Source organism: Curtobacterium sp. MCLR17_040, assembly GCF_003234735.1.
Taxonomy (GTDB): Bacteria; Actinomycetota; Actinomycetes; order Actinomycetales; family Microbacteriaceae; genus Curtobacterium; species Curtobacterium flaccumfaciens.
The window spans coordinates 113,470-169,196 of sequence record NZ_QKTE01000001.1 but is presented as its reverse complement, the minus strand read 5'-3'; the positions used below and the strand labels follow the sequence as shown (position 1 = coordinate 169,196).

General features: G+C 71.7%; 53 protein-coding genes (1 of these 53 running past the window's edge). 32 read left to right on the top strand and 21 right to left on the bottom strand.

What is annotated here, in order from left to right; translation table 11 throughout:
- Positions 1-30 precede the first annotated feature (30 nt).
- Entirely contained in the window at positions 31-465 is a 435-nt protein-coding gene (locus DEJ01_RS00815) for an acyl-CoA thioesterase (protein WP_017886352.1), read from the bottom strand.
- An 82-nt stretch (positions 466-547) separates the two neighbouring features.
- Entirely contained in the window at positions 548-1,144 is a 597-nt protein-coding gene (locus DEJ01_RS00810) for a nitroreductase family protein (protein ID WP_111091953.1), read from the bottom strand.
- Positions 1,145-1,228: 84 nt separating this feature from the next.
- Between DEJ01_RS00810 and DEJ01_RS00805 the strand changes: the two genes are divergently transcribed.
- Complete coding sequence (locus tag DEJ01_RS00805) at positions 1,229-2,152, top strand: AEC family transporter (RefSeq protein ID WP_111091952.1); 924 nt, start codon at positions 1,229-1,231, stop codon at positions 2,150-2,152.
- 283 nt (positions 2,153-2,435) lie between these two features.
- Here DEJ01_RS00805 and DEJ01_RS17995 read toward each other — a convergent pair whose 3' ends face one another.
- On the bottom strand, positions 2,436-2,585 hold the full coding sequence (locus DEJ01_RS17995; RefSeq protein WP_181438336.1) for a hypothetical protein: 150 nt from the start codon (positions 2,583-2,585) through the stop codon (positions 2,436-2,438).
- Here DEJ01_RS17995 and DEJ01_RS00800 point away from each other — a divergent pair.
- Positions 2,584-2,931: an aldehyde dehydrogenase gene (locus DEJ01_RS00800; protein WP_258375611.1), complete on the top strand. Its 348-nt coding sequence runs from the start codon at positions 2,584-2,586 to the stop codon at positions 2,929-2,931. The two genes, DEJ01_RS17995 and DEJ01_RS00800, sit on opposite strands and share 2 nt — an antisense overlap.
- Positions 2,932-2,964: 33 nt before the next feature.
- On the opposite strand, the gene DEJ01_RS00795 is transcribed toward DEJ01_RS00800, so the two are convergent.
- The gene (locus DEJ01_RS00795; protein WP_027464862.1) at positions 2,965-3,213 is read right to left on the bottom strand and encodes a hypothetical protein; all 249 of its coding nucleotides are present in this window, start codon (positions 3,211-3,213) and stop codon (positions 2,965-2,967) included.
- 141 nt (positions 3,214-3,354) lie between these two features.
- The gene (locus DEJ01_RS00790) at positions 3,355-4,191 is read right to left on the bottom strand and encodes an exodeoxyribonuclease III (RefSeq protein ID WP_110864246.1); all 837 of its coding nucleotides are present in this window, start codon (positions 4,189-4,191) and stop codon (positions 3,355-3,357) included.
- A 115-nt stretch (positions 4,192-4,306) separates the two neighbouring features.
- Here DEJ01_RS00790 and DEJ01_RS00785 point away from each other — a divergent pair, with 115 nt between their 5' ends.
- The 6 genes from DEJ01_RS00785 to DEJ01_RS00760 are packed head-to-tail and all read left to right on the top strand — an operon-like array spanning position 4,307 to position 7,439.
- Positions 4,307-4,813, top strand: coding sequence for an Asp23/Gls24 family envelope stress response protein (locus DEJ01_RS00785; RefSeq protein WP_071404342.1), 507 nt, complete (start codon positions 4,307-4,309; stop codon positions 4,811-4,813).
- Entirely contained in the window at positions 4,810-5,001 is a 192-nt protein-coding gene (locus DEJ01_RS00780) for a DUF2273 domain-containing protein (protein ID WP_027464859.1), read from the top strand. Before DEJ01_RS00785 ends, DEJ01_RS00780 begins: the two co-directional genes overlap by 4 nt.
- Positions 4,998-5,369, top strand: a complete 372-nt coding sequence (locus DEJ01_RS00775) for a hypothetical protein (RefSeq protein ID WP_111089400.1) — start codon at positions 4,998-5,000, stop codon at positions 5,367-5,369. The genes DEJ01_RS00780 and DEJ01_RS00775 overlap by 4 nt, the downstream gene beginning before the upstream one ends.
- On the top strand, positions 5,366-6,019 hold the full coding sequence (locus DEJ01_RS00770; RefSeq protein ID WP_111091950.1) for a hypothetical protein: 654 nt from the start codon (positions 5,366-5,368) through the stop codon (positions 6,017-6,019). Before DEJ01_RS00775 ends, DEJ01_RS00770 begins: the two co-directional genes overlap by 4 nt.
- Positions 6,016-6,618, top strand: coding sequence for a hypothetical protein (locus DEJ01_RS00765; RefSeq protein ID WP_111091949.1), 603 nt, complete (start codon positions 6,016-6,018; stop codon positions 6,616-6,618). Before DEJ01_RS00770 ends, DEJ01_RS00765 begins: the two co-directional genes overlap by 4 nt.
- An 11-nt stretch (positions 6,619-6,629) precedes the next feature.
- Entirely contained in the window at positions 6,630-7,439 is an 810-nt protein-coding gene (locus DEJ01_RS00760; protein WP_309147053.1) for an aminoglycoside 3'-phosphotransferase, read from the top strand.
- Here the strand turns inward: DEJ01_RS00760 and DEJ01_RS00755 are convergent.
- Both DEJ01_RS00755 and DEJ01_RS00750 read right to left on the bottom strand, forming a co-directional pair.
- On the bottom strand, positions 7,436-8,788 hold the full coding sequence (locus DEJ01_RS00755) for a M23 family metallopeptidase (RefSeq protein ID WP_146247536.1): 1,353 nt from the start codon (positions 8,786-8,788) through the stop codon (positions 7,436-7,438). The genes DEJ01_RS00760 and DEJ01_RS00755 overlap by 4 nt on opposite strands.
- A 74-nt stretch (positions 8,789-8,862) precedes the next feature.
- On the bottom strand, positions 8,863-10,530 hold the full coding sequence (locus DEJ01_RS00750; protein WP_146247535.1) for a hypothetical protein: 1,668 nt from the start codon (positions 10,528-10,530) through the stop codon (positions 8,863-8,865).
- Between the two features lie 96 nt (positions 10,531-10,626).
- On the opposite strand from DEJ01_RS00750, the gene pyrE reads away from it, so the two are divergent.
- Together pyrE and DEJ01_RS00740 are read left to right on the top strand one after the other, a co-directional pair.
- Positions 10,627-11,178, top strand: a complete 552-nt coding sequence (gene pyrE, locus DEJ01_RS00745) for an orotate phosphoribosyltransferase (RefSeq protein ID WP_111091945.1) — start codon at positions 10,627-10,629, stop codon at positions 11,176-11,178.
- Positions 11,175-13,484, top strand: coding sequence for a septum formation family protein (locus DEJ01_RS00740; protein ID WP_111091944.1), 2,310 nt, complete (start codon positions 11,175-11,177; stop codon positions 13,482-13,484). Before pyrE ends, DEJ01_RS00740 begins: the two co-directional genes overlap by 4 nt.
- 174 nt (positions 13,485-13,658) lie before the next feature.
- On the opposite strand, the gene DEJ01_RS00735 is transcribed toward DEJ01_RS00740, so the two are convergent.
- Positions 13,659-14,612, bottom strand: coding sequence for an aldo/keto reductase (locus DEJ01_RS00735; RefSeq protein WP_111091943.1), 954 nt, complete (start codon positions 14,610-14,612; stop codon positions 13,659-13,661).
- Between the two features lie 108 nt (positions 14,613-14,720).
- Between DEJ01_RS00735 and DEJ01_RS00730 the strand changes: the two genes are divergently transcribed.
- A complete protein-coding gene (locus DEJ01_RS00730; protein ID WP_111091942.1) occupies positions 14,721-15,365 on the top strand; it encodes a HEAT repeat domain-containing protein in 645 nt (214 codons plus the stop codon).
- Positions 15,366-15,825: 460 nt separating this feature from the next.
- On the opposite strand, the gene DEJ01_RS00725 is transcribed toward DEJ01_RS00730, so the two are convergent.
- Complete coding sequence (locus tag DEJ01_RS00725; RefSeq protein ID WP_027464846.1) at positions 15,826-16,515, bottom strand: metal-dependent transcriptional regulator; 690 nt, start codon at positions 16,513-16,515, stop codon at positions 15,826-15,828.
- A 37-nt stretch (positions 16,516-16,552) separates the two neighbouring features.
- On the opposite strand from DEJ01_RS00725, the gene DEJ01_RS00720 reads away from it, so the two are divergent.
- On the top strand, positions 16,553-17,443 hold the full coding sequence (locus DEJ01_RS00720; protein ID WP_181438315.1) for a CPBP family intramembrane glutamic endopeptidase: 891 nt from the start codon (positions 16,553-16,555) through the stop codon (positions 17,441-17,443).
- 204 nt (positions 17,444-17,647) lie between these two features.
- Here DEJ01_RS00720 and DEJ01_RS00715 read toward each other — a convergent pair whose 3' ends face one another.
- The 4 genes from DEJ01_RS00715 to DEJ01_RS00700 form a co-directional block, all read right to left on the bottom strand.
- A complete protein-coding gene (locus DEJ01_RS00715; RefSeq protein ID WP_258375610.1) occupies positions 17,648-19,630 on the bottom strand; it encodes an alkaline phosphatase family protein in 1,983 nt (660 codons plus the stop codon).
- Between the two features lie 82 nt (positions 19,631-19,712).
- Complete coding sequence (gene efeB, locus DEJ01_RS00710) at positions 19,713-21,152, bottom strand: iron uptake transporter deferrochelatase/peroxidase subunit (RefSeq protein ID WP_258375609.1); 1,440 nt, start codon at positions 21,150-21,152, stop codon at positions 19,713-19,715.
- Positions 21,149-22,342: an EfeM/EfeO family lipoprotein gene (locus tag DEJ01_RS00705; protein WP_111091938.1), complete on the bottom strand. Its 1,194-nt coding sequence runs from the start codon at positions 22,340-22,342 to the stop codon at positions 21,149-21,151. Before DEJ01_RS00705 ends, efeB begins: the two co-directional genes overlap by 4 nt.
- 201 nt (positions 22,343-22,543) lie before the next feature.
- Positions 22,544-23,341 (bottom strand): HAD-IIA family hydrolase, encoded by a 798-nt coding sequence (locus DEJ01_RS00700; protein WP_027464991.1) that lies wholly within the window; start codon positions 23,339-23,341, stop codon positions 22,544-22,546.
- 178 nt (positions 23,342-23,519) lie between these two features.
- Between DEJ01_RS00700 and DEJ01_RS00695 the strand changes: the two genes are divergently transcribed.
- Together DEJ01_RS00695 and DEJ01_RS00690 are read left to right on the top strand one after the other, a co-directional pair.
- Positions 23,520-24,218 (top strand): TetR/AcrR family transcriptional regulator, encoded by a 699-nt coding sequence (locus DEJ01_RS00695; protein ID WP_163343243.1) that lies wholly within the window; start codon positions 23,520-23,522, stop codon positions 24,216-24,218.
- A gap of 64 nt (positions 24,219-24,282) precedes the next feature.
- A complete protein-coding gene (locus tag DEJ01_RS00690; RefSeq protein ID WP_111091937.1) occupies positions 24,283-24,930 on the top strand; it encodes a TrmH family RNA methyltransferase in 648 nt (215 codons plus the stop codon).
- Positions 24,931-25,033: 103 nt separating this feature from the next.
- On the opposite strand, the gene DEJ01_RS00685 is transcribed toward DEJ01_RS00690, so the two are convergent.
- Positions 25,034-26,023 (bottom strand): LacI family DNA-binding transcriptional regulator, encoded by a 990-nt coding sequence (locus DEJ01_RS00685; protein ID WP_111048005.1) that lies wholly within the window; start codon positions 26,021-26,023, stop codon positions 25,034-25,036.
- A gap of 509 nt (positions 26,024-26,532) precedes the next feature.
- Between DEJ01_RS00685 and DEJ01_RS00680 the strand changes: the two genes are divergently transcribed.
- A complete protein-coding gene (locus DEJ01_RS00680) occupies positions 26,533-27,171 on the top strand; it encodes an endonuclease domain-containing protein (RefSeq protein ID WP_111091936.1) in 639 nt (212 codons plus the stop codon).
- A gap of 98 nt (positions 27,172-27,269) precedes the next feature.
- Here DEJ01_RS00680 and DEJ01_RS00675 read toward each other — a convergent pair whose 3' ends face one another.
- The 3 genes from DEJ01_RS00675 to DEJ01_RS00665 are packed head-to-tail and all read right to left on the bottom strand — an operon-like array spanning position 27,270 to position 30,924.
- Entirely contained in the window at positions 27,270-29,504 is a 2,235-nt protein-coding gene (locus tag DEJ01_RS00675) for a YhgE/Pip domain-containing protein (protein ID WP_111091935.1), read from the bottom strand.
- A complete protein-coding gene (locus DEJ01_RS00670) occupies positions 29,501-30,271 on the bottom strand; it encodes a hypothetical protein (protein ID WP_111091934.1) in 771 nt (256 codons plus the stop codon). Before DEJ01_RS00670 ends, DEJ01_RS00675 begins: the two co-directional genes overlap by 4 nt.
- Entirely contained in the window at positions 30,268-30,924 is a 657-nt protein-coding gene (locus DEJ01_RS00665) for a TetR/AcrR family transcriptional regulator (RefSeq protein WP_111091933.1), read from the bottom strand. The genes DEJ01_RS00670 and DEJ01_RS00665 overlap by 4 nt, the downstream gene beginning before the upstream one ends.
- A 160-nt stretch (positions 30,925-31,084) precedes the next feature.
- Here DEJ01_RS00665 and DEJ01_RS00660 point away from each other — a divergent pair, with 160 nt between their 5' ends.
- Together DEJ01_RS00660 and DEJ01_RS17990 are read left to right on the top strand one after the other, a co-directional pair.
- Positions 31,085-34,756: a S8 family serine peptidase gene (locus tag DEJ01_RS00660; RefSeq protein ID WP_146247534.1), complete on the top strand. Its 3,672-nt coding sequence runs from the start codon at positions 31,085-31,087 to the stop codon at positions 34,754-34,756.
- Positions 34,757-34,924: 168 nt separating this feature from the next.
- Positions 34,925-35,089 carry a hypothetical protein gene (locus DEJ01_RS17990; RefSeq protein WP_155896763.1) on the top strand — a complete coding sequence of 55 codons (165 nt, stop codon included), beginning with the start codon at positions 34,925-34,927 and terminating at the stop codon, positions 35,087-35,089.
- Between the two features lie 104 nt (positions 35,090-35,193).
- Here DEJ01_RS17990 and DEJ01_RS00655 read toward each other — a convergent pair whose 3' ends face one another.
- On the bottom strand, positions 35,194-35,367 hold the full coding sequence (locus DEJ01_RS00655; protein WP_071404361.1) for an antitoxin: 174 nt from the start codon (positions 35,365-35,367) through the stop codon (positions 35,194-35,196).
- A gap of 210 nt (positions 35,368-35,577) precedes the next feature.
- Between DEJ01_RS00655 and DEJ01_RS00650 the strand changes: the two genes are divergently transcribed.
- The 8 genes from DEJ01_RS00650 to DEJ01_RS00600 all read left to right on the top strand — a co-directional run bounded on the left by DEJ01_RS00650 (position 35,578) and on the right by DEJ01_RS00600 (position 45,909).
- Positions 35,578-36,912: an adenylosuccinate synthase gene (locus tag DEJ01_RS00650; protein WP_017886319.1), complete on the top strand. Its 1,335-nt coding sequence runs from the start codon at positions 35,578-35,580 to the stop codon at positions 36,910-36,912.
- Between the two features lie 2 nt (positions 36,913-36,914).
- Positions 36,915-37,472, top strand: coding sequence for a low molecular weight phosphatase family protein (locus tag DEJ01_RS00645; RefSeq protein WP_258375621.1), 558 nt, complete (start codon positions 36,915-36,917; stop codon positions 37,470-37,472).
- Positions 37,473-37,630: 158 nt separating this feature from the next.
- Positions 37,631-39,433, top strand: coding sequence for a S8 family serine peptidase (locus DEJ01_RS00640; protein ID WP_111091930.1), 1,803 nt, complete (start codon positions 37,631-37,633; stop codon positions 39,431-39,433).
- Positions 39,430-42,105 carry a hypothetical protein gene (locus DEJ01_RS00625; protein WP_181438314.1) on the top strand — a complete coding sequence of 892 codons (2,676 nt, stop codon included), beginning with the start codon at positions 39,430-39,432 and terminating at the stop codon, positions 42,103-42,105. Before DEJ01_RS00640 ends, DEJ01_RS00625 begins: the two co-directional genes overlap by 4 nt.
- A gap of 108 nt (positions 42,106-42,213) precedes the next feature.
- Complete coding sequence (locus DEJ01_RS00620) at positions 42,214-42,705, top strand: SRPBCC family protein (RefSeq protein ID WP_111033706.1); 492 nt, start codon at positions 42,214-42,216, stop codon at positions 42,703-42,705.
- Between the two features lie 189 nt (positions 42,706-42,894).
- A complete protein-coding gene (locus DEJ01_RS00615) occupies positions 42,895-43,869 on the top strand; it encodes a CPBP family intramembrane glutamic endopeptidase (protein ID WP_111091926.1) in 975 nt (324 codons plus the stop codon).
- Positions 43,856-45,241: a sensor histidine kinase gene (locus DEJ01_RS00605; protein ID WP_146247531.1), complete on the top strand. Its 1,386-nt coding sequence runs from the start codon at positions 43,856-43,858 to the stop codon at positions 45,239-45,241. Before DEJ01_RS00615 ends, DEJ01_RS00605 begins: the two co-directional genes overlap by 14 nt.
- A complete protein-coding gene (locus DEJ01_RS00600) occupies positions 45,238-45,909 on the top strand; it encodes a response regulator transcription factor (protein WP_110892023.1) in 672 nt (223 codons plus the stop codon). Before DEJ01_RS00605 ends, DEJ01_RS00600 begins: the two co-directional genes overlap by 4 nt.
- Positions 45,910-45,940: 31 nt before the next feature.
- On the opposite strand, the gene DEJ01_RS00595 is transcribed toward DEJ01_RS00600, so the two are convergent.
- On the bottom strand, positions 45,941-46,435 hold the full coding sequence (locus tag DEJ01_RS00595) for a hypothetical protein (protein ID WP_111091923.1): 495 nt from the start codon (positions 46,433-46,435) through the stop codon (positions 45,941-45,943).
- A gap of 116 nt (positions 46,436-46,551) precedes the next feature.
- On the opposite strand from DEJ01_RS00595, the gene DEJ01_RS00590 reads away from it, so the two are divergent.
- Entirely contained in the window at positions 46,552-47,190 is a 639-nt protein-coding gene (locus tag DEJ01_RS00590) for a TetR/AcrR family transcriptional regulator (RefSeq protein ID WP_139196581.1), read from the top strand.
- A 177-nt stretch (positions 47,191-47,367) separates the two neighbouring features.
- Here the strand turns inward: DEJ01_RS00590 and DEJ01_RS00585 are convergent, their stop codons facing one another.
- Both DEJ01_RS00585 and DEJ01_RS00580 read right to left on the bottom strand, forming a co-directional pair.
- On the bottom strand, positions 47,368-48,651 hold the full coding sequence (locus DEJ01_RS00585) for a PP2C family protein-serine/threonine phosphatase (RefSeq protein ID WP_146247530.1): 1,284 nt from the start codon (positions 48,649-48,651) through the stop codon (positions 47,368-47,370).
- Between the two features lie 74 nt (positions 48,652-48,725).
- A complete protein-coding gene (locus tag DEJ01_RS00580; RefSeq protein ID WP_111039205.1) occupies positions 48,726-49,448 on the bottom strand; it encodes a type II CAAX prenyl endopeptidase Rce1 family protein in 723 nt (240 codons plus the stop codon).
- Positions 49,449-49,600: 152 nt separating this feature from the next.
- On the opposite strand from DEJ01_RS00580, the gene DEJ01_RS00575 reads away from it, so the two are divergent.
- The 6 genes in view from DEJ01_RS00575 to DEJ01_RS00550 are tightly spaced (at most 25 nt apart) and all read left to right on the top strand, a layout consistent with a single transcriptional unit that may run on beyond the window.
- Positions 49,601-51,052: a polysaccharide biosynthesis tyrosine autokinase gene (locus tag DEJ01_RS00575; RefSeq protein ID WP_110864273.1), complete on the top strand. Its 1,452-nt coding sequence runs from the start codon at positions 49,601-49,603 to the stop codon at positions 51,050-51,052.
- Positions 51,053-51,066: 14 nt separating this feature from the next.
- Positions 51,067-52,014 carry a hypothetical protein gene (locus DEJ01_RS00570; RefSeq protein ID WP_146247529.1) on the top strand — a complete coding sequence of 316 codons (948 nt, stop codon included), beginning with the start codon at positions 51,067-51,069 and terminating at the stop codon, positions 52,012-52,014.
- Complete coding sequence (locus DEJ01_RS00565; RefSeq protein ID WP_111091920.1) at positions 51,998-53,494, top strand: sugar transferase; 1,497 nt, start codon at positions 51,998-52,000, stop codon at positions 53,492-53,494. The genes DEJ01_RS00570 and DEJ01_RS00565 overlap by 17 nt, the downstream gene beginning before the upstream one ends.
- Positions 53,495-54,301, top strand: coding sequence for a WecB/TagA/CpsF family glycosyltransferase (locus tag DEJ01_RS00560; protein WP_111091919.1), 807 nt, complete (start codon positions 53,495-53,497; stop codon positions 54,299-54,301).
- Positions 54,294-55,388 (top strand): glycosyltransferase family 4 protein, encoded by a 1,095-nt coding sequence (locus DEJ01_RS00555; protein WP_111091918.1) that lies wholly within the window; start codon positions 54,294-54,296, stop codon positions 55,386-55,388. Before DEJ01_RS00560 ends, DEJ01_RS00555 begins: the two co-directional genes overlap by 8 nt.
- 25 nt (positions 55,389-55,413) lie before the next feature.
- On the top strand, positions 55,414-55,727 hold the 5' portion of the coding sequence (locus DEJ01_RS00550) for a glycosyltransferase family 4 protein (RefSeq protein WP_181433136.1). The gene runs 766 nt beyond the window's last position; only the first 314 of its 1,080 coding nucleotides appear in the window; it begins with the start codon at positions 55,414-55,416; its stop codon lies beyond the right edge, outside the window.

Sequence of the window (55,727 nt, the reverse complement as noted above, 5' to 3'; positions counted from 1 at the left end):
GCGCCCCGGTGCTGCGCGAAGTCTGCGGGGTCACGCGCGGTGCGTGGCGGGGACCCGGTCGCGCGCGTAGGTGATGTCCGTGTAGCCGTGCGGGGCCGGGTTGCCGTCCTCGTCGAGGTTCACGAACACGACCTCGTCGATCGTCAGGATGCTGCGGTGCGTGAAGAGGTTGCGCGCCTCGGCCCGCATGGTCAGCGACGTGCGGCCGAACCGGGTGGCGACGAGGCCGATCTCGACGATGTCGCCCTCCTTCGCCGAGGACAGGAAGTTGATCTCCGACATGTACTTCGTGACGACCTTGCCGTTGCCGAGCTGGATGATCGCGTAGACCGCGGCTTCCTCGTCGATCCAGCGGAGCAGGCTGCCGCCGAACAGAGTGCCGTTGGCGTTGAGGTCCTCCGGTCGCACCCACTTCCGGGTGTAGAAGTTCATCTCCGGCGGGGCGTCGTCCTGGTGCTGATCCATGTCACGTCATGGTACGCCGACGGCCGCGCCCCCGCAGGGACGCGGCCGTCGTGGCGATCGCGGGCGGCGGTGCCGCCGGTGCTCACTCCTTGACGAGGACGACCTCGTCGAGGGGGATGCGGGTGCGCGGGGCGACCTCGCGCTCGGCGGCCTTGTCGTCGAGCTGCGACGGGTGCGCGACGGTGCCGACGGCCGTGACCGTGTACGGCAGGAAGCGCTCGGGCAGGTCGAACGCGACACGGAGCCCGGCGGCGTCGATGCCCGCCATCTGGTGCACGTGCAGGCCCTCGGCGTGCGCCTGCACGGTCAGCGCGGCGAGCGACTGGCCGAGGTCGTACTGCGCGAAGGGGCGCTCCTCGCCGTCGGCGGTCACGGTCTCGAGCACGCCGACGACGAGGGCGCTGGCGCGGAAGGCCCAGGCGGCGTTGAAGCCGAGCAGGTTCTCGTTGATCTTCCGGAACGTCTCGGTGCCGCGGCGGCCGGCGATGAAGCGGCGGGGCTGGAAGTTCATGGCCGAGGGTGCCCAGCGAGCGGCCTCGAGGACGGCGTCCAGCTGGTCGTCCGAGATCGTCGCGGTCTCGTCGTAGGAGCGGGGGCTCCAGCGCTCCTCGAGCAGCGGCACGAGCGGCTGGCTGGAGTCGGTGGACCGGGTGAGGGTGTCGGCGTTCGTCGAGGTCATGATGCGCTCAACGGTATTCGATGCGTACGCATTTCCGACCTGAGTGACGTCACATCACCGCCGGCAGGTGCCAGGATGGACGGGATGGGTGGCGTGTTGACCGGCTTCGCGATCATCGGCGCGATCATCGCCGGTGGGTACGTCGTCGGACGCATCGGCCTGCTGGGCCCGCACGCGCAGTTCGTGATGAGCCGGCTCGCGTTCTTCGTGCTGATGCCGTGCCTGCTGTTCCACACCATCGCGACCGCCGACATCGCGTCGCTGCTGTCCTCGATGCTCTGGGTCTCACTGCTGAGCGCCGCCGTGGTCGCCCTCGGTGCCGCCGCCGTGTTCCGCTTCGTGCTGCGCCGCCCCGTCACCACGACCACCGTCGGGGCCCTGGCGTCGAGCTACGTGAACGCGAACAACATCGGGCTGCCCGTGGCCGTGTACGTGCTCGGCCAGGCGACCGCGGTCGTCCCGGTGATCCTGCTGCAGCTCGTCGTGATGGCCCCGATCGCGCTGACGATCCTCGACGCGGCGACCGCGGGTGCCGGCGGGTGGGGACGACGGATCGCGGGGCCGTTCCGGAACCCGATCATCATCGCCTCGCTCGTCGGGCTCGTGTGCTCGGCGACCGGGATCACGCTGCCCGACCCGGTGCTCGAGCCGTTCTCGCTCGTCGGCGCGGCCGCGGTGCCCGTCGTGCTGCTGTCGTTCGGGATGAGCCTGCACGGTGCGACCCCGCTGCGGGACCCGGCGATCCGGACCGACGTCATCGTGGCGTCGTCGATCAAGCTCGTGGTGATGCCGGCCGTGGCGTTCGTGTTCGCCCGGTTCGTGTTCGGGCTCGGCGACCAGGAGGTCTTCGTGCTCACCACCCTCGGCGCCCTGCCGGCGGCGCAGAACGTCTTCAACTACGCGCAGCGGTACGGGGCAGCGGTCCCGGTGGCGCGCGACGTCGTGCTCATCTCGACGCTCGGCTCGGTGCCCGTGCTCGTCGCGATCGCCGCCCTGCTGCACCCGTAGCGTGCCCCGGACGCGCGTCGCCGGCGTGTGGCCGCCCGGAAGACGCCGTCGTGTTGTCGAGACGCCTCGATGTCGCCGAGACGCCGCCGCATTCGGCGGCGTCTCGCGCTCTTGCGGGCGTCCTGCGGACACGCCGGCGTCTTCCGCGCCGTGGTCGCGCGACACGGCGGACGGGAGGCCCGTGGCGGGGCCGCACCGCGCCTCCCGTCCGGCTGTGGTGGCGACCACCGCGGATGGTGAGCAGGAAAGGTCGGATCGCGGTCGCCGACTCGACCATTCCTGCTCACGAAGCGCGGACGGCACGCGCGTACCCTGGCGGGCACGCGGGGCGGACCGCCTCGTGACCGATGACCACGACGAGGAGACCGGCGATGGACACGATGGCGATGATGAAGAACATGTCGATGACGGACATGCCCATGGGGATGGACATGGACATGATGCAGGACACGATGATGGCGATGAACGCCGCGTCGATGGCGGCGACGATGTGCTCGGCTGCCGACATGCGGATGGGCGGCGAGATGGCCACCTGCGCCGCGATGTGCTCGAACACCGCGATGCTCGCCGACACCGGCATGCGGATGATGATGCGTCCGATGGGGATGGACACCGCCGCGATGCAGGCGATGCTCATGGCCGTCGTCGCGATGGGCACCGCGTGTGCCGCCGAGTGCCGTCAGCACCAGGACATGGATGAGTCGTGCCGGTACTGCGCCATGGCCTGCGACGCGATGGTGTCGAAGTGCCAGGCGATGCTCGACTCGATGGCGGCCTGACCCGCTCCGTGCGCGCTCCGCGACGCGTGCGCGCTACGCGACGCGTGCGGTGGTCTGTCGACCGCCGGCGCTGAGGATCTCTGCGACCGGGTGGTGGGCGACCGGCTCGCCAACTGACAGGACGCCGTCGGCGTCCGCCACCCGCAGCTGCGTGATGCTCCCGTCGAGGAACAGCACCACGGCGTCGGCTGCGCGGGTCTCGACGACGATGCCGTCGCGCCATGCACCGGGGGCCGCGGTCGCCATGAGGCGCTGGATGGGAAGGATCGTCGTGCGGGACATGGCTTCACCTGCTCTCGAAGGGGTTCGGTGCAGGAAACCTACGTCGGCGTGACGGACGGCTCAATCACGGCGGACGCCGGGCGTAACAGAGCCGGACGGGCGCCGATCCCAGGCCGGGCCGGGCCGGTGACCCGGCGCCGATCAGAAGATCATCGGGCGGTCGTCGTCGAGCGACGTGTCCAGGTCGAGGTCGACCACCACGGGGACGTGGTCGCTCGGGGCGTCGCCCTTGCGCTCGTTCCGGTGGATCGAGGCGTCGGTGACGACGTCGGCGAAGGCCTGCGAACCGAGGACGAAGTCGATGCGCATGCCCTCGTTGCGCGGGAACCGCAGCTGCTTGTAGTCCCAGTAGGTGTAGCCATCGGGCACGATCGGGCGCACGACGTCCTGCAGGCCCCGCGCCTCGAACTCGCGGAACGCGGCCCGCTCGGGTTCACTGACGTGCGTCGACCCCTCGAAGACCCGCATGTCCCAGACGTCCTGGTCGAGCGGTGCGACGTTCCAGTCGCCCATCAGTGCGAGCGGGGTCTCCGGCGACGCCTCGATCCACTCCGAGGTGCGGTCGGCCAGCTGGGCGAGCCAGTCGAGCTTGTACGTGTAGTGCGGGTCGCCGAGCTCGCGGCCGTTCGGGACGTAGAGGCTCCAGAGCCGCACGCCGTCGACGGTGACGCCGATCGCGCGGGCCTCGACCGGCAGGTCCGGCCCCTCGTGTCCCTTCAGGAACCCGGGCTGGCCGGGGAAGTCGCGGGTGACGTCCTCCATCGGCAGCCGGCTGGCGAACGCGACGCCGTTCCACTGGTTCAGGCCGTGCGCCTCGACGTGGTACCCCGCGGCCTCGAACTGCTCGACCGGGAACTGCTCCGGCTTGCACTTGATCTCCTGCATGCCGAGGACGTCGACGTCCTCACGCACCAGCCAGTCGACGATCCGACCCACTCGGGTGCGGACGGAGTTCACGTTCCAGGTCGCCACGCGCATGGAACAAGAACCTACCGGTGCCGACTGACGACGAGGTCGGCACGTGCGCCGCCTGTGCGGCGTACGGCACGATGGTGTTCGCTGGAGGCCAGCAATCGACCGCACGGAGGCAGCAATGGCATCGACGACCAACCGCGTCGACGGGACCCCGACCGGGACCACGACCGGAGCCACGCTCGGCACCGGGGCCGGGAGCGCCCAGCCCGCCGGCACGACCACGACGCAGGTCACCGCCAAGGGCAGGACCATCATCGACGACACGGTCGTCGCGAAGGTCGCGGGCATCGCCGCCCGCGACGTCCCCGGCGTCTTCGCGCTCGGCGGCAACGCCTCGCGGGCGTTCGGTGCCATCCGCGACGCCATCGGCTCGAGCGCGCTCGGTCAGGGCGTCCGCGTCGAGGTCGGTGAGACCCAGGTCGCCGTCGACCTGACCATCGTCGTCGACTACCCGACGCCGATGATGGAGGTCGCCTCCGCGGTCCGTGCCGCTGTCACGAACGCCGTCACCGAACTCGTCGGCCTCGAGGTCACCGAGGTCAACATCGCCATCAACGACGTGAACATCCCGGCGCTCAACGGCGTCGCGGACGAGCTCGACACCCGGGACGGTCGAGTCCGGTGAACGCCACCGTCGTCGGGATGGGCACCGGCGCCCTGCTCGCGATCGTCGCCGTGACGCTCGGGTTCTGGGCGTTCGTCGTCGTCGCGGTCTGCATGGCGGTCGGTGCACTGGTCGCCCGCATCGTCACCGGTGACGTCGACTTCCGTCGCCTGCTCGACGTGCTGCGCGGACGCCGGAGCTCGTCGTGAGCGACGCCGCCGTCGCCACGGCCGGCGACAGCGGCGTCCGGCTCCGCGGCTCCGACCGCATCGGCACGTCGGCGCTGGTGCACACCGCCCAGGCGGTCGCCGCCGAAGCGCTGCGCGTTGCCTTCCGGGAGGTCCGTGCCCGGGTCGCGGACGACGGCCGCGGTGCGCTGGCGGTCGAGATCACCGCCCCGCTCGCCCTGCCGGTGCTGGGCTCGCACGCACTCCCCGACGAACCGGTCGTCGCCACGGCGCACCGGGCTCGCGGCACGATCGCCGAGCGCTTCCGGACCATCACCGGCCGACAGGTCGCCCGCGTGACCGTGACCTTCGCGTCGTCAGTCGTGGACACCCCGCGGAGGGTCCGGTGACCGCCGCGACAGCCGTCGACCCCGCCGGCGGCAACCCCGATCCGGTCGTCCCCGCCGGCCCGTCGCACGACGACCACCTCGCCACCCACCGCCGCCTGCTGCGCCGCGAGACCCACGTCTCCCGCTCCGGCGCAGTCGTCGTCGCGATGCTCATCGCCCTGGTGCTCGCCGCCGCCGCGGTCTTCGCCGGCGCACTCGTCCTGCTCGACCAGAACGTCCTGGGCGTCGACCCCCGTGCCGTGGTCGACGCCGCGCTCGCCGCTCCGGACGGCCTCGACACCACCATCGTGATCGGCATCGGCGCCGTCGTGGCCCTGATCGGCCTCGTGCTCCTGCTGCAGGGGATCCTGCCCCAGCGCCGTCCGCGGCACGTGATGTCGTCCGACCGGCTCGCAGTCGTCGTCGACGACGAGGTCCTGGCCTCCGCCGCGGCCCGAGCCGCCCGTTCCGCGACCCGTCTGGGCGCCGACGCCGCCGTGGGCACCGTCGGTCGCCGCACGGTCGACGTCGTGCTCCGTCCCGCAGCCGGGGTGGACGTCCCCGCGGTCGCCGCGACCGAGGCCGTCGAGCGGGAGTTCGCCGCGATCGACGCGCAGCCGCCGCTGGCCGCGCGGGTCCGTGTGCAGCCGACCGGACGGGTGGACGGATGAACGCCACGAACCGCGCGCTCGGCCGGACGGCGCTCGTCGTGCTCGGGCTCGTGCTGCTCGTCGCCGGGGTCGCCGCGATCCTGGTGCAGACCGCCCAGGGGGTGCCCCTCGTCGCATCGTGGTGGCGCGCGGTCGGTGATGCCCTCGCCGGACTCGGCACCGGGGCGTCGCGAGACGACTCGGTGTTCGCGTGGACCTGCGTGCTCGGCGGTGGCGTCGTGCTCGGCGTGCTCGCACTCGTGGTGCTGACGACGCTCGGCGGTGGCCGCGAGAGCACCGTCGTGGACAGCGACGGTTCGGCCGACGGCGTCGCCGGCTCCGTGCGCATCGAGTCCACGGCCGTGCAGCACGCGCTCTCCTCGGCCATCGGCGACATGCCCCAGGTCGGTTCCCTCGCCGTCGACGTCTACCGGGTCCGTGGTGGTCGGGCGATCCGGGTGCGGGTCCGTCCGCGCCGGGGTGCCGCGCCGCGGGAGATCACCGAACGGGTCGAGGCCGTCGTCGCCGACCTGGACGCCCTGCTCGGCGAACGCCTGCCCGTGCTGCTCGAGATCGCCCGTGGTGGGTCGGGGTCCTCCCGCCCGGATCGCGTGCACTGAGCGTCCCCGTGGTGCGCTCGATCGGTGGACTGCCCCGGCCGGGCGAGACCGTCCCGGTGCCGCGCATCGTCACCGAGGTCGCGCGAGGGCGTGAGGTCGCGCTCGTCTGGCACAACCAGATCGGCGGGACGACGTTCCGCATCGGGCCGGACGCGCACGCCGAGGAGTTCGTGAAGGTGCTGCCGCACGCCTACGGTTCGTGGATCAGCGGCGAGGCCGCGCGGCTGACGTGGGCGTCCCGGTACGCCCGGGTCCCCGAGGTGCTCGACCACGGCACCGACGAGGACGGCGTCTGGCTGCACACGCGTGCCGTGCCCGGCTGGAGCGCCGTCGACCCGCGCTGGCACGACGAACCCCGGACCGCGGTGGTCGCGGTGGGGGAGGGCCTGCGCGCGCTGCACGACACGTTGCCCGTCGACGACTGCCCGTTCACGTGGGCGACCGCGGACCGGCTCGATCGTGCGCGTGGGGCGAGCGCCGACGCCGACGCCGTCCGCGGCCCGGGCGGTCTCGGTCCGGAGCCGACGAGTGACCGGATCGTCGTCTGTCACGGTGACCCGTGCACGCCGAACACGCTCATCGGTGCGGACCGGCGGTGGAGCGGGCACGTCGACCTGGACGCGATGGGGGTCGCGGACCGCTGGGCCGACATCGCGGTGGCGACGATGGCGCTCGGGTGGAACTACGGACCCGGGTGGGAGCCGCTGTTCCACCGGGCGTACGGGCTGCCGGACGACCCGGAGCGCACCGCGTGGTACCGGGAGCTGTGGAACGCCGGCGACGACGGGATCGACGACCCAGAGTCGGGGCCGGTCGGCTAGAAGGCGACCCCGCGAGCGCCCATGAAGGGCACCGGGTCGGTGGTGGCACCGTTGATGTGCACCTCGACGTGGCTGTGGCAGCCGGTCGACGCCCCGGTGGAGCCGACGAGCGCGATGAGCTGCCCCGCGGAGACCTGCTGGCCGGTGGCGACCCGGAAGCCGCCGTCGACGATGTGGCCGTACGCGGTCTGGACGCCGCCGCCGTGGTTGATGCGGACGTAGTTGCCGTAGCCGCCGTACCAGCCGACGTAGTCGACGGTGCCAGCCGAGGCCGCGACGATGGGCGTGTAGCAGCCGCTCGCCAGGTCGGTGCCCTCGTGCATGGTGACGACGCCGGTGATCGGGTGCACGCGGTACCCGTAGGGGCTGATGACGTAGCCGCTGGCCGGGCGGACCCAGCCGGTCCCGGAGCCCGCGCCGACGGAACCGCCGCCGCCCGAGCCGCTGCTGCCGGTCGAGTCGCCGCCTGACGGAGCGCCCCCGCCGGAGTTCGCGGCGGCCTGTGCGGCGGCTGCTCGCTGCGCGGCGGCTGCGCGCTCGGCGGCTTCGCGTGCGGCCTTCTCCTCCGCCGCCTTGCGGACGCGCTCACCCTTGGCGAACTCGGCTTCGGTCCGGACGCGGCCGGAGGTCAGGGTCGCGAGCTGGGCGTCGAGTCGGGCCTTGTTCGACTGCTGCTCGTCGTAGGCGGCCTGCACGGCGTCGGACGCCGCCTGGGCTTCCTGCATGCGGTCTTCGGCTTCGGCAGCGAGGTCGCCCAGTGCTTCGGCGGCGCGGTCGGCCTGTGCCTCGAGCGAGCTGGCGACGGCCGCGTCGGCGCTCGCGGCGGCCTGCACACGCTCGGCCTGCTCGGAGAGCTTGCTCAGCGCACCGAGGTTGTACAGCAGGTCACTGGCGTCCTCGCCCTGGGTGATCACCGAGGTGGTGACGTCGGCGCCACCGGAGCGGGACATCTGGGCGGCGAACTGCCCGGCCTGCGCGGCGCTCTGGTCGGCGACCTTCGCGTGGTCCTTCGCGTCGGCGCGGAGCTGCTGTTCCTTCTCGGCCGCGGTCTGGGCCTTGCGCTGGGCCTTGTAGAACACGTCACCGAGCTTCTGCGCCTTCGCCTCGGCAGCCTCGACCTTGGCGTCGAGTTCGCTGATGATGCCCCGGATCTCGGTGATCTGCCCCTGCTTGGCGGATTCCTTGCCGCGGGCGGACTTCACTTCGTCCCACGTGGGGTAGGTCACCGCCTGGGCGGCCGGAGCGTCGGCGATGACCGTGCCGACGAGGCCCGCGAGTGCCAGGCCGGTGACGGCGAGGCGCAGGCGCACGGGGACACGGTGGGCGCGGGGGCTGGTGGGACGAGACATCGAGCACGAGCCTATACATCCGTACAGCGAGCATCGGACGGCAACGCGCCGCTGTGGACAACTTCAGCAGTGGATCAGAAGCCGCGGTCACGCCGGATGACGTCGGCGCTCCCGACGACGTCGCGCCGCAGGATCGCCTGCCCGGTGGTGCCGGCGTAGTCGTAGACGTCGAACCCGGTGCAGTGGGTGATCGTCGCCGGGGGGCCGAGGGAGTCCTCGACCGCGGTGGTCCAGAGGTCGTGCGACCCGACCACCACGAAGCTCGGGTCGGCGTCGCGGTAGGCGCCGAGGTCGACGAGCCACGGGTACGTCTCGAAGGTGTCGCGGACCTGCAGCAGCCCGACGTTCGCCGCCGCGTAGGTGGCGAGGGGCCGGACCGTCCAGAACTGCCCGACGCCGGTGACCTGGCGCCCGTCGGCCCAGCGGTCCAGGCACGCGGCCGCCGGGTACCGCGCGGTCGACACGGCGTGGGCGGTGCCTGGGGCCACGGCGATCCCGGTCGCGAGGACGGCGGCCATCGCGAACGCCACCCCCGCCCGGACCCCGCGGTGCGGGCGGTGCACGCGGGTGCGGCGGACGGCGGTGCGGGTGAGCTCGGCCACGGCGACGAGCGCGAGCAGCGGTGCCGTCACGATCGGCTGCAGGTAGCGCGGGGTCTCGGACCCGGCGACGACGACCCCGACGGACACGGCGACGACGGTCACCAGCGGCAGCACCGTCGCGACCAGCACGGTGCGTGCGGTGCGGACCCGCCAGGCCCAGACCGTGCCGCCGACGGTGACGAGCACCCCGGCGAACAGCAGCAGGAGCCCGAGGTCGCCCGGTGCCGTGCCCGCCCGGTCGTCGGTCAGCGCCGCGAAGAACCGCAGGGTCTCCCCGGCCCGTGACGGCTGCACGTACGTCGCCGGGTCGAGGGAGACGAACGGTCGCAACGGGATCCGCACCAGGTACCCGACGACCGATCCGACCGTGACGGCACCGGCGAGCAGCGCAGCGGGGCGCCACGGCACCCGCCGTGCCAGCACCAGGAGCCCGAGGGTGACGACGACGGGAGCGGCGGACCACGGCACGTACAGCGGGTTCGACGCGGTCGTGCACGCGGCGACGAGTCCGAGCACCACGAGCAGGGGCACCGACGCCCGGCCGAGGCGCACCGCCCGCAGCACCAGCACCGCGGTGCCGAGCACCGCCAGCACGGCGCCGTAGTAGTAGGTCGTCGTGAGCAGCAGGGACGCCAGCTCGAGCGAGGTCGCCGTCGCCGACGACTCCGTCAGCACGAGCAGCGTGACCAGGCCGAGCGCCCCCGCCGACACCGCGATCCGCGCGGGGCGCCCGGCGGACGGCATCAGTTCGTTCGCAGCGGCACGCACCAGCGCGTAGACCGCGAGGAGCACGAGCACCCCGTTCAGCGCCAGGGCCTGCTGCGGGGTCCCGGTCACCAGCGAGCAGAACAGGTACACGGGCAGCTCGGGGAAGAAGAAGAGTGCGGGCGACATCGCCCACTCGAACGGCTGGCCGGCCTGCAGCGAGCGCTCGACGAGCGGCAGCAGCACCGAGTCGCCGTCGTACCAGAGCAACGCCACCCGTTCCGTCGCGACGACGTGGCGCAGGGCGATGACGGCCAGGGCCAGCGCGACCAGGCCGCCCAGGGCCTCCCGTCCGATCGTGACGGCCACCCCACCGGTCCGGCGGCCGCCGGACGGAGCCGGCTCCACGGCGGGGCGACGCGGTGCTCGGGACATGCCCCGGAGCGTACCGAGGCCGCCTCGGTGCCGGTACGCACAGACCCACAGGCTGGGGGAGCGCGTTGCGGGCCCGACCGACTACCCTTGTGCGCTGTGACCGAGGCGCGCGAACAGTTGATCCAGTACATCTCCTCCGAAGCGGTGTTCCACGGCGACTTCACCCTGACCAGCGGGAAGAAGGCGACGTACTACATCGACCTGCGGAAAGTCAGCCTGGACCACCGCGTCGCGCCGCTGATCGGCCAGGTCATGACCGAGCTCGTGCAGCAGGTGCCGGACGTCTCCGCCGTCGGTGGCCTGACCATGGGCGCCGACCCCATCGCCAGCGCCGTCCTGCACCAGGCCGCAGCCCAGGGCCTGACCTACGACGCCTTCGTCGTCCGCAAGGAGCCGAAGGACCACGGCCGCGGCAAGCAGGTCGAGGGACCGGACCTCAAGGGCAAGCGCGTCGTCGTGCTCGAGGACACCTCCACCACCGGCGGCTCGCCGCTCAAGGCGGCCGAGGCGCTCGAGCGCGAGGGTGCGATCATCGCCGCCGTCGCGGTCGTCGTCGACCGGGACACCGGTGCCAAGGAGACGATCGAGGCGGCCGGCTACCCGTACTTCGCGGCCATCGGGTTGGCTGATCTGGGGCTGACCGCGTGACCGAGGAGCGTCCGGACGACGCACGCGAACCCGACGGCACCGCCGGCCCGGCAGACGGGGACGACGGCCTGGAGGCTCGGCGTGCGTCCGGATCGGACGCTCCGTTCCACGGTCTCCGCAGCGCTGCGGACATCTTCGGGGCTCCGCGCGGCGAGGAGGACTGGCCGTCGCGGCGGGAGCGCCGCGAGGCCGAGCGCACCGCCCGCGAGACGGGCGCGCCGCTGCCCGAGCCGTTCGTGGCCGAGGGGGAGGCGGAGGGCGCCGAGGCTGCTGCTCCTGCTGCTGTTCCTGCTGTTCCTGCTCCTGCTGCGCCGGCTCCTGCCGCGTCTGCGCCGGCCGCTTCCGCTCCGGCGCTCGACGACGGCGCGACCCAGGCCATCTCGATGCCGCCCGAGCTGCTCGCACCCTCCGAGAACCCCGACGCCGTCGTCGAGCACGAGCGCTCCACACTGCACGACCGGATCCCGGCCGCCGCCGACGTCGCGCCGGACTCCACTGCACCGCACCCGTCGTCGATCGTGCTGCCGACGGCACAGACCCACCGCGACGAACGAGCTGCCGCGTCGAAGGCCATCGAGGACGAGCGTCGCCGCGTCGACCCGTTCGGCGAGGGCCGCGCCGACGTCGACTGGCTCGGCCGCGCGACCGGGAACCACCCGGAGTCCGTGGCACCCGCTGCTCCCGCTGCCCCGCAGCCCCTCGGCGTCGAGAACGTGCTGCCGCCGACCGAGGAACCGCCGACCTTCACCGACCTGCTGCGCATCACCAGCACCGGGCCGGTCCCCACGCAGACCGGTGCGCACGACCGGCCGTTCGACTGGGCGATCGGTGACGACGAGCCCGGCGAGGTCCCGGCGACGCTGACCACCGACTCGTTCGACACCACCGCGCTGTCCGCCGGGTCCTGGTCGCTCGCCGACGAGTTGGACGACGAGGACGAGGTCGTCGCCGGCGAGGTCGACACCCCCGCCTCCGGGCTGCCGCAGGCACCGCGGACCTACCCGGTGCCGCCGGCGGTCCCCGTGCCGCCGGTGGTGCCCCCGGCGGTCCCGGCTGCTGGCGCCGCTGGTGCTGGTGCTGCCTCTGGTGCCGCTCCGCCGGAGGCGACCGAGGCCGTGGACGTGCCCCGTGAGCCCGCCGGAGACGACGTGCCGGACGCGACCGAGGGCCTCCAGGTCGATGCGCCGACCACCGCGATGCCGGCGGCCGGGACGCCCTGGTGGTCCGAGCCCGACGCGACCGTGCCGCCGACCGCCGCACCGCCGCTCGTCGAGCCGGCTGCGGGTGCCCAGGAGTACCCGGCGCACCTGCCGCCGTCGGTGGGGCAGGACCTCGACGCCGTGCTCGGACTGCGTGGGAACGACACCGGTCCGCAGCCGGAGTCCCTTCCTGCCGCGGCGCCGGACGACCTGGACCAGTCCGAGTGGGACGGCCGCGAGACCAGTGACACGAGTGCCATCAAGGACCTGTTCGGCACCGAGGCCGTCGGGCAGCTCGGCGGGACCGGCTACGACCCGGAGGACACCGGGACGCGGATGATGCCGGCGGCTGCCGTGCCCGCGGCTGCTGCTGCGCCGACTGCTGCCCCCGCGCCTGCTGCTGCTGGCCGGCCGGCCGGCGGTCCGGACCGGCAGTCCGGCGACCGCGACAACTTCATCAACGAGGGCTTCGCGCGGCTGCGGAACGAGGGCAAGCGCGGCAAGCAGCTGCTGATCTACGGGTCGATCGCGCTGATCCTCGTGCTCATCGTGCTGGTGTTCCTGCTGTCGAAGTGGATCCTCGGGAACAACATCGCCGACCAGGCCGTGCCGACGAAGTCGCCGGTGGCTGCCTCGTCGGCGCCGGCGACCCCGAGCGCCGCGCCGTCGGCGTCGGCCTCGCAGTCGGGTGACGCGGCAGCACCGGCCGCCACGCTGCAGTTCGCCACGACCCCGGCCCTGCCCGGTGAGCACCCGTGGACCGACCTGGCCGGCGGGGAGTGCCTGTCGCCGTTCACGAACGCGTGGTCGCAGACCTTCACGGTGGTGGACTGCGCGACGCCGCACATCGGGCAGCTGACCGCACGGCTCGCGGTCGAGGGCGACACCTATCCCGGTGCCGAGGCCCTCGCGACCCAGGCGGCCGACCAGTGCCAGTCCGACACAGCGCTGAACGCCTCGGCCGCCGCCGCCGTGGGCGACGTGCAGGTGCAGGGTTCCTACGCGCCGGACCAGGCGACGTGGGACCAGGGTGACCGGTTCATCGCGTGCTTCGTGACGCGCTCGTCGGGGCAGCCGCTGACCGGGTCGTTGGCGCCGGGGGCGTAGGCGGGCCGTCGGCGCGGGTCGCACGCGTTCTGCGACGATCCACCCCGTGATCGACTGGTGGTCTGTCGGAACACGCACATGCAGCGACTGCGTGCGCAACGAACGACATCCCACCCGTCGAACGACGAGTGGGATGTCGGAACATGTACGCGCATCGGCTGAGATGCGCCGGCGTCAGGCGCTCGCGGGCACCTTCGCCGACACGTCGGACAGCGTCTGCAGGTCGTCGGCGGTGAGCTCGAGCTCCGCCGAGGCCAGCAGCGCCGGCAGCTGCTCGGTGTTCCGGGCGCTCGCGATCGGCGCGACGACGTCGGGCTTCGCCTGCAGCCAGGCGAGTGCGACGGTGGCGATCTCGGAACCGTGTGCATCGGCGATCGAGGACAGCGCGTCCACGACGGCGAGCCCCTCGTCGGTGAAGTAGCCGGACACCTGGCCCTCGCGGTCCTTGCCGGCGAAGTCGTCCTTCGAGCGGTACTTGCCGGTCAGGAACCCCGCGGCGAGCGAGAAGTACGGCACCACGCCGAGTCCGTGCTCGTGCGCGAGCGGTGCGATCTCGGCCTCGTACGGCTGGCGTGTGACCAGGTTGTAGTGCGGCTGGATGGCGACGGGCTGGGCGAGGCCGTTCTCCGTCGCGATGCGGATCCACTCCGCGGCGCGGTCCTTCGAGTAGTTCGAGATCGCGGTGTAGCGGACCAGGCCGTCCTGCACGAGCTGGTCGAAGGCGCGGACGGTCTCCTCGAGCGGGGTCGACTGGTCGTCGAAGTGCGCGTAGTACAGGTCGATCCGGTCGGTGCCGAGGCGCTCGAGGCTCGCGCGGGCAGCGGCGGCGACGGTGCCCGCGGCGAGGCCCTGGAACTCCGGGTGCTGCGAGCCCTTCGTCGCGATGACGACGTCGTCCCGCTTGCCCGAGGCGCGCAGCCACGAACCGATGACCCGCTCGGACTCGCCGCCCGAGTTGCCCGGCGCCCAGGCCGAGTAGACGTCCGCGGTGTCGATGAAGTCGCCACCGGCCGCGGTGTAGGCATCGAGGACCTGGTGCGAGGTCGACTCGTCCGCCGTCCACCCGAAGACGTTGCCGCCGAGGGCGAGGGGGAACACGTGCAGGTCACTGGTACCGATGCGGGGCATGCGGAGGTCCTTTCGTGGTCGGAGGTGCGGTGGGAGCGAACCGCACGTCTCCCGACGCTATGCCCCGATGCTTGACACGGCCCCGGCGCGAGGGGCTTCGATGGACGGATGACCACGCTCACCGATGCCCTCGCCGATCCGCGATCCTCCGCCCGGCTGCAGGCCGTGATGGCCGCGGGGACCACCCCGGACCCCGCGGACCTCGAGGTGCTCGTGGCACAGTGCGCCGTCGAGCCGGACTTCTTCGTCCGCGACATGCTGACGTGGGCGCTCACCCGGCACCCCGCCGACGACGTCGTCGCCCGCGTCCTGCCCGAGCTCGAGCGCCCCGAGCCCCAGGCCCGCAGCCAGGCGCTCCACACCCTGTCGAAGATCGGCGACCCGGAGGCGTGGCCGGCGGTGCGCTCGCTGCTCGAGGACCACGACGACGAGGTGCTCCGCGCCGCCTGGCGCACGGCCGTCGCACTGGTGCCGGACGACGAGCGGGCGTCGCTCGCGCGGACCCTCGCCGTGCAGCTCGGCATCGGCGACCGCGAACGTCGGCTCAGCCTGTCGCGTGCTCTGGTGGGACTCGGCGAAGACACCGTCGGACCGGTCCTCGTCGCGGCCGCCGACCGGGGGACCGACGCCGTCCGGGAGCACGTGCACGAGACCGAACGGCTGCTGCACGACCCCGGCGTCGCGTCCGAGTACGCGCTCGAACGGGCTCGGCGCGAGGTCGCCCTCGGCCGGACGCGCTCCGTGCAGGGCTAGGGCCGGCGGGCGCGCGCGGCCGGGCGGGCTGAGTGGTCGCGAACCGTCGCTGTCACGGTGGTGGGGTGGGCGCGTCGCGCGGTCACGACACCCCGTGGCCGGGGCGCCGAGTGGTCGCGAACCGTCGGTTGCGGGGCTGCCGGGCGACGGTTCCTGACCATTCGGCGGAGGTGAGCGGGGTGCCGTGGCCGGTGGGGCGTCGGACGGGAGGCGCGTGGCGGCCGCGCACCGGGCCTCCCGTCCGTCGCCACGCGGGTTCGCGGGCAGGTTCATCTGGCCGAGGCCGATTGCGTGCGACTTGTCGCGCTGCGGTCACGACGCCCCGTGCGTTGGGTGCCGAGTGGACGCGAACCGTCGGTTGCGGGGCTGCCGGGCGACAGTTCCTGACCGCTCGGCGGACGTGAGCGGGGTGTCGTGACCGGGAGACCACGCGACCATCCCGCCCGCACACGCAGCGCGGTCAGTCGCCGTCGGGCGCGAGCCAGATGGAGGACGCGGCGGCGGCCGGCAGGTCGACGAGGGACTCCGAGCCGTCGGTCGCCCGCCGCGACACCGCGATGACGCCGGCGTAGTCCCGCACCCGCTCGACCCGCAGGTGCGTGCCCAGTCCCACCCCGAGCTCGTCGAAGTACCGCAGCAGCGAGGGGTCGTCGTCCGAGACCCGGTCGACGGTGCCGCACGCTCCCGGCTCGATCGCGCCGAGGAGCGTGCCGGGGGAGTCCGGCACGATGCCGTCCGCCCCGGGGATCGGGTCACCGTGGGGGTCGTGCGTCGGGTGGCCGAGGTCGGCGTCGACCCGGTCGAGGAACTGCTCGGACACGGCGTGCTCCAGGGCCTCGGCCTCGGTGTGGACCTCGTCCCACGAGTAGCCGAGCCGCTCCACCAGGAACGTCTCGATCAGCCGGTGTCGCCGGACCATCGCCACCGCGACCTGCTGCCCGAGCGGGGTGAGCACGACGCCGTAGTACGGGGTGTGCTCGATCAGGCCGTCGCGGTCGAGCTTCTTGAGGTTGCCCGACACCGTCGACGCCGACACCTTCAGCGACGCCGCGATGTCCCGCGTCGCCAGGCCGGGCCCGCCGCGCTCGCTGGCCTTCCAGATGAGCTTGACGTAGTCCTCTGCCATGGTGGACAGGGAGGGCAGGCGCATACCGCCAATCGTACGTCCCGCCTGGTACAACCAGCAGATGACCACCACCGCCCCCGTCCGAGCCCGCCGCCGTCGCTGGCCGGTGCCCCCGTCGCTGCTGCTCGGGCTCGCGCCGATCGTGGTGTTCGCGGCGATCAGCGCCTGGCGGTCACGGCCGAGCGACGACTACGCGACCCTCGGGCAGACCGTCGACAGCGTCGTGCACGCCCTGGTCATCCCCGAGGGCATCGCCGTCGTGGCACTCGCCCTGTTCGTCACGGCGCTCGGTTGGTGGCGGATCGCCACGGTCGACCCGGTCCGGACGCGGCTGCGGTGGACGATGCTCGCACCGATCCTCGTGCTCGTGGTGTGCATCGTCCGGCTGCCCCTGATCGACTGGACGGCGCTGCCGTCGCACTACTTCCTGCTGCTCGCCGTCGGGGTGCTGTTCGTCGGGGTCTTCGAGGAGCTCATGGCCCGCGGGACCCTGCTCGTCGGGCTGCGGCGGCGCCTGCCGGAGATGGGGGTCTGGGCCCTGTCGTGCGCACTGTTCGGGCTGCTGCACCTGCTCAACGCGCTCGCCGGTGCCGGGATCGGGCCGACGCTCATCCAGGTCGTGTTCGCGGCGTCGTTCGGGTCGACCCTGTACGTCGCGCGTCGGCTGACCGGGTCGCTGCTCGCCCCGGTGCTGCTGCACGCCTTCTGGGACTTCGGGTCCATCGGGTTCTCGGCGACCGCGGACCCGAGCGACTTCGGCAAGCTGACGCTGCTCGGCCTGATCGGGCTGTTCTCGTTCGGGGTGCTCGCGTTCGGCATCGTGGCCGGCGGGGTCATCGCCTGGTACGACGACCGACCCCGTCGGCTCGCGAAGCGGTGGCGGACGGTGCCGCCGATGGGGACGGTCGTGGTGCCGGGAGGCGAGCCGCGCCTCCAGGTCGACGTGGTCTGAGGGAACGGACGCGACGGCCGCTGCACTGGCGGACGCTGACCCGACCGGCGCGTGGCGACCCCGCGCGGACGCGACGGTGCCCCGGAGCGCAGCACGCTCCGGGGCACGGTTCGGTCGTGTCGGTCGACGCGACGCGACGCGACGTGTCAGTCGGCTCGGCGTGTCGTGTCGGTCGACGAGACGCGTCGGTCGACCAGCGTCGTGTCAGTCGGTCCGACGCCGGAGCTGTCGACGGCGGACGACGACCAGCGCGACGCCGGCCATCAGGAACACGATCGCGGCGATGGTGACCCCGGTGAGCTGCACGCCGGTGAACGCCAGGCGCGTCGCGGACGGGTCGGTCGCGGACGGATCGGCGGCGACGGTCTGCCCCGCGGCCCCGGCTCCTGCTGCGGCGCTCGAGGCAGGCGCGGCCCCGCTGCCCGTGCCGGCGCCCGTGCCGGCGCCCGTGCCTGCCGTGCCCGCCGTTCCTGCCGTTCCACCGGAACCGGTGCTCGCGCCCGTGCCGCTGCCGCCGGTCCCCGTGTGCGGCTTCGTCGTGGGCTTCGGGGTCGGCTTCGGCGTGACGGCCGTGGACACGATCCGCGAGACCGCACCGCTCTTCGTGTTCAGGAGCACCTCGCGGTGCTGCGGGTGCGTGAAGTCGAACATGCTCCGGATGGACCCGGCCCGAGCGTCGAACGACTGGTCACCGATCCGCCCGGTCGACCAGTTGTCCTCGATGAACTTCGTGGTCGAGGTCTGCTCGATGGCGGTGTGGTCGACGTGGTTCTGCTTGGCGAACGGCGAGATGACCAGGTACGGCAGCCGCTGCGAGGGGCCACAGCGGTCGAGGTACCCACCGGCGACACCGACCTTGGTCGCGGCCGCGGTGCAGACCGTGGTGTCGTTCGAGGAGTCCGTCGACCCGTTCAGGATCGTCGGCGCGACGTGGTCATACCAGCCGTCGGAGTCGTCGTAGTTGATGACGATGGCCGTGCTCGACCACTCCGGCGACCGCTCGATCTCGTTGATCTTCGACGTCAGGAACTTCTGCTCGTCGAGCGGGTCGGAGTACGCGGCGTGGCCGTCCTGGGCCTCGGGCGCCTTGAGGAAGGACACGGCGGGCATCCGGTGCTCGGCGAGCGCGGTGTCGAACGCCGACAGGTCGTACTGGTGGTTCGCGCGGTCGGTGGAGCCGATCATGCGGTCGCTCGTCGGTGCCAGGTGGTGCGGGTTCGAGGTCGACGCGTAGTACGCGAACGGGTTGTGGTGCGGCGAGTAGTCGTTGCTGACCGAGCCGCCCACGTTCGTCGTGGTGGCGTCGCACTTGGCGAGGGTGCCGGTGCCCGAGTAGGCCGTCGTCGGGGTGAAGCCGCCCTGGAACCAGCCCCAGGTGACGCCCTTCGCGTTGAGCAGGTCGCCGATGTTCTTGCCCGACATCTTGACCAGGTTCGACGTCGACGTGTGGTCCTTGTCGGAGCAGTCGTCGAAGGCGGGGTCGGGGTCGGCGGTGACGGTGCCCTGGCCGGCGGCGTCCTTCGCGACGACGGCGGTCGAGGTCGGCACCGTGGCACCGGTGACCGAGTCCACGCCCGTGCCGCCGTGGGTGTTGCCGCTGATCAGGTTGAGCGCCCCGGGGGTCGAGGGGCCGAAGCCGGTGTCCCAGGCGTTGTCGCTCATCGCGTAGTTCTGGGCGTAGTTCCACAGCCCGGTGGTGGTGTTGCCGTCGTAGTAGTCCATCGTCAGGCCGGGGGGCCCGTACAGGCCGGTGCAGGTGTCCACCGAGGTGCTCTCGACGAACTCGTCCATGGCACCCCCGTCGACGGCCTTCTGCTCGGGCAGGTAGTTGTGGTTCTGGTCGCACGTGAGCGCCTGGGCGGGCGTCAGCCGTGACGGGGCGTAGGCGTTCGGGTTCTTCGTCAGGGTGCCGGAGGACGCGAGCGTGTTCACCTTCGGGGTGTTCCGCGCCGCGGTGAAGCGGGTGCCGTCGGTGTTCGCGGCCTTCGGGTAGGTGCCGAAGTAGTGGTCGAACGACACGTTCTCGTCGTACATGACGACGACGTGCTTGATCGGTGTGGTGGTCTTCAGGGAGTTGTCCGCGGCGGACGCCGACTGCGGGATGGCGAGGGCCGTCCCGGCGACGGCCGCCAGGGCCATGATGGCGAGCGCGCCCTGTTGGACGCGTCGTTCGGAAGGTCGGAACACGTGGAACCTCTCACTGGTCGGGACGGTGGGGTGGTGGGGAGCGGTGGAGCCCTGCGGCGGGCGCGTTCGAGCGACGGCCCGGCTAGGTCCGTGCGAGCAGCCGACGGCCCAGCCAGTCGTCCGCGTGGCGGACCCCGGGCAGGGCGAAGTAGTAGCCACCGCCGACCGGTGACAGGTAGTCGACGAGCGGCTCGTCGACCAGGCGCTTCTGCACGGCGACGAACTGCCGTTCCAGGTCGGCCTGGAAGCACGCGAACAGCAGGCCCATGTCGAGGTCGCCGTTCGTGTCGGTGCCGTTGTCGTAGTTGTACGGACGACGGAGCATCTGCTGCACACGGGCCTCGGCGGTGCGCGGGTTCGCCAACCGGATGTGCGCGTCCATCTGGATGACGTCACCGGTCGGGTCGTCCTGGTACCGGGGGTCGTCGAACTCCCCGCTGCGGGTGAGCGGGGCACCGGAGTCGCGGTGCCGGCCGATCATGTTCTCCTGCTCGTGCAGCGAGACGCGGTCCCAGAACTCGACGAACATCCGGATGGTCCGCACGACGTGGTAGCTGCCCCCGGTGACCCAGTCGGGTTCGCCGTCCTGTCCGCCGCGGGTCCAGACCAGGTCGTCCATGACGCTGCGGTCCGCGGTGGAGGGGTTGCCGGTGCCGTCCTTGAACCCGAGCAGGTTGCGCGGGGTGCCGGAGGGGCGCGGCGGGGACGCGAAACCGTCCTGCCGCCAGCGCACCTGCATGCCGCCGCGGGTCGCCCGGGCGATGTCGCGGACCGCGTGCAGGACGGTGTCGGTGTTGTGTGCGCACACCTGCAACAGCAGGTCGCCGTCCGAGATCGACCGGTCGAGGTCGTCGTTCGGGAAGTCCTCCATCGTCCGCAACCGCGCCGGGCGCTGCCCCGACAGGCCGTACCGGTGGTCGAAGAGCGAGGCACCGACGCTCGCGGTCACGGTGAGCCCGTCGGCCGCGACCTCCGGTCCGAGCACGCCGGAGTCGGCCGGCGGCGCGGTGATCCCGACGTCGGCAGGCATGCCGCCGCGGGTGAGGAACCGTGCCCGCTCGGTGATCGTCCGGAGCAGGTCGGCGAGCTCCCCGCGGTCGGCCGCGGTCACGTCGAATGCCAGGAACGCCGACTGTCGCTGCGCGGGCGTGGTGATCCCCGCCTGGTGCGCCCCGTGGAACGCGTACGAGGAACCGGGCGGAGCGTCGGCACCGCCCGTGGTCGCGGCGGCTGCCTGGAGGCCCGTCCCACCCCCGGCGGTCAGGCTCGCCGCCGCCGCGGCGGCTCCGGCACCTGCCCCGACCGCGCTGGTCAGGAACGCGCGGCGGCCGACCCCGCGGGTGGGGCCGGTCGGCGGGTGCTGGTCGCCCGGGGCGCCGGCGGGACACGCGCTGCCGTCGGCGGACAATCCGAGGCGGGCGTGCGCCTCGGTCATTCGTCGGTACGTCGCCGCGTCCATCCCGCGTGGGAGTTGCCGGCTCTGGAGGCCCTGCCGGCCCTGGCGCTGTGGTCGTTCGGTCACGAGGTCCTCCTCGGGTCGCAGATGGCGGCGACGGGGGCGAGTCGTTCGAGCGCAGCGTCGAGGTCGGCGTCCAGGTGCTCGCGGGCGGTGCGGTCGAGACCGTCGAGGGTGTCCCAGCTGCCGTCGGGCCGTCGGTGTGATTCCACGTCGGCGCGGAGGGTCGCCAGCGCGCGATCGGTGGCCCGGAGCCCCGGGTAGCGGGTCCGCAGGATCGACCGGAGCGGCTCGAGCGCGTGTTCCGTCCCGATGGTGTTCGCGTCGATCGTCGCCAGTGCGGTGTGGCTGCCGGCGTCGGTGGCCCCGGTCGCCTCGAAACGGAGTGCATTCTCGAGGATCTCGTGCGAGCGCAGGCCGATGTCGAGCGGGTCGACCCGTTGGGTGGGGAACGTCCGGCGCAGGTAGGCGACGGCGGCGACCAGGGCGTCGGCGGGCACGACGGCGCGACGGCTGGGCGCACCCGACCACAGCAGCGCCTCGACGCGGTGGAACCCGGTCAGGTGCGGGTCGTCGAGTGCGGTCCGTCCGGCGGCCGGGAGCCCGTTGATCGCGGTGTCGTCGTCCCCGAACGCACCGTAGGCGGCTCCGAGCTGCTCGTACTCGCGGTGCCCGGTCAGCCAGTCCCGCCGTGCAGCGCGGACGTCACCTGCACGGACGTCGGCGTCCAGCGCACGCACGTCGTCGAGCAGCGTCGGCAGGCGACTCTCGATCCAGGCGCCGTACGACTTCGCGGCGGGGATCAGGTCGTCGCGGGCGACCGGGACGATCCCCGGGGTCTCGTCGCTGACGTGGGTGGCGCCGCGCAGGTGGACGACGGGTCCGGTGCTCGGGTTCGCGTCGGCGGGCAGGCAGCGGAACCGGTACTGGCCGCGGGGGAGTCGGACGCCGTAGTCGTGCGTCGCACCCGATCCCAGACCCTCCGCGTCGAGGTAGACCGCGCCGTTCGTGGGGTCGACCAGCTGCACCTCGATCCCGGCGACGGAGGTGTTGTGGATCCGGAACGTCTGGGGGCCGGCGAGGGCGCGGTCCGGGCTCGCGGGCCACCCCGTCCCGCAGGCGTCGGTGCCGGCCTGCACGGTGACCGCCGACGTCTGCGGCGCCGGCGAGGGGACCAGGTGCGGGGCGACGATCGCCGTCCCCACGAGTGCCCCGAGCGCGCCGACGACCACTGCCGTCGTGGCACGAACCGACATCGGCACCGATGACCCCATCCTGTAGCAACTCACAGAAAACCCTGATCAGAGCCACTTTCGGCTCGACCAGGGCAACCATAGAGTCGCCCCAGGGGCAGTTTTCCCGTCGTTCACCGCAGGGCGGTTCTGTTCACCGGATCGTCATCGAGCGATCTGCGGCGAACGGGCGCACCCGGGTGGCGTGGGCCGTTGGAGCTCGAGCTAGAGCTCGACCTCGAACGGCTCGGTGCGCACGAGCTCGTGCACGCCGGAGATGACCTCGCTCGGGCGGAACGGGTACCGGTCGATCTCGGCCTGGTCGCTGATCCCCGTCATCACGAGCACGGTGTGCAGCCCGGCCTCGATGCCGGCCTGCACGTCGGTGTCCATGCGGTCGCCGATCATGCCGGTGTTCTCGGAGTGCGCCCCGATCCGGTTCATCGCTGAGCGGAACATCATCGGGTTCGGCTTGCCCACCACGTAGGGCTGCTTGCCGGTGGCCTTCTCGATCATCGCCGCGATGGCACCGGTGGCCGGCAGGACCCCCTCGGCGCTCGGGCCGGTGGCGTCGGGGTTCGTCACGATGAAGCGGGCACCGGCGCGGATGAGCCGGACGGCCTTGGTGATCGCCTCGAACGAGTAGTTGCGGGTCTCACCGACGACGACGTAGTCGGGCGCGGTCTCGGTCATGATGAACCCGGCCTCGTGCAGGGCGGTGGTCATGCCGGCCTCACCGATCACGAACGCCGAGCCACCGGGCATCTGCGACTTGCAGAAGTCGGCCGTGGCGAGCGCACTCGTCCAGATCCGCTCCTCGGGCACGTGCAGGCCCGAGCCCCGCAGTCGGGCGCTGAGGTCGCGCGGCGTGAAGATCGAGTTGTTCGTCAGCACGAGGAACTCGGTGCCGTCGTCGAGCCACTGCTGGATGAGTTCCGGCGCGCCCGGGAGCGCCTGGTTCTCGTGGACGAGCACGCCGTCCATGTCGGTCAGCCAGCACTCGACGTCGTCTCGGGTCGCCATGGCCCTCACCCTACTGCGCAGGGGTTCAGGCCCGGCTCGTGGCCGGCTCGGAAAGGGCCGGGAGGCCCGGGGCGGCTCTTGCGCGCTGCTCCGAGACCCGAGAAGGTCGAGACACCGAACCGCGGTCGGCTTTTGCCCTACGCTTTTCGGGACACGTACCGAATCAAGGAGGCCCCTCGTGCTCGTCGAACCCGGAACCCCGTCCGCCGCGCCCCGACCCACCCCGGTGTCGGAGACGGAGCTCGAGGTGACGCCGCGACGACGCCGAGGCCGCCCGAACGTGCTCTCCCGCGAGCAGGTGATCGACGCCGCCACGACCATCGCGAACGAGGACGGCCTCGACCGGCTGTCCTTCCGAGCCCTGGGCGTGCGGCTCGGGGTCGCCCCGATGACCGTGCACCGGACCATCGGCGGGCTGGACGACCTGCACGCCGAACTCGTCCGCCGCACCGTCGACGAGTTCACCGCCACCTTCGTCTGGCCGGACGAGTGGCACGCCGTCGTCCGCACCTTCGCCACCACGTTCCGCGACCTGATGCGCACCCACCCGCTCGTGCTCGAGTCGCACAGCCAGCGCGCCCCGCTCGCCTCGACCGAGTCCGACGCCGTCGTGGCGAAGGTCGTCGGTGCCCTGCAGGACGCCGGGCTGCCGCCGGCCGAGGCGATGTACACCTTCTTCGTCGTCTACGACTTCGTGGTCGGGCACGCCGGGGTGCAGGTCGGGCGCGGGGACTCCGAGGCCGGACGCCCCGAGCGGCACCGGCTGGTGGGCGAGATCCTCGGCGAGCACTCCTACGACGACCGGTTCGCGCTCGGCCTCGACATCCTGATCGCCGGCATCGAGTCGCGCATCGCCCACGGGGCCGGCACCGCCTGAGCCCGCGGCGCCGCCGGGCGCTGCCGTCGTCGGGCCGGTGCCGTGTGCGCCGTACGCTGGTCGGGTGACCACTGCGCCCGAACCGTCGCACGAGCTGACGACCAACGGGGTGGGGCCGCACCCGGAACCCTGGCCCGACGACCCGAGGCTCGACCCGGAGCTGCTGGCCGCGGGGGACTCCCGGAACGTGCTCGACCGCTACCGGTACTGGTCGATGGACGCGATCGTCGCCGAGCTCGACACCCGCCGGCACGCGTTCGACGTCGCGATCGAGAACTGGCAGCACGACCTGAACATCGGATCGATCGTGCGGAGCGCCAACGCCTTCCTGGCCGGCACCGTGCACATCATCGGACGACGCCGGTGGAACAAGCGCGGGGCGATGGTCACCGACCGGTACCAGCACGTCCGCTACCACCCCGACGTGGACGCGTTCCTCACCGCGATGGCCGAGGAACAGCGACCCGTCGTCGCCATCGACAACACCCCCGGTGCCGAGCGCATCGAGACCGCGGTGATCCCGGAGCGATGCGTGTTCCTGTTCGGCCAGGAGGGCCCCGGGCTCACCGACGAAGCGGTGGCCGGGGCGTCCGGGCACCTGGAGATCACGCAGTTCGGGTCGACGCGGAGCATCAACGCCTCGGCGGCGGCCGCGATCGTCATGCACAGCTGGGTCGTCCAGCACGCGGAGTTGCCCGGCGCGACTTCGTGAGCAGAACTGGCCGGGTACGGGCCCTGGACCCGACCATTTCTGCTCACGAAGCGGGCGGGGCGGAGGCGAGGCGGGCCTCCCGGCCGGGGTCCGTGCTGACGCGTCAGCGTGCGGCGGTGGTGCGGCGCGCGACCAGGCGGGGTTCGACCAGGAGTTCCGTGGCGGCGATCCGCGGATCGGCGATGCGGGCCAGCAGGCGCTCGCCGGCGCCGCGGCCGATCTCGACACTGCGGTCGTCGATGCTCGTCAGGCCGACGTACCGCATCGCCGCCACCGGGGTGTCGTCGTAGCCGATGACGGAGACGTCCTCGGGGACGCGCAACCCGCGTTCGGCGAGTTCGGACAGGGCGCCGAGGGCCATCACGTCGTTCGCGGCGAAGACGGCCGTGACGTCCGGGTGCTCGTCGAGGAGCATGCCGAGGGCGCGGGAACCGGCCTCCTCGGTGGGTTCACCCGGCAGGACCGTCGTGACGACAGAGGCGCGTGCTGCTGCGGCCTGCTCGAACCCGGACTGGCGTTCGGCCGAGGCCGCCGAGCTCGCACCGACGAACCCGAGTCGGGTGTGGCCGAGGTCGAGCAGGTGCTGCGCCGCGATGCCGCCACCGGCGTGGTCGTCGTTCGCCACGGTGTCCGCGCGGGGGATCGCCACGCGGCCACCGGCGATGACGAGCGGCATCGAGGCGGGGATCGCGAGGTCGGTGGTGGGCTCGCCGGCGATCACGATGCCCTCGACGCGCATGGAGAGGAAGCCCTCCACCGGAGACGCATCGAGCCCCGTGTTGAGGAACCGGTCGGCGACCACGAGCCGGTGCCCCTGGTCCTGCAGGCTCTCGCGCAGGCCGGTGAGCAGGTCCACGAACCACTGGTTGCGGAAGTCGTCGAGGACCACGCCGATGGTGCGGCTACGCGTGCCGGCGAGGGAGACGGCTGCGGTCGAGGGCCGGTAGTCGAGCTCCTGGATCGCCTTGAGCACGGCTGCCCGGCGCTGGTCGCTGACCCGGGGGGAGCGCTGCAGCACGAGGGAGACGAGGGACTTCGAGACCCCGGCGCGTGCGGCGACGTCGTAGATGGTCGCGGGCTTGCCGTCTCCCATGATGCGCTTCGACCTCCGTTGGCTCGTGCGTCGATCGTAGCGGTTGACGTGACATGGGCCGGGCGGGTGGGTGTGGGGTGGCGTCGAGTGAGCAGAAGACGACGGGTCTCGAACAGTCACTCGTCGTCTTCTGCTCACTCCCTTGGGTTCGCGAGTCCTCCACAGGGGAGGCACGGTGCCGGTTCTGCACGGAACTCCGGTTCGGTGAGCGGGGCGTCGGCGCGGGGCGCGAGCGTGTCGGCATGCGACCACGACCACTCCCTCCGGCGCTGCGAGGCCGGGCCTTCGACATCGGCGCGGCTGATCGAGCCGGAGTTCCCCGACAACGACTCCAGCGGAAGGACCTGACGTGCCCGACGCGATCGATCCGATGGCCCCGGGACCGACCACCCGATCCGATCCGCCGCATCCAGGCACTGCGGCCGGTCCTGTTGCCCGGACAGTTCGTCAGCCACACCTCTGCGGGAGTGTTGTGGGGTCTGCCGGTGCCGTGCGGTCCTGACGCACCGGTGCACATCACCAGCGTGCACCCGCAGGCGCAGCCCCGGCGCGTCGGCGTGGTCGGGCACCGTGTGGCTGCTGACCGAGTGGGCACCCGGCAGCGCTGGGGTGTTCCGTCCAGCAGCCCCGCGGCGCTGTGGGTGGAGTGCGGGGACCTGCTCGGACTCGATGAGCTCGTCGTCCTGGGTGACGCCATCGTCACGTCGCGGGCCTGCGCGACCGCGCTGGAGGACCTCGCCGCCGCGCTCGCCGGGGTGGGGAATCGTCGTGGCGTGCGGAAGCTGCGCGTGGCGCTCGAGCTCGTGCGGGTGGGGGCCGGGTCGCCGCAGGAGACCCGAGCGCGGCTGGCGATCGTCCGCGCGGGGCTGCCCGAGCCCGAACTGCAGGTCGACGTGCTGGACGAAGCCGGTCGGTTCGTCGGCCGCGTCGACCTGGCGTACCCGGAGCACCGCATCGTCATCGAGTACGAGGGTGACCACCACCGGACCGACGCCGAGCAGTGGGGCCGTGACCTCCGCCGCTACCGGGAGATGGAACGACTCGGCTGGGCGGTCGTCCGGTGGACGAAGTCCGACCTGACGCTGCACCGCTCAGCCGCAGTGGCGCACCTGCAGACGCTCCTTGCACGCGGAGGTCGCGTCGAGTGAGCAGAAGACGACGGGTCGCTATTGCACACCCGTCGTCTTCTGCTCACTCGATGTAGCGGGCGGCCCCGCGCGCGAGCGCCCCCCGCCCGCCGCGCCCGCTACCCGATCAGGCTCGGGCGCAGGTCGCGCAGCGTGCGGGAGCGGGTCTGCCGCGCCGTGACCACGAAGGACACCAGGAGCGCCCCGAGCAGCCAGCAGAGCAGCACGCCCGCGTCCGACCACGCGGCACCGAGGTTCCCGCCGTACATCGTCTGCCGGATCGCGTCGACCGAGTACGTCATCGGCAGCGCGAAGTGCAGCGCCGCCAACGGCCCCGGCAGCGTCTGCCACGGGAACGTCCCACCGGCGGTGACGAGCTGCACGAGCATGAGCACCAGGCCGAGGAACTGCCCCACCGATCCGAGCAGCACGTTGAGCGCCATGATGATCGCCGCGAAGGTCGCCGAGGCCAGCACCATGATCCCGATCGTGCCGCCGACGTGCACCACGTTCAGGTCGAGGGCGAAGCGCACGATGAAGAACAGCGCCACCATCTGCACCAGGCCGAGGAGTGCCGGCGTCAGCCAGCCGCCGAACACCACGGCGAGGGGCTTCCGCACCGCCGTGATCGCACGCTTCGAGATCGGCTTGAGGATGAGGAACAGCGCGTACATGCCGATCCAGGCCGCGAGCGAGATGAAGAACGGCGCGAGGCCGGCACCGTAGTTCGACGCGGCGGCGACGTTGTCGTCCCCGACCTTGACCGGGTCGGAGATGACGGAGGCCTGCGACGCACGCTCCGATGCGTTCGACGCCGGGATCTTCGTGCGGCCCTCGTCGAGCGACGACGCGAGCTTCGACGAGCCGGTCGTGAGCTTGTCCAACCCTGACGCGAGCGACGAAGCGCCCTGGTCGGCGGTCTTCGCACCGGTCGCGAGCTGGGACGCACCCGACGACAGGGTCGGAGCGGCCGAGGCCAGCTTCGACGTGCCGTCGGCCACCTTCGAAGCCCCCGACGAGAGCGTCGAGGCACCCGTGGCCGCGTCCGCGATCCCGGACGACAGCTCCGGAGCCTTCGCGGCGAGCTTCCCGGTGCCGGCGGCGAGCGTGTCCGAGCCGTCGGAGAGCTGCTGGATGCCGCTCGTCAGCGCCGGGGCCTGCTCGGCGAGCTGGGAGGCGCCAGCGGACACCTGCGCGCTGCCGGTCTTGAGCTTCTGCAGGTTGCCGGACAGGTCGCCGGCACCGGTACCGAGCTCGGTGCTGCCGGCCTGCAGGTCGTCGAGCCCGGCGAGCAGCCGGGTCTTCTGTTCCGCGGAGAGCACCGTGGAGGCTTGGACGACGGGCTTCAGCGACGCGACGAGTTCCGGCGACTGCGCAGAGAGCTGCTGGACGCCCGCGATGAACGGTGCGGCCTCGTCGGCCAGCGCGGCGTTCCCGGCGGCGACCTGCGACGCACCAGTGGACAGGCGTGCAGAGTCGGAGGGAAGCGAAGCCGTCTGGTCACGGAGCTGGTGCAGCCCGGACTGCAGCTGCTGCGCCCCACTGTCCAACTGCTGCGTCTGCGACGGCAGCGCGGCCGTCTGCTGCTGCGCGCTGGCCAGCCCGGACGCCAGGGTCGACGCCCCCGACGCCACCTGCTGCGCTCCGCTGTTCAGCTGCTGGGTCTGCGACGGCAGGTCGGCCGTGCCGGACGCGAGCTCCGCCGCACCGGACGACAGCTTGCCGGTACCGTCGGCGAGCGTGTGCGCACCACGGTCCGCCTTCTTGGTCCCGGAAGCGAGCTCATCGGCACCGTCGACGGCGTCGCCGAGGCTGTCGCGGACGTCGGCGAGCCCGACGAGCAGGGTCTTCGCCGCCTGCTTGCCGACGCGCTCGGCGACGGCGGTGCGCATGGTCTTGCCCGCCTGTTCGGCGATGGTCGAGGCCAGGTACGAGTTGGTGTCGGCCGTGGTCATGACGAGCTTCGCCTGCGTCGGGTCGTCGGACTGCGCGGACACCAGGTGCTCCGAGAAGTCGTGCGGGATGGTGACGACGAAGTCGTACGTGCCGTTCCGGACGCCGGAGCGGGCATCGGCGGCGCTCGTCTTCGTCCACTTGAAGTCGGCGCCGTCGATGGCCTCCTTCGTGACGTCCTTGCCGTAGTCGACGTGGTCGCCGTCCAGCGTGGCGCCGGCGTCGAGGTTCACGATCGCGGCGGGGATCTGGTCGAGCTTCGCGTACGGGTCGCGGTTCGCCCACAGGTAGGCGCCGCCGTACAGCAGCGGCACGATCATCAGCGCGATGAACGCCAGGCGTGCGAGCGGGGTCGCGGTGAGCCGCGCGAGTTCTGCGCGGACGAGCGAGGTGGTGGTCACTTCTGTGCCTCCGTCGGGACGGTTGCGGATGCTTCGGTGACGGAAGGAGCGGCCGGGAGGCCCGGCTCGGTTCCGTCGGTTCGGGCCACGTCCTCGGGGTCCTCGGTCTGGGGCGTCGCGAGCGTCGCGACGTCGCCGTGCGTCTCGACGCCGTCGTGCGTGTCGATCGTGTCGAGCAGGTGCTCGACGGTGGTGGCGGCGGCCTTCGAGGTCACGAGGACCACGGTCACGCCCCGTCGTGCGACGTCGCGGACCACCTGGAACCAGTCCTCGACCGCGCCGCCGTGCCGCTCGGGCGAGGTGATCACGATGCCGGTCACACCGTCGCGCAGCAGGGCGAGCTCGACGAGCAGCCGGACGCGCACGGCGGTCGGCACCCGCTGCACCGCGGTGTCGACGTAGTCCCGCAGTCCGAGCTCGTCGAGCACGGTGTCGACGTGCTCGCGGTTCGGGCGCTGCCCGGCGAACGCGAGCTCCTCACGCACGATCTGCTTGAGGGTCATGACGGGGAAGGGCTCGGCGACCCCGGGGGTGTCCACGAGGGCGAACGAGCGACGGACGGCTGCCGGGTCCTCGTGGCCGTCGAGCAGCAGCCGGCCGGTGTCGGGCTGCATGCGGCCGCCGGCGACGAGTGACGCGAGCACGGGTGCCTGCTCGGTCTCGACGGCGAGGACCCCGGGGCGTCCCGGGGCGGCGACGGCGGAGACGACGGGCAGGGGTGCGCCGGGCTCCTCGCCGATGCCGACGTGGTCGAGTTCGAGCGTCATGCGTGGTCCTTCGGGGCAGGAGTGGGAGTGGGAGCAGCGGGTTCGGAGAGCAGTGCCGTGCGCCAGTCGATGCCGGCCATGCCCAGCGCCGACACCACCACCATGCGCCGTCCGTCCTCGTCGCTCGTGCCGGAACGGGTGGCCTCGTCGAGGACGGCGATGCACGCGCCCTCGACCAGACGGCCGAGCGTCTCGGGGTCGACGTCGTTCCGCATGGCACCGTCGGCGATCCCGAGCGCGCACGCCTGGCGTACCTGTGAGCGCAACGGCGCGAACACCTCGGCCACGGGTTCGGCGAACGGGCTGCGGACGGCGACCCGGGCCATCGAGCGGACGTGCGACACCTCGGTCCAGAGCGTCACCGCGATGGCGGCGAGGCGTGCGGCCGGCGGGAGCTCCTGCAGGTCCGATGCGGTGGGCATGGCCGCGGCGATCCGGGCGGCACCGGCGGTCACGACCTCGCGCACCAGGTCGTCGCGGGAGGGGAAGTGTCCGTACACCGCACGGCGCGAGAGTCCCGCAGCCGCGGCGATCGTCTCGATCGAGGCGTCCGGGTCCTGCTGCAGACAGGTCTTCGCCGCGTCGAGGAGGGCTGCCCGGTTCTCCGTGGCGTCGCGGCGGGGCGCGCGGGAGGGCTGCTCGCTGGTGGTCACACACCCCATCGTAATAACGTGCACACGTGTGTGCAACTTAACAGGTTCCGTCCCCCGGACGAGGGGAGTCCCCCAAAGTGCGGACTGTCTTCCCTGAGAACGAACGCATAGCTTCACAGGAATCTCATGCGAACCACGGACTGAGCCAGGAGTGCCCTCTTTGAACCGTGCAACACCGAACATCGACCCGAACCCAACCCCCCATCGCTTCACCCGCGTCCTGACCGCCGGCATCGCCGTCGCGGCCCTCGCGTGTGGCGGTCTCGCAGTCGGGGGCGCGGCCTCCGCAGCTCCGGCCGGGATCTCGGTGGCCGACCTCAAGCTCTCCGCCCCGCTCCGTGATGCCAAGCCGACGAAGACCGTCGCCGCGTTCGTGCGCACGACCGGCCAGGGTGCCCTCGAAGTGGACGCCAAGGCGAAGGGCGGGGACCTGACGAAGTCGCGGACCCAGTCCTCCGCGGCCAAGGACCGCGTCGAGGCGATCCAGTCGACCGTCGCCGCGGTGCGGTCGGCCGTCAAGCGCGCCGACGCCGACGCGACCGAGCTCTACTCGACGGAGTACACCGTCCCCGGCGTCGCGGTCGTCGCCGACGTCGACGCGTTCCGGAAGATCGCGGAGCGCTCCGACGTCGAGAGCATCATCCCGCTCACGCCGAAGAAGATCGTCGAGCCGACGGTCAACGAGAACGCCGACGCCGCTCCCTCGGGTGTCGACCCCAGCCTGGTCCAGCCCGGTGTCGACGGCGTCGCGCCGAAGAACGCCGCGAGCGACGTCTACACGCGCTCGCTCAACGCCTGGCAGCAGACCGGCCACACCGGCAAGGACGTCAACGTCGCCGTCCTCGACACCGGTCTCGACTACACGCAGGCCGACTTCGGTGGCCCCGGCACCACCGAGGCGTACCAGCAGGCCCTGGCGAACGCGAGCGGCGGCGCCCCGGACCCCAGCCTGTACGACGCGTCGAAGTTCCTCGGCGGGTACGACTTCGCCGGTGCGACCTACAACGCCGACCCGACGGACCCGGACGCCTACGACCCGGTGCCGGCTCCCGACGACAACCCGATCGACGGCAAGGGCGGCGACCACGGCACGCACGTGTCCGGCTCGATCGCCGGCTACGGCCTGACCGCCGACAAGCAGCAGTTCGACGGCGACTACACCAAGCTCACCACGCAGCAGGTGCAGGACATGTGGATCGGTCCCGGCACCGCGCCCGAGGCCGGCCTGTACGCCCTGAAGGTCTTCGGTGACAACGGTGGCTCGACCGACGTCACCGGTGCCGCGCTCGACTGGGTGGGCCAGGCGCTCACCGAGGGCAAGGACATCAACGTCCTGAACCTGTCGCTCGGCTCCGACTACGGCGCGCCGGACGACCCCGACAACGCCAAGATCGACGCACTGACCGCTCGCGGTGTGCTCCCCGTGATCGCCTCGGGCAACGCCGACGACTTCACCGACATCGGTGGATCGCCGGGCAACGCCGAAGGTGCGCTCACGGTCGCCGCGAGCGCCACCGGCCAGTCGCTCTACGACGGCGTGCAGGTCACCGCACCGGCCGACGCCGCGAAGACCTACCGCTCGCAGTACTCGTCCAACTTCAAGGGCACCCTGCCGGTCGAGGGTGACGTCGTCGTCCCGACCGCGAACATCGACGGCTGTGCAGCGTTCAGCGCCGCCGACGCCGCGAAGATCAAGGGCAAGGTCGTCTGGCTGAAGTGGACGGACGCCGCGCTCGAGTGCGGTTCCCTCGTGCGCTTCAACAACGTCGAGGCCGCTGGCGGCGTCGGCGTCCTGCTGGCGGGCACGCTCGACACGTTCGAATCCGGCATCGGTGGCAACGCGACCATCCCGGGTGCCGAGCTGACCGCGAAGAGCGTGGCGAGCCTCCAGGCCACCGCCAAGGCGGGGACCCTGCACGTGCGCTTCGCGGACGAGCTCAAGGGCTTCGAGGTCGCCATCGAGGCGGACGCCGTGAACACGCTCGCGTCGTTCACCAGCCGTGGTGTGCACGGATCGTTCGACGACATCGTCAAGCCGGACATCGCCGGCCCCGGGGTCAACGTGATCTCCGCGGCCAACGGCACCGGTGACGGCCGCATGTCGATGAGCGGTACCTCCATGGCCACGCCGGACGTCGCGGGCATCGCGGCGCTGACGTTCCAGTCGCACCCGACCTGGTCCGCCCCGCAGGTCAAGGCGGCCCTGATGAACACGGCGACGCACGACGTGAAGGACGGCAATCGTTCGGCCACCCTGCTCCGCCAGGGCACCGGTCGCGTGGACGCACTGCAGGCGGTCACCGCCGGCACCACGGTCCGCAGCGCCGAGAACGACCAGCTCGTCACCGCGTCGTTCGGCGTCGTCGAGGTCGCGAGCGGGACGAGCGAGACCCGCACCCTGCAGATCGACAACACCGACAGCACGGCGCACACGTACAACGTGTCGTACCAGCCGCAGGTGTCGCAGCCGGGTGTGACCTTCGCGCTCAGCTCGAAGCAGGTCACGGTGCCCGCCAACGGCACCGCGTCGGTCACGCTGACGTTCTCGGTCGCCGACGCGACGAAGCTCCGCCGGGTCATCGACCCGACCCAGGAGGCCGTCCAGCAGGGCTACCAGCGCGAGTTCGTGGCCGCCGCTTCCGGCATCGTGGCGTTCGCGCCGACCGACAGCTCGCTCAACCCGATGCGCCTCGGGGCCTACGTGGCCCCGAAGCCCGTCAGCGCGGTGCGGGCACGGACCACGGTCTCGTTCACGGGACCGGGCAAGTCGGCCGAGCTCACGCTCAAGGGCCGCACGCTCGACCAGGGTGGACTGACGACCGGCTACCACGCCGCCGTCGCTCCGTTCGTGCTCGGCGGCACCGACCCCGCCGAGGCGTTCCCCGAGGGTTCGGCGACGCGTTCGCTGCAGGCGGCCGACGTCCGTTCCTACGGTGCGTCGTACGACAAGGCGTCGGGAACCCTGGCGTTCGGCGTGCAGACCGCCGGTCCGGACGCGAACCCGGGCGCCGTCACCAACGTCGAGGTCCTCATCGACACGGACCGTGACGGCGAGCCCGACTTCCTGGTGTACAACGCGAAGTCGGCTGCCGTGGACGCCACGTTCGCCACGACGGTCGACCTGGCGAAGGCCGCCCTGGACGACCCGGACGTCGACCCCGTCGTCGACGTCCAGCCGCTCAACGGCGGTGCGCCCGGACAGGACGTGAACACCTTCGACAGCTCCGTGAAGGTGCTGACCGTCGCTGCGAAGGCCATCGGTTCGTCGAAGAAGTTCGACTACACGGTGCTGACGGAGTCGGCCTACGCCCCGGGTGCCGCCACCAGCGGTTCCTCGGTCGTGGACGAGACGAAGACGGCCACGTTCGACCCGTCGAAGCCGAAGCTGTCGTTCTCGCAGGACGGCACCTCCGGCGTGCTGTTCGCCGACGCCGACTCGCTCACGGTCACCCGTGCCTCGGGTGTCACCAAGGCGACGGTGCTGCTGCTCCACCTCGACAACGCGGCGGGCAAGCAGGCCGACACGTCGACGATCAACGTGGTCCCGCCGAAGCTCGCGCTCGCGAAGGGGAGCAAGGTCACGGTGAGCGGGACGGCGAAGGTCGGCTCGACCCTCACCGCGAAGCACGGTACGTGGAGCACGACGAAGGCGACCTACAAGTACCAGTGGCTGCGTGACGGCAAGGTCGTCAAGTCGGCAACGGGTACCAAGTACAAGCTCGGCTCGTCCGACGTCGGGCACCGCATCAGCGTGCAGGTGACGGCCCACGCCTCCGGGTACGCGGACGGCACGGCCAAGTCCGGGGCGACCGCGAAGGTCACGCGCCGCTAGGACAGGGTGCGCGCGCGGTTCACGCGCCACATGGTGAGCAGAAGAGGTCGGGTCCCGAGTGGGGATCCGACCTCTTCTGCTCACCAAGCGCGGGGCATCCCACCCCGCGAACGCGTGTTCGGGACAGGTAGTTAGACAAACTAGTGAAGTGGTGCCACTGTTTGTCCCATGCAGAACACGCTGAACCAGCTCCGGTCCAACCCGGTCGAGTGGCGCCGTCGTGGACTCACTCCGCCGGACGTCATCCAGGCCATGATCGAGCAGCGCCTGGCCGAGCCGGGGCACTCCCAGCCCGTCGGTGACCCGTCGTACCAGGACTTCTTCCGGAGCTGATCCGGGGTCGGCCGGGTGGCTCGGGACGCACCGGCGGACAGACGGGAGGCGCGGTGCCAGCTGGCACCGCGCCTCCCGTCTATACGTCGGTGACGTCTCGGACGTCACTTGCCGATCTTGCCGTCGGCCGCGTCCTCGGCCTTGCCGATCTGGTCGCCGTGTCCGCCGCCGGTCGCCTTGTCGGCCGCGTCGCCGGCCTTGTCGAGGCCGGCGTCCGTTGCCTGCTCGCCCTTGTCACTGTCGGCGAAGTCCTTCGCCTTGTCTCCGATGCCGCTCATGTCGTGCTCCTTTCGCGTCGTGGATCTGGACGCGTCCGACCGTGCTCCGACCGATCCGGACGGACATCCAGGTGCGCTCGATGTGGACAAGCGGCCCGCCGTCCACAGGACGTCACAGCGGGTGACGCGCAGGTGACCAGCCGATAGACTCGGGTGGACCACCGGCCCGGACGGCCGTGTGCGGTCCTCCGCCAACGTGAGGAGAACCAGATGCCCGCAGCAGTCATCATCGGAGCCCAGTGGGGCGACGAGGGCAAGGGGAAGGCCACCGACCTCCTCGGCTCCCGCATCGACTACGTCGTGAAGTTCAACGGCGGCAACAACGCCGGCCACACCGTCGTCGTCGGCGGCGAGAAGTACGCCCTGCACCTGCTGCCCTCCGGCATCCTGACGCCCGGCGTGACCCCGATCATCGGCAACGGCGTCGTCGTCGACCTCGAGGTGCTGTTCCAGGAGCTCGACGCCCTGCGCGCCCGCGGCGTCGACGTCTCGAAGCTCCTCGTGTCGGCCAACGCCCACGTCATCACGCACTACCACCGCACCGTCGACAAGGTGACCGAGCGGTTCCTGGGCAAGCGGCAGATCGGCACCACCGGTCGCGGCATCGGCCCGACCTACGCCGACAAGATCAACCGCGTCGGCATCCGGATCCAGGACATCTTCGACGAGAACATCCTGCGGCAGAAGGTCGAGGCGGCGCTCGACCAGAAGAACCACCTGCTGGTCAAGGTCTTCAACCGCCGTGCGATCGACCCGGAAGAAGTCGTCGAGTCGCTGCTCTCGTTCGCCGAGCGCCTGCGCCCGATGGTCGCCGACACCGCCCTCGAGATCCACCGTGCGCTCGAGCGTGGCGAGACCGTCCTGTTCGAAGCCGGCCAGGCCACCATGCTCGACGTCGACCACGGCACCTACCCGTTCGTCACCTCGTCGTCCGCGACCGCCGGTGGCGCCGCGACCGGTTCGGGCATCGGCCCGGGCAAGCTCGAGCGGATCATCGGCATCGTCAAGGCGTACACGACCCGCGTCGGCGCCGGTCCGTTCCCGACCGAGCTGTTCGACGAGTCGGGCGAGTTCCTGCGCGCCAACGGCTTCGAGTTCGGCACCACCACCGGCCGCCCGCGTCGCTGTGGCTGGTACGACGCCCCGATCGCCCGCTACACGGCACGCATCAACGGTGTGACCGACTTCGTGCTCACCAAGCTCGACGTCCTGACCGGGCTCGAGACGATCCCGGTGTGCGTCGCGTACGAGGTCGACGGCGTCCGCGTCGACGAGGTCCCGGTCAACCAGTCCGACTTCCACCACGCGAAGCCGGTGTACCAGGAGTTTCCCGGCTGGACCGAGGACATCACGGGAGCCCGCACCTTCGACGACCTGCCGAAGAACGCGCAGGACTACGTCCTGGCGATCGAGGCGATGTCCGGCGCACGGATCTCCGCGATCGGTGTGGGACCCGGCCGTGACGCCATCGTCGTGCGGCACGACCTGCTCGGCGACGACGAGCGTGCCGACCAGCGCGCCGGCGAACGCACCGACGCAGCGTGACGATGCGGATCCTGTTCGTCTGCAGCGGCAACATCTGCCGGTCGCCGCTCGGCGCGCAGGTCCTGACGGCACGACTCGGCCCGGACGCCCCCGCGTTCGTGGTCGAGTCGGCCGGCACCATCGCCGACGACGGCGCCGCGATGGACGCCGCCGCGGCGGAGCAGTCCGTCCGGCTCGGGGGCGACCCGTCGGCCCACCGGTCGCGGTACCTGACGGCCGAGATCGTCGCGAACGCCGACCTGGTGCTGACCGCCGAGCGATCGCACCGTGCAGCCGCCGTCTCCCTGGCGCCGCGGGCATCCAAGCGGACGTTCACGATCAAGCAGTTCGCGCGGGTGCTCGCCGGCCTCGAGCCCGGCGACCTGGCCGACGTGACGACCCCGCAGGAACTCGTGGAGCGTGTCGCCCGGCTGCGCGGCACGGTCCCGCCGCCCGCCGACCCGGCCGACGACGACGTGGACGACCCCTACCGTCGCTCGACGGCGACGCACCAGCGCGTGGCCGACGAGGTCGACGTGGCCCTGACGGGCATCGCGGACGCATTGCGCGCCGTGGTCTGACCCCCTGACGGACAGGAGGCCCGGTGTCAGCTGACACCGGGCCTCCTGTTTGTCTGGACTGCTCGTGTCCTGCGAGTGATAACGATTCTCAGTTTCATGTAAGGTCGCTGTGGCAGCGCGCAGCGCTGCGTCCCCGCCTCTCAGCAGATCAGGAACCCATGCGTCCACGCTTCCTCATCGGTGCGCTCGCGCTCGCCGTGATCATCCCCGGCGCGCTCCTCGTGCGCCCCGCACCGCCCTCGCCCGACCGACCGCTCGCGGACTCCGTCCCCGCCTGGACCGCACACGCCGAGCGCGGTGACCCGGTGACCGCCGACGAGTTGTCCCTCACCGTCCTCCTCGACCCCGTGTACCTCGACCGCGCCCCGGCCGTGGCGACCTGGTTGCGCGGTGCCGGGCTCCACGTCGGCCCCGTCGAGCGCTCGATCGCGTCCCTGCCCGTTCGCGGGACGGCCGCGCGCATCGCGGACGCCTTCCACACCTCCTTCGCGCGGTGGGACGTCGCCGGACAGAGCGCCGTGGCACCGGTCCGCGCCCTCGCCGTGCCACGCGGGCTGACCGCCGTCGTCGGCGTGTCCGGAGCCGTTGACTCCGACGCCGTCCGACCGACCGAGACGACCACTGCAGCAGCGGTGGCACCCACCCCGGCACCGGGTGAGACCGTCCCGCGACCGCCGGTCCTGGCCGACGACGGACAGTGCGCAGCATGGTGGGGCGAGCGCCTCACGACGGACTGGCCCGCATCGGTGCCGGTCACGCACCGATCGAACGCGCTGTGCGGGTACCAGCCGGCCCAGTTGCGCGAGGTCCACGACGTGCCGGCCGGGTACACCGGACGCGGCGCGACCATCGCGATCGTCGCCGCCTACGACGACCCCGACGTCGAAGCGAACACGGACACCTACTTCCGGGCGGCGGGCGCCCAGCCGTTCCGCTCGGGGCAGTACCAGCACCACGCTCCGGCGTCGCCGGACACCTCCCGCTGCGGCGGGCCGCAGAGCTGGACAGAGGAGCAGCACCTCGACGTGCAGGCGGTGCACGCGATGGCCCCCGACGCCGACATCGAGTACTGGGGTGCCGACGACTGCAGCACCACCTCGTTGTTCTCGCGGATCCTCGACGTCGTCGAACACGGCAGTGCGGACGTCATCAGCCTGTCGTTCGGGTCCACCGAGGACCTGGACACCGCGGACGACCGGACGCTGCTGAACCGCGTGCTCGTCGAGGCGGGGGCCCGGGGCATCTCGGTGTTCGCGTCCTCGGGGAACGACGGCGACAACAGCGCCGTCGGTGACCACGACTCCGGCCCCGACGTGTCGTCGCCGGCGTCCAGCCCGTACGTGACCGCGGTCGGAGCGACCAGCACCGGGCTCGCCCGTGACGGTTCCGTTGCGGTCGAGGCTGGTTGGGAGACCGAGACCCGCTTCGCGCGCAACGGTGCCCTCATCCCGCCGGGCTTCGCGTACGGCGCCGGCGGCGGCCAGTCCGACGTCTACGACCGACCGACGTGGCAGCGCCAGCTGCTCGACGAACCGGGGACCGGGCGACTCGTCCCCGACGTCGCGTCGATCGGCGACCCCAACACCGGCTTCGTCGTGTACGGGCCACACAAGGGCGTGACCGGCTACGTCACGCACGGCGGCACGAGTCTGGCGACCCCGATGGTCGCCTCGATGGTCGCCATGGCCAAGGCCGCCACGGGGGTCCGGATCGGGCTCGTCACGCCGATGCTCTACGAGATGCTCGGGACCGACGCCGTCCGCGACGTCCGCCCCGCTTCCGCTGCCACCTGGTCGCCGCGCGGGCCCGATGCCGGAGCGCTGTGGCCCGAGACCCTGTTCCTCTGGGACACCGGTCGGCAGGGACTCCGATCCGCACCCGGCTGGGACGACGTGACCGGGGTCGGCGTCCCCGCCGGCCGCGCCTTCTTCACCGCGTTCGCCGAGGAGGCCCGCCGATGACCGATCGTCCACGCACCAGTTCCGTCATCGCGCTCGCGGCCTCGGCGCTGCTCGGCATCGGCCTCGTGGTGCCCATGCTCGCGCTGCCGGCCAGCGCGGACACCGCGGCCGACGGCGCCACCCTCGCCGCCGCGTCGGGCGTCGAACTGACCGACATCGACGGTGGCACGCTCACCGCACCGACCCCGGCCGTGCGCTGGGACTCGGGCGACCCGACGGTGGCCCGGGTCGACACGACGCAGGACGTCCTGAAGCTCAACACCACCCGCACGAGCGGTCTGCGCTCGGAGGCCGGCCCGGACGGGGCGACCTCGACGATCGCGAGCGGGGAGTTCACCCTGCGCGATCGTCCCCCCGTCGTGTTCACCGGACTCCGCGCCGCGTGCACTCCCGGCGGCACCCCCGCGGTGTCGTTCGACCGCCTGACCATCGACGGCGACGACGTCACCACCGAGGCCACCGCGACGCCCGGGTGGAGCCGCGACCTGCCGGAGTCCCGTTACGGCGCCACCAAGGTCGTCGTCGGCAGCACCACGACGGCCGCCGACGGCACCACGACGACGGTCGCGCTCCGCATCGACGCCGAAGCCGGTGCCTCCGAGATCTGGCGCGTCCGTGCCGGATCGGTCTCCTGCGCGGCGGGTGACCGCTGGCCGGCTCCCACCCCGACGCCGACGCCGACGCCCACCCCGACCCCGGCTCCGACGCCTGATCCCGCGCCGCAGCCGACCCCGGCCCACGGCGACGCCCTGGCCACCCGGAGCGTCAGCGGTGTGCAGGTGACTGCCCCGGACGGAACCGTGCTCATCGACGGGCAGCCCACGGTGACCGGCGTCGCGAAGCGCACCGCCGACCGGGTCGACGCTGCCGACGGTTCCCCGTCGACCGCACGTGGGGTCACCGTCTCGACTGCGGCGGACGGTACTTCGGACGTGCACCTCGACTCGTTCGAGCAGATCCCCGACCGGGCCTCGGACCCGGTCGCGGAGTACCGCTGGCCAGCGCTGCGCGTGTACGGCCTCGACGCCCACCTCACGCCAGAGGGGACGATGACCGTGGACTTCGCGAACGAGTCGAACGCGGTGTTCGTCAACGGGGTGTGGATCAACACCGCCACCGACCTGTACACCGGCGTCGACGCTGACGGCAAGGAGCGGGTCAGCGTGGCCTTCGGGGAGCGCACGGTGCACGCGGACGGCAGCACGACCCTGACCGCGCTGCACTACCGCGACCTGACGGGGGCGCACCCCGACGTGCGGCTCGGCGCCGTCACGATCCCGGCGAGGGCGAGCAGCCCGACGGACGCTCGGGTCACCGCCGCCTTCGGGGTGGGCGTCCGGGGGACGGGCGGTACGGCGCTGGTCGCCCCGCAGCCGCGGGTCACCAGTGCCGGGGAACACCGTTCCGCCGCCCGCATCGACGCGATCGCCGACTACCCCGCCCGGGCAACCGACGTCACGGCGGGGATCGGGGACGACGGCGACACCGCGACCATCTCGGTCGGGCACTTCGAGCAGATCCCGGACGAGGCCACCGACCCCGTCGCCGCCTACCGCTGGCCGGCACTCCGCGTGAACGGATTGCACGCCGAGGTGACGGCGGCCGGCACGATGACGGTCTCCTTCGACGACGAGTCGAACGCCGTGTTCGTGAACGGGGTGTGGATCAACACCGCCACCGACCTGTACACGGGGCTCGCCCCGGACGGGACCGAACGGGTCCGCGTCCACCTCGGCGAACGGACCGAGAACCCGGACGGGACCGTCACGCTCACGGCGCTCCGCTACGAGGACCTGACCGGGACGCACCCCGACGTGCTGCTCGGCCAGGTGACGTTGGCGGCGGCGCAGCCCGCCCCGGACCCGACCCCGGGCGGGGGCGGCACCACGCCGACACCGGAGCCGCACGACCCGGCCATCGCACGCTGGCATGCCTTCGGGCTCCGGGCATCCGGACCGAGCGACGTCCCGGCGCAACCCGTCGCTGCGCCCGCCGCCGACGGCACCACCGTGACCGAGCGGGCGGACCAGGTCGGGGACGGCGCCACCGGACAGCTGCGTGTCGACGGGGTCACGGTGCGGTCGGCGAGTGACCGCGGCGAGGTCCGACTCGAACGGGTCGTCCTCTACCCGGGCACGAGCATCGCCGGCGAGCTCCGTGACGTCCGTGTCCGGGTGACCCACGGCGGTGCCACCGTGACGACCGCGGGTGGGCGGATCGCGGGCACCACCATCCCGGCGGGCACGATCCGGGCGAACACCCGGATCGCCCTGCCCGGCGGGCTGGGGAAGGTCGTGCTCAACGAGCAGCGGACCCGCGGGCGGGACCGGACCGTCACCGCGCTGCACCTGAGCGACCCCGCCGGGTTGGCAGCCGACGTGTCGGCAGCGGTGGTCACCACGGCAAAGGTCGATCCGCCCGCGAACGGCGGGAATGGCGGGCAGGGCGGCGGCAGCGCAGCCGGAGGCCCGGGCAACGAAGCGGCTCCCGGTGCCCTGACGCCGGACGGCACGAGCCCGGCCGGTACGAGCGGTACGAGCGGCATCGGGACGGGCAGCGGAGACCTCGCGTTCACCGGTGCCTCGCTCCTGCCGGGCCTCATCGCGGCGGTGCTCCTGCTCGGAGCGGGTACCGCGATGGTGGCGCTGCGGCGTCGACGGCGCGTGCGCTGACCGCAGGCCCGCGGGATCGCGGGACGTCAGGCCCGGTGCCGGTCGGCACCGGGCCTGACGTCCGCCGCGTGGGGAGGCCCGCGCGACCGCCACGTGCGAGGATGACTCATGCCCGTCGTCGAGTCCCGCTGCGTCATCCCGGTCGAGCCCGACGTGGCGTTCGCCGTCTCGCAGACACAGGGGGCGATCCGGAAGCGGTGGGACCCCTTCATCCGCCGCCAGCACCTGATGGACGGTGCGACCGTGCCGGCGAAGGGCGTCCGGACGTACACGGTGCAACGGTTCGGGCTGGCGATGGAGAGCGAGTACGTCTCGTACCACCCGCCCTCGAACGTGGGGATGAAGATGACGAAGGGCTCGTGGTTCTTCGAGCGCATGGGCGGAGGATGGCGCTTCACGGCGGCCGAGGGGCAGCCCGGGCACACCCTCGCGGTCTGGCGCTACAACTTCACCTGCAGGCCGAAGTGGCTCGCGCCGATCGCCGAGCGCATCGGCGTGCTCGTGCTGCAGCGGGACATCGACCGGCGCATCCTGGGGTTCGCCCGCGGCTGCGAGGACCCCGTCGTCCTGGCCCACGTGGCCGCACAGCGCGCTGCCTGACCGGACCCGCGAGACGCCGGCATCCTGCGGGCCGAGTCGGTTCGGAAGACGCCGTCGTCGAGCGATGACGACGGCGTGTTCAGGAGTGCCGAACCCACCCGCAGCGCACTTGCATCCTTCGATGGAACTCCCGCAGGTGCATCCCGAAGCCGGTCGTCCCCGAGCGCCCCGTTTCCTAGCGTCGCGTACATGACGAACACAACCGAAGTCCGGCCCACCGCCGGCACCGCAGCCCGCGACAGAGGGGGTGTGCGCGGCCTCATCGCCCGGCACCCGCTCGTGTCCTTCTTCACCATGGCACTCGGCCTGAGCTGGCTCGCGTGGGTGCCGTACATCCTGTCGCCGCACGGCATGGGCGTCTGGGACATCCACTTCCCCGAGGTCCTGGGCAGCGCTCAGTTCACGGGCGTCCTGCCCGGTGCGCTCCTCGGCCCGTTGGGCAGTGCCTTCATCGTCACCGCGGTCGCCGACGGTCGCGCGGGGCTCCGCCGCTGGGTGGGACGGCTGTTCCGCTGGCGGGTCGCCTGGTACTGGTACGCGCTGGCGCTCGTCGTCGTGCCGGCCCTGATCGTCGTGTCCGCGCTGCCGTTCGCCGGTGGTGACGTACGGCACCCCTCGGCCCTGGCCTTCGCCATGCTCGTGCCCGGACTGATCATCCAGCTGTTCTCGACCGGCCTGAGCGAGGAGCCCGGCTGGCGCGACTTCGCCCTGCCGCGCCTGCAGCACCGCTTCGGGGGCCTCGGCGCCGCCGCGATCCTCGGCCCGATCTGGGCGCTCTGGCACATGCCGCTGTACTTCAGCGACTGGGGCGGCTGGCCGAACGCGCACTGGAGCGAGCCCGTCGTGTTCGCCCTGTTCACCATCACCTTCAACGTCGTGATGATCCAGGTCTTCAACAAGACCCGCGAGAGCCTGCCCCTGGCCCTGCTGCTGCACGTCGGCGTGAACAACACGATCTCGACGCTGTTCCCCGAGATGTACCCGAGCATGACCGCCGGCACGCTGATGATCGGCCTGACGATCATGTCGACGATCGCCGCCGTGGTGCTGCTCGTCGCGACCCGCGGCCGCCTGGGCTACGACCCCGCCCGACGCGCCCTGCCCCTCGACGCACCGGTCCCCACCCGCGCCCGCCTCGTAGGATCCAACGATGGCACCCGCTGAGCACGACGCGCTGCGCGCACCGGCCGAGTCGGCAGCACAGCGCGAGCCGGCAGCGCAGCCCGCGCGATCGGCCCAGCCCGAGCAGCGCGCCCGCCGCGTCGACGTCCTCGTCGCCCTCGGCACGGCCGTCGTCGCCCTCGGGCTGCTGCTCGGCCTGCCGCCCCTGGACAGCCTCGAACCGGACGGCCCCGCCCTGGCTCTGGGGGTCCCTGCAGTGTTCTCGGCCTCCTGGACTGTCTTGGCCCTCGGCCTGCTGGCCCAGGCGGCAGCCCTGCTCGCCGCCCGCCGGGCACCACGCACCGTGCTGATCGTGGTCGCCGCCCTGCCGGTGGTGGTCGCGGCGCTCGCCCCGGAGTCGTCCGACCTGTTCGGCCTCACCGCACTGCCCGTGGTCGTCGCCGTCGTCCTCGCCGCACTCCGCGTCCCGCTGGCCCGCCTGTGGCCGACACTCGTGGTCGCCGCTGCCCTGGTGGCAGCCGGCAGCGCGGTGCTGGCCGCCGTCGCCGGTGGCGCGGGCCGCGGTGACGTCTCGACGGCCCTCACCGGCTCGCTCGGGCAGGGCGTGCTGCAGGCGATCGGCGCGGTCGGCCTGCCCCTCCTGGTCACCCTGCTCGTGCAGTCCCGCCGCGAGGTCCGTGTCGCCCGCACCGCCGAGGCCAGCGCCGTGAACCGGGAGCAGTATGCCCTGGTCGACGCCGCGGTGTCCCGTGAACGTGCCGCGATGGCCCGTGAGCTCCACGACATCGCCGCCCACCACCTGTCCGGCATCGCACTGATGGCCGCCGTCATCGACCGGCAGATCGACGCGGACCCGGAGCGTGCCCACGAGGGTGCCCGCCAGGTCCGCGAGCAGAGCACCGCCGTGCTCGAGGACCTCCGCCGCCTGGTCGGCCTGCTCCGCGACGACGCCCCCGCCGAGCGCGCCGTCGAGACCGTCGCCGGCATCGTCGACCTGGCCGAACGTGCCCGGTTCCGCAGCGACGTCCGGCTCGACGTGCTGCCGGGGGACCGCCCGCTGGCCGACGGCGTCGGCCCGCTCGCGCAGCTCGCCGCCTACCGCACCGTCCAGGAGGCACTGGCCAACGCCGCCCTGCACGCCCCGTCCGCCCCGTGCACCGTCACCATCGACGACCGCGACGCGACCCGGGTGGTGATCCGGGTGGAGAACGCACCGGCCACCGTCCCGGCAGCGGGGACCTCTCCCTCGGGCGGCAACGGCCTGCGGGGGATGCGCGAGCGGGCGGACCTGGTCGGGGCGCGCCTCCAGACCGGCCCGACCGCGACCGGCGGATGGCTGGTGGAGCTGGCGCTCGGCCGGGAGGCACCTGCCGCACCCGCGCAGGCCGCCGACGGCCCCGGGGCGGTCGCGTGATCCGCGTGCTGGTCGCGGACGACCAGCCCCTGGTCCGCGCCGGGGTGTCCGCGCTCCTCGGTGCGGAGCCGGACATCGAGGTGGTCGGCGTGGCCGCCGACGGCGGCGAGGCGCTCGCGCTGGCGCGCGAGACGCGACCCGACGTCGCCTGCCTGGACATCCGGATGCCGGTGATGAACGGCATCGAACTCGCCCGGATCTTCTGCGCACCGGACGCCGATCCGGCGATCCCCGCGCTCATGCTGACGACGTTCGACCTGGACGACTACGTGTTCGGGGCGCTCGAGGCCGGGGCCTCCGGGTTCCTGCTCAAGGACGCCGAGCCGGACACCATCGTCGACGCCGTGCGGCAGGTCGCCGCCGGCAACGGCACGCTCGACCAGGCCCTGACCCGGCGGGTGCTGCGGGAGTTCGTGTCTCGTCGGAGCCTGCAGCCGGTCTCCGGCGACCGGGCCGACGGCGTGCTGACCGCCCGTGAGCGCGAGGTGCTCCTGCTGCTGGCGCAGGGGATGTCGAACGAGGAGATCGCCGCAGCCCTGGTGCTCGAGGTCTCGACCGTCAAGTCGCACCTGGCGCGGATGCTGCCGAAGCTCGGGGTGCGGTCGCGGCTGCAAGCCGTGGTGTGGGCGTACCAGAACCGGATCGTGACGGTGCCGGAGCAGCCGTAGCGGGCCCGGTGTCAGCCGGCGGGCTGCGGCGTCAGTCGGCGGGCCGTGGCTCGGCGGCGCCGGGGACGACGAGCTGCCAGACGTCGTCGTCTCCGTCGTGGGAGAGGTACAGGCGGAAGGCGCCCTGGTCGGCGAGGGGGTCGCCCGAGAGGTACTCGACCGGTTCGCCGCTCGTCTCGCACTGGTCCGAGGTGCTGATGACCTGGATCGTGTCGCCGGGGGCGACGGCGTCACCCTTCGTGACGTCGGTGACCGTCGCCTCGTACACCTCGTAGATGCCCTGCGGTTCCACGGTGCGGTCGGTCTTGGTGACCTCGGCGTCGACGACGAGTTCAGCGGCGTCGCGGCGTTCGGCCGGGGTCTTCAGCTGGACGTAGTCGGTGCACCCGGTGCTCTGCACGTTGTCGTCGTTGCTCGGGTTCGTGGGGGCGCCGGTCCCGCCGCCGACTTCGGGGGCGCAGCCCGCCAGGGTGCCGCCGAGCACCACGACGAGTGCCACGACCGGTGCGATCCGTCCCCACTGCATGGGGCGAGTATGGCTCACTCCGAGCGACGACACCAGGGTGGTCACGCCTGTCCGGGGAACGCGCGTTCCCGTTCGGGGGACTGTGCACGGGCGCGTCGGGCTGGTGCAGTGTATGCATGCACATCGAAACGCCGCCGGTGACCACCCCCGACGACCCCGCCCTGCGGGGTGAGGTCATCCACGGGATGATCACGGCGCTGCGTTCCCGTCCGCTGCACGAGGTGACCCCCGAGGTCGTCGCGGCTGCGGCCGGAGTGGACACCGACGTCGTCGGCCGCACGTTTCCGAGCTGGGACGGCCTGCTTCTGGCGACCATCGACCGGTGGAACGAGGAGCGCACCGTGCCGCTCATGCCCCTGGCCGAGCAGCACGGCACCATCCGGTTCCTGCGTGCGATCGTCACCGCGAACGTGGCCGACCCGTCGCTCATGCGGTTCCTGACGGCGACGTTGAACATCGCGGCATCGCCCGAGCACCCGCTCGCGCCGATGCTGCACGCCCGGTGGCGACGCTTCCACGCCTTCGTGCAGCACGCCCTGGAGCGCGACGTCCTGCTCGGTCGTGAGCCGAGCACGATGGAACCGGCCCGCGGCTCGGAGCAGCTGCTCGCGACCTACGAAGGGCTGCAGCTGCAGTCCATGGTGCGACCGGAGATGGACCTGCTCGAGGCGTTCGACCGCGCCGTGACGCGCCTGCGCGAGGGCTGGTCCCGCGCGTACGTGCCGCCCGTCTGGGACCTCGCCCGGGTCGGTTGACCCTCCGGGTGGCTCGTCGGGCCGCCCCCACAGACCGAGGACGCTAGGGCGTCCGAGGGCAGACGCTCACCGTCTGCACGCGTCGCCGCACGATTCGGGTTCGAGCGGCGGCGCGTACCAATCTCTGGACGGTGTCCGTGCGTTCCGCACCGGCCGCCGTGCGCTTGTTCCGCGCCGTCAGTCCGCGTGCATCGCGAGCGGTCGCTCGGTGTCCACCTCGACCGGCTGCCGGCGGATCGCGATCACCGTGACGTCGTCGTCGTGCGGCACCTCGTCGGCACGGGCCGACAGCGCGAGGACGACCGCGTGCGGGTCGCGGCCGGCGCGGGCGATCGCGGCGACGGAGTCGATCGTGTCGTCCAGGTCGTCGTACAGGTCGAGCACGCCGTCGCTGAACGAGACGAGCAGGTCGCCCGGTTCGAGGGTGCCGTCGGAAGTCGCCCACTCCTCGCGGATGCCGAGCCCGAGCGGCATGTCGCCGGAGCGCAGCCGGTCGACGTGTCCGTCGGCCCGCAGGACGAAGCTCAATCCGTGACCAGCGTCGGCCCACTGGAGGGTGCCGTCGTCGGAGATCCGGGCGTGGAACAGCGTGGTGAAGGCGAGATCGGGTCCGACGCCTTCGGCGGTCAGCCCGTCGGATGCCCGCTTCAGCGCCTCGCCGGGGTCCTCGACGGTCCGGGCGCTGCGCAGGGTCGCTCGCACCGCGGCCGCGATCAGCCCCGCGCCGACGCCCTTGCCCATGACGTCGCCGAGGCTCACCGCCACCCCGGTCGGCGTCGGGTACCAGTCGAAGAAGTCCCCACCGACGCTCCGGGCCGGCAGGCAGGCACCGGCGACGACGACGTCCTCGGTGATGCGGCCGGTCGTCGTCGGGAGCAGGGACCGCTGCACGGCGGCCGCCCGGTCGATCTCGGCGCGGACCTTGCCCTCACGTGCCTCGGCCGACCGCAGGTTCAGGCGCGAGCGACGGGAGAGCTCGTGCACGACGACGGCGACGGTGCCGAACACGATGACCACGGCACCGACGCGGACGAGTTCACTCGGCCCGGGCGGGTCGGTCGGGGTCAGCACGTACGGGGCGAGCATCACGACCAGCAGACCGAGGACCGCGAACCCCACGGTTCGACGCCCCTCGAGCGATGCCCACCAGATCACCGGCAGCACCACGAGGGCCGTGAACACCGAGGCACCCGCACCCGTACCGGTGCGCAGCAGCGCGATCGTCAGGAAGTCGACGGTCAGCAGGATCGGCACCACCCAGGCCGCGCGGCGCACGAGCGTGGGGATCGCGCTCATCAGCGTCGCGACCACCACGCCGACCACGCTCGCGACGAACAGGTGGTGCTGGGTGATCGGCAGCGACGGCATCACGACGCTCAGGAACGCCGACAGCGCCAACAGGCCGCTGATCGGAGCCTGACGGACGAGAGGGTTGTCGACGATGCTGGTTGGGCGAGTCATGCTCAGTGCAGGCTAGTGGTCCGCGCGGCTGAGCGACCGCCCCTGACCCCATCTGGGGACGCAGCCCTGGCCGCTCAGCGCGGCCAGGTGGCGACGACCGCGACCGCGTTGAACAGCACGTGCGCCAGGATCGCGCCGCCGATGCGGTCGGTCATCGCGACGAGCGTGCCGGTGAGCAGGCCGAGCAGGAACGTCGTGACGAACACCTGGAACCCGCCGAGCGACGTGCCACCCGCACCGAGCAGCAGGTGGAGCAGCGCGAACAGGAACGCCGTGACCAGCACCGCGAGGAACCGGGTGCGGGGCGTGAGCTCGGCGGCGAGCCGGCGCTGGAACAGCCCGCGGAACACCACTTCTTCGAGCACCGGGCTGACGACGACGATGCCGATGGCCGACACGAGCAGCAGCCCGACGTCCGGCGTGCCGAGCGTCGGTGCGGGGACCAGCCCGGTCGTCCCCGTGAACGCGAGCGACATGAAGACGTCCACTGCGCGGCACACGATCACGATGCCGATCGCGAAGACCACGATCCCCAGGTCGAGCCGCAGCCGCGACACCATCGCCGCACGCGGGGTCCGACGGAGCACCACGGCGGCCGCGACGACGAGCGGCACCCAGACGGCGGCGTCCGCGGCGAGCACCTGCAGGACCGGCGAGGGGATGCCCCCAGTCCGGGTGACCTGTCCGACGATCCGGGTCAGGATCACGGCGACGCCGAGTGCGACGAGGATGACGATGAGGTCCCGCTGTCGCCGCACGCTGGGCTCGGTGGTGGTCGTGGCCGGCTCGGAGCGCATGGGGCCACCGTAGAGGACACCGCGCGGCGGATGGCGACTTCCCCCGAGCAGTACTCGTTCCTGTGGCACTATTTGTATGCCGTGCGCTGGGAGTACCCCGGCGTGCCTGTGTCGGGACCACGGGGACGGCCATGATCGGGGAAGGCAAAGGCGTGGAACTCCGCGACTACATCACGGTGCTCCGCAAGGGATGGGTGCTGATCGTCGTACTCGCCCTGGTGGGAGTGGCCGCAGCCGCAGGGTTCTCCCTGCTGAAGAAGCCGGTCTACTCGGCATCGGCGCAGGTCTTCGTCTCCACGGAGACGTCCGGCAGCGCCAGTGACCTGGCGCAGGGCAACACGTTCACCCAGCAGCGGGTGCTGACGTACTCGAACCTGGTGTCGACGCCGATCGTGCTGCTGCCGGTCATCTCGTCGCTCAAGCTCGACATGAACGCGGACCAGCTCGCGACGATGGTGTCGGCGACGGCGCCGACGAGCACGACCCTCATCTCCATCTCGGTGGAGGGCACCGACCCGGTGCAGGCCGCCGACATCGCGAACGCGACCTCGCAGAGCCTGACCAACGTCGTGCAGGACATCGAGGCCACCGACGCGAGCGGCAAGAGCACGGTCAAGCTCACCCGCGTGAAGCAGGCCGACGTGCCGAGCGTCCCGGTCAGCCCGAACGTGCCCGTCAACGTGGCGCTCGGGCTGCTCGTCGGGCTCGCCCTGGGCATCGGCATCGCCGTGCTGCGCCAGACCCTGGACAACCGGATCCGCACCGAACTCGACGTCGAGAAGATCAGCGACAAGCCGGTCGTCGGTGGGATCGCCTTCGACGCCAAGGCCGCCGAACGTCCGCTCATCGTGCAGGTGGACCCGCGCAGCCCCCGTGCCGAGTCCTTCCGCACGCTCCGCACCAACCTGCAGTTCCTCGACATCGGCACTGGTGCCCGCACCTTCGTCATGACGTCGTCGATGCAGTCGGAGGGCAAGAGCACCACCGTCGCGAACCTGGCGATCGCCCTGGACAGCGCCGGGTTCCGCGTCATCCTGATCGACGCCGACCTGCGCCGCCCCCGCGTCGCCGAGTACATGGACGTCGAGAGCAACGCCGGCCTGACCGACGTGCTGATCGGCCGCGCCGACCTGGAGGACGTGGCCCACCCCTGGGGCCGCGGCAAGCTCGTCGTCCTGCCCGCCGGTCAGATCCCGCCGAACCCGTCCGAGCTGCTCGGCTCGCGCGCGATGCAGGACCTGATCGACCTGCTCGAGCAGCAGTTCGACTACGTCCTGTTCGACGCACCGCCGCTGCTGCCCGTCACCGACGCGGCGATCCTGGCCAAGAAGGCCTCCGGCGCGATCGTCGCGGTCGCCTCGGGACAGACGCTGAAGGGCCAGCTCGCCGCGGCCGTCGCCACCCTCGAGAACGTCGGGGCCCCGGTCTCCGGCTTCGTCCTGACGAAGATGCCGCTGAAGGGCCCGGGCGCCTACGGACACGGCCGCTACGGCTACGGCTACAGCTACGGCCACGACGAGGACGACAACACCGTGACCACGTCGACGCACCCGCCGAAGCGTTCCGGCAAGAAGCTGGGCGTGCTCCGCCGCGCCGGGCGCTGAACGGGGTCGATCAGATGAAGAATCGCCGGGGAACCCGAAGCCTCGGCCGCGCACTGCCCCGGACCACGTTCATCCTGGTGGCCGTCGTGGTGGTGGCGCTGATCGTCGTCGACATCGTGCTCGTGGCGCTCGCCCTGGGTCGGACGGCGCCCGAGGAGAACGGACCCGCCGGCCCGATCCCCACCTTCTCGGGAACGCCCGACCGGCGCGAGACACCGCGACCGAGTGCGTCTGCCGACGCAGACGCCGCCTCCACCAAGCAGCAGGGTCGCCGCCTGCTGGCAGCGGTCGACGGCCAGGAGGCGTGGCGCGCGTCCGGTGGGTCGTGCGGCGGCCCGCGGCCGGTGCTGGAACACTCCGTGGACGGCGGGGCGACGTGGGTCCCGGTGGGACTCGGGACGGATGTCGGATCGCTCATGGCGATCCGGGCCTCCAGTGCGGAGCTCTCGGTCCTGGTGGGTGTCGGCGACGACTGCACCACAACGGCGCGGACCAGCACCGACGCCGGCGTGACGTGGGAAGCCGGGGCGCCCGGCGCCGCCGGCGCCGGCATCAGCACCGACGGTGTCGTGCTCGCGAGCGGGACGGAGCAGGCGCCGTGCGGCGACCCGATCGACGCGTTCCAGGGTGAGAAGACCGCGGTCGTCATCTGCGACGGCCAGCTCGAGTGGCGCACCGGCGATGCCGCCTGGGTCGACGTGCCGATGGGCGGCGTCCGTTCGATCGGAGTCGACGGTGGTAGCTACACGCTCGCCCGCGTCGGTGCGGCATCGTGCGACGGCGTGCAGATCGAGACCATGTCCGCGTCGGACGTGACGCCCTCGTCGTCCACCACGCCGATCGGCTGTGCCGACGGCGCGGACACCGACAACACCGTCACCATCGACCGTGCCGGCCAGGACGTGTGGCTGTGGGACGGCAAGACCGTGCGGGTCTCGTCGGACGGTGGCGCGACGTGGTGACCGGGTCGTCCTCGTGACGACGGATGCGCTCCGCGCACCGCGCGCCGTCGGCGCCACCGACGAGTGGAGCCGCACGTACTCGCGCCGCGTGCTGTTCACCGACCTGCTGGCGCTGATCTGGGTCGTCTTCGGTGTGCAGATCGCCTGGCTCGGGCTCGAGTCGAACCTGGCGACCAACACCGCAGACCTGCGGCTGAGCTACTTCGCGATCTCCATCGTCGTGATCGTCGTGTGGATGAGCGCACTCGCCCTGTACGACACCCGCGGTGCGCGGGTGATCGGCGTCGGCAGCACCGAGTACCGGCTCGTCGCGGACTCCAGCGTCCGGGTGTTCGGCCTGCTCGCGATCGCGGCGTTCCTGCTGCACGTCGACCTGGCTCGCGGCTACGTGCTCATCGCGTTCCCGATCGGGATCCTCGTCCTCCTGCTGTCGCGGTGGATCTGGCGACAGTGGCTCGTGGCCCAGCGTCAGCAGGGCGCGTACTCGGCGACCGTGCTGCTCGTCGGGTCTCCGGCCAGCGTGCTGCACATCGGCCGCGAACTCGCGCGTTCCCCCGAAGCCGGCTACCGCGTGGTCGGGGCGGTCGTGTCGACGAACCACCGCGGTCTGCTGACGGGTTCGACCATCCGGAGCCACGGCGGCTTCGACGACGTCGGCTCCGCGCTGCGCGAGACCGGCGCCGACACCGTCGTGATCACCAGTTCCGACGACCTGCCGCCGGAGCGCGTCCGCGAACTCAGCTGGTCGCTCGAGCCGGGCCGGCAGCACCTGGTGGTCGCGCCGAGCCTGACCGACATCGGTGGTCCCCGCATCCACACCCGGCCGGTGCAGGGCCTGCCGCTCATCCACGTCGAGACGCCGACCTACTCGGGGCGCAAGCTCTACACGAAGCGTGCCTTCGACCTGGTCGGTGCAGGGTTGCTCGTCGTCGTCCTGTCGCCGCTGCTGCTCGTGCTCGCCGTGCTGGTGAAGACCACCTCGACCGGTCCGGTGTTCTTCCGGCAGGAGCGCGTCGGCCTGAACGGCAGCACCTTCCGGATGATCAAGTTCCGCTCGATGGTCGTCGACGCCGAGGAACGTCTGCAGGAGCTCAGCGCACTCGACCGGGCCGAGGGCAACGACGTCCTGTTCAAGATGCGGAACGACCCACGGGTCACCCGGGTCGGCGGGTTCATGCGCCGCTACAGCCTGGACGAGGTGCCGCAGCTGTTCAACGTGTTGACCGGCAGCATGTCCCTCGTCGGACCCCGACCGCCGCTCGCACGTGAGGTCGCCCGCTACGACACACACGTCCACCGTCGGTTCCTGGTCAAGCCCGGCATGACCGGCCTGTGGCAGGTGAGCGGTCGATCCGACCTGTCGTGGGAGGATTCCGTGCGGCTTGATCTGTACTACGTGGAGAACTGGTCGATCGTGGCCGACCTCCTGATCCTCTGGAAGACCTTCAAGGCAATCGCCAACAGCCGGGGTGCGTACTAGATGGTTGATCACAACGACGTCCGGCCCGACGGCGGGGACGAAGCCACTCCCCGCGACACCCTGCTGGCTCTTCCCACGGTGCGCGCCGCGGGCGTACCACTGGTCGCGATACCCGGCCCGAAGATCCTCGACGAGCTCAGACTCATCGCCGATCACCTGGACGACGCAGGCGTGCCGGTCCATTTCGTCAACGCCTACACCGTCTCGTTGACCGCTGACGAGCGCTACTTGCGCTTGTTCCAGTCGGACGGGCTGAACATCGCCGATGGGACGCCCCTCGCTTGGATTGCCCGTCGGACGAGTGGCCAGGTGGCACATCTGCGTGGTCCAGATGCGTTCCGTGAGCTGCTTTCGTCGAACCCGTCGCACGGCATCCGGCACTTCCTTCTCGGCGGAAGTGATGCTTCGCTGGCCCGTCTCGAAAGCGCGATCGCGCGGGACTACCCCGACGCAGTGGTGGTGGGGTCGTTCAGCCCACCGTTCACTGACTTCGGAACGAGCGATCGAGAACTGATCGACTCGTTGATCCGGGAGTCGGGGGCGAACATGCTGTGGGTCGGTATCGGGACTCCCAAGCAGGACTACGAGGTCCAGCGACTCGCCGAGCGGCACCCCGCAGTCGTGTTGGCGGTTGGAGCCGCCTTCAACTTCGTGTCCGGAGACGTGGTCGAAGCTCCGAGACTGTGGCGCCGGACGGGCTTGGAATGGTTGTACCGGCTCTTCCGTGAGCCACGACGCCTCTGGCGACGGTACTTGCTGGGCAACGTGAAGTTCCTGCTCCTCGCCCTTCGGAGACGACATGGCTGAGGCAAGCGCGGACGTCGTGGTGATCAGCCAGCTTCCTCCACCGGTGCACGGATCGACCATCATGACGCGGACGTTCCTGGAGGTACTTCACCGCTCCGGCCTGCGGGCGGTCCTCGTGGATCGTCGCTTCAGCAAGTCAGTCGACGAGATCGGCGGTACGAGCCTCAAGAAGATCCTCAGCGCTTTCTCGCTTCTGTTGCGACTCGGGAACGCACTCCGACGCAACCGAGGAGCGGCGGTGGTGTTCTTCACCACCAACCGGCCGCCATCGTTCTGGGTGGATGTGATGATGAGCGCAACGCTCCAGGTGCTGCGCCGTCCCTACATCGCGTACGTGCACACGTCGGGGTACCAGGAACTCGCTGACCGAGGCGCTGGACAACGCCGCGGGGTCGCTCTCCTCCTCGGCGGTGCTGCGTCCGTGGTCGTCCTCGGGGAGTCGATGGTCGCTGACGTACGGCGGTTCAACGACTCGATCCGCACGATCCCCAACGCCGTGCCGGAGCGGCAGCGGAAAGCCACACCTGTGGCCGAAGCATCGTCAATCGTCTTTCTGTCGAACCTCATCCCCGGCAAGGGTGCGGAGGACTTCATGCGCATCGCGAACCGATGCCTGGACAGCACGCCGGGATCGCGCGCGGTCGTGATCGGGCGTGCTTCGTCGGACGAGTACCTCGACGGTCTCCGTGCGCTCCTCGACCCGCACGTTCGCCATCGAGTGAACTTCACGGGTGCTCGGTTCGATGAGGACCGCGACGATGTTCTCTCGACAGCAGCCGTGCTCGTCTTCCCCAGCACCTACCGCTACGAGGCACAACCGTTGACCGTGTTGGAAGCGATGCGGTTGGGTGTTCCGGTCGTCGCCTACGACGTCGGAGGCCTCCGCGATGTCATCGAAGACGGCAAGAACGGATTCCTCGTCCGCTTGGGTGACTGGGAGGCGGCGTCCGAACGTTGTCGGGAGATCCTGTCGTCACAGCGTGATCGCGAACGCCTCGCAGCCGGAGCCCTCGCAACCTCGCGTGAGCGCTTCGGACTCGCCCAGTACAGCGCCGCATGGGTCGCGCTCCTCGAGCGAGGTGTGTGACGTGGCGGGCCGACGATTCGCGATCGTGCAGGAGTACGTCCCGGAATACCGTGCGCCACTCTTCGACAGGTTGGCGGCGGCGCTGTCGGCGGAGGGCGATGAGCTCACTGTCTTCGCAGGAGAACCAGCGGGCACTCTCGCACAACGACGAGACGGCATTCGCACCCGCCCGTGGTTGCGGAAGATCCGGCAGCGGGAGCTGAACTTGCTCGGGAAGCGACTGACCATCCGCGCTCTGCCTCGCGACGTCTGGCGAGCAGACCTCATCGTCGTGGAGCAGGCCCGACGGAATCTCGACGTCCCAGTGTTGCTCCTCTGGCCCCGCACCGCGCGGAAGAC

Bases quoted from the DNA above. Each gene is read 5' to 3' on its own strand.
- DEJ01_RS00815 (WP_017886352.1), bottom strand. From the start codon at position 465: ATGGATCAGCACCAGGACGACGCCCCGCCGGAGATGAACTTCTACACC.
- DEJ01_RS00810 (WP_111091953.1), bottom strand. From the start codon at position 1,144: ATGACCTCGACGAACGCCGACACCCTCACCCGGTCCACCGACTCCAGC.
- DEJ01_RS00805 (WP_111091952.1), top strand. From the start codon at position 1,229: ATGGGTGGCGTGTTGACCGGCTTCGCGATCATCGGCGCGATCATCGCC.
- DEJ01_RS00800 (WP_258375611.1), top strand. From the start codon at position 2,584: ATGGACATGATGCAGGACACGATGATGGCGATGAACGCCGCGTCGATG.
- DEJ01_RS17995 (WP_181438336.1), bottom strand. From the start codon at position 2,585: ATGTCCATCCCCATGGGCATGTCCGTCATCGACATGTTCTTCATCATC.
- DEJ01_RS00795 (WP_027464862.1), bottom strand. From the start codon at position 3,213: ATGTCCCGCACGACGATCCTTCCCATCCAGCGCCTCATGGCGACCGCG.
- DEJ01_RS00790 (WP_110864246.1), bottom strand. From the start codon at position 4,191: ATGCGCGTGGCGACCTGGAACGTGAACTCCGTCCGCACCCGAGTGGGT.
- DEJ01_RS00785 (WP_071404342.1), top strand. From the start codon at position 4,307: ATGGCATCGACGACCAACCGCGTCGACGGGACCCCGACCGGGACCACG.
- DEJ01_RS00765 (WP_111091949.1), top strand. From the start codon at position 6,016: ATGAACGCCACGAACCGCGCGCTCGGCCGGACGGCGCTCGTCGTGCTC.
- DEJ01_RS00755 (WP_146247536.1), bottom strand. From the start codon at position 8,788: ATGTCTCGTCCCACCAGCCCCCGCGCCCACCGTGTCCCCGTGCGCCTG.
- DEJ01_RS00750 (WP_146247535.1), bottom strand. From the start codon at position 10,530: ATGTCCCGAGCACCGCGTCGCCCCGCCGTGGAGCCGGCTCCGTCCGGC.
- DEJ01_RS00735 (WP_111091943.1), bottom strand. From the start codon at position 14,612: ATGCCCCGCATCGGTACCAGTGACCTGCACGTGTTCCCCCTCGCCCTC.
- DEJ01_RS00730 (WP_111091942.1), top strand. From the start codon at position 14,721: ATGACCACGCTCACCGATGCCCTCGCCGATCCGCGATCCTCCGCCCGG.
- DEJ01_RS00725 (WP_027464846.1), bottom strand. From the start codon at position 16,515: ATGCGCCTGCCCTCCCTGTCCACCATGGCAGAGGACTACGTCAAGCTC.
- DEJ01_RS00720 (WP_181438315.1), top strand. From the start codon at position 16,553: ATGACCACCACCGCCCCCGTCCGAGCCCGCCGCCGTCGCTGGCCGGTG.
- DEJ01_RS00705 (WP_111091938.1), bottom strand. From the start codon at position 22,342: ATGTCGGTTCGTGCCACGACGGCAGTGGTCGTCGGCGCGCTCGGGGCA.
- DEJ01_RS00700 (WP_027464991.1), bottom strand. From the start codon at position 23,341: ATGGCGACCCGAGACGACGTCGAGTGCTGGCTGACCGACATGGACGGC.
- DEJ01_RS00685 (WP_111048005.1), bottom strand. From the start codon at position 26,023: ATGGGAGACGGCAAGCCCGCGACCATCTACGACGTCGCCGCACGCGCC.
- DEJ01_RS00670 (WP_111091934.1), bottom strand. From the start codon at position 30,271: ATGACGCTCGAACTCGACCACGTCGGCATCGGCGAGGAGCCCGGCGCA.
- DEJ01_RS17990 (WP_155896763.1), top strand. From the start codon at position 34,925: ATGCAGAACACGCTGAACCAGCTCCGGTCCAACCCGGTCGAGTGGCGC.
- DEJ01_RS00655 (WP_071404361.1), bottom strand. From the start codon at position 35,367: ATGAGCGGCATCGGAGACAAGGCGAAGGACTTCGCCGACAGTGACAAG.
- DEJ01_RS00650 (WP_017886319.1), top strand. From the start codon at position 35,578: ATGCCCGCAGCAGTCATCATCGGAGCCCAGTGGGGCGACGAGGGCAAG.
- DEJ01_RS00645 (WP_258375621.1), top strand. From the start codon at position 36,915: ATGCGGATCCTGTTCGTCTGCAGCGGCAACATCTGCCGGTCGCCGCTC.
- DEJ01_RS00640 (WP_111091930.1), top strand. From the start codon at position 37,631: ATGCGTCCACGCTTCCTCATCGGTGCGCTCGCGCTCGCCGTGATCATC.
- DEJ01_RS00625 (WP_181438314.1), top strand. From the start codon at position 39,430: ATGACCGATCGTCCACGCACCAGTTCCGTCATCGCGCTCGCGGCCTCG.
- DEJ01_RS00620 (WP_111033706.1), top strand. From the start codon at position 42,214: ATGCCCGTCGTCGAGTCCCGCTGCGTCATCCCGGTCGAGCCCGACGTG.
- DEJ01_RS00615 (WP_111091926.1), top strand. From the start codon at position 42,895: ATGACGAACACAACCGAAGTCCGGCCCACCGCCGGCACCGCAGCCCGC.
- DEJ01_RS00605 (WP_146247531.1), top strand. From the start codon at position 43,856: ATGGCACCCGCTGAGCACGACGCGCTGCGCGCACCGGCCGAGTCGGCA.
- DEJ01_RS00595 (WP_111091923.1), bottom strand. From the start codon at position 46,435: ATGCAGTGGGGACGGATCGCACCGGTCGTGGCACTCGTCGTGGTGCTC.
- DEJ01_RS00590 (WP_139196581.1), top strand. From the start codon at position 46,552: ATGCACATCGAAACGCCGCCGGTGACCACCCCCGACGACCCCGCCCTG.
- DEJ01_RS00585 (WP_146247530.1), bottom strand. From the start codon at position 48,651: ATGACTCGCCCAACCAGCATCGTCGACAACCCTCTCGTCCGTCAGGCT.
- DEJ01_RS00580 (WP_111039205.1), bottom strand. From the start codon at position 49,448: ATGCGCTCCGAGCCGGCCACGACCACCACCGAGCCCAGCGTGCGGCGA.
- DEJ01_RS00570 (WP_146247529.1), top strand. From the start codon at position 51,067: ATGAAGAATCGCCGGGGAACCCGAAGCCTCGGCCGCGCACTGCCCCGG.
- DEJ01_RS00560 (WP_111091919.1), top strand. From the start codon at position 53,495: ATGGTTGATCACAACGACGTCCGGCCCGACGGCGGGGACGAAGCCACT.
- DEJ01_RS00555 (WP_111091918.1), top strand. From the start codon at position 54,294: ATGGCTGAGGCAAGCGCGGACGTCGTGGTGATCAGCCAGCTTCCTCCA.